Origin of the sequence: Vagococcus zengguangii, assembly GCF_005145005.1 — a bacterium.
Taxonomy (GTDB): domain Bacteria; phylum Bacillota; class Bacilli; order Lactobacillales; family Vagococcaceae; genus Vagococcus_A; species Vagococcus_A zengguangii.
Map to the genome: position 1 here is coordinate 1878527 of NZ_CP039712.1, position 48974 is coordinate 1927500.

Consider the following 48974-nt stretch of genomic DNA (forward strand, 5'->3'; position numbering starts at 1 on the left):
ATTACACAATTTTCGTCCTTCTTCGCATATTACTCGGAAGCTAAACGTGTCCTCAAGCACTTTTTCTAATCCGGCTTTCGTGAGCATCCCCTCGAAAATAATGCCTCCCATTCAAAAAATATGAGAAACTATTTTTGAATGGTTTTCATTATTTTTTGGGGATAATCGCTCACTTAAGCACTTTATTGTTCTTCCATTTTGTTTGCTGCGATAACGAATGGTGCATAGATGATGAATGAGACAATCATACAGATTAATGTTACGATTGGTGCTCTCCAGTCTGCTCCTGTTGCTAAGAATGATAATAGTAATGGTGGTGTTACCCATACTACTTGTTGAGAAACAGGGTTTACTAAGTCCATTGTTGTTGCAAAGTAACCAATTGCTGTTGTTACTAATGGTGCTAATAAGAATGGTACGAACATAATTGGGTTTAACACGATTGGTAAACCAAACATAACAGGTTCGTTAATGTTGAAGATACCAGGTCCTAATGATAATTTACCGATAGTCTTGTAATCAGCACGCTTAGAGAACATTAAAATCGCGATAATTAAGACAATCGTACCACCTGATCCACCGAACATTGTGTATGCATCGAATGAACCACGTACCCATTTATAACCTTCAGCTTTAACTAATTCAACGCCACCTTCGTTAAACAAGTTAACGTTTTTAATTTGAGCAACTCCCCAAATTCCTTCTAAAACTGGCGCTAAAACGTTCATACCGTGAATTCCGAAGAACCAGAATAATTGGATGAAAATAGTTACTAAGATAACTGCTCCGAAACCTTGAGATAAACCTAATAATGGTTCAGCGATTGTTTTTTGTACCCAATCGATGAATAACATACCAGTTCCTTTAGTAAAGAAGTAGTTGAAGATACCTACAACGTACAATGCTACTAAAGCTGGAATAATCGCTGCGAAAGCTTTACTTACAGCTGGTGGCACTTGTTCTGGCATTTTAATCGTAATGTTTTTGTTCATTAATTTAGAGAAAATAACAACAGAAACGAAACCTAAAATCATTGCTGTGAAGAACGCATTACCATTTAAATGATCAAGTTTTAACCAACCCCAAGCACTATTTGTTACTTGGTCAAATACTGTGACAGCACCTGTTGCTGCGTCTTTTACTTCGACTGTATCAACTGCTGCTCCTACTGCTTTTAATGCATCGACTGCTTTAGTACCTAACTCCCCTTGAGGAACTTGAACTGAAGCTGGTGCTGAGAAAGCAATCCCTTGAATTAAAGCTCCTACTGAAACTAATCCACCGGCTAAATCATTCACGCCATAAGCACGTGCAATGTTGTAACCTAATGAGAAAGCAAACATCAAACCGGCAATCGCTAACGTCCCATTCCATACATAACCATTAATTCCAATAATTTCTCTAAAAACTGGAATAGTATTAGCGTCATAACCGTCAATAAACTGTGTTGGTAAATCACGAATAATTGCGTTAATTAACACCGCCATAGACCCTGCCATTGTTACTGGCATGGTACCAATGAAGGCATCTCTTAGTGCAACCAAATGTTTTTGATTACCAATTTTACCTGCGACTGGAAGAATATATCTTTCCAACCATGTTGTTAAAGCATTCATGCTTTTCCCTCCCAAAACTTTTCTATTTTTTAATAATCTTTCGATTGATTATTAACCTAATTAAAACCTACCAACAAACCTATCATTCCTTTTTAATTACGCTGAAATTTTGCGATGAACATCAATAATCTCTTTAGCTAAATCAGTAAAAGCAATTGACGTCATTAGATGATCTTGACTATGTATGGTCAACAATGTGATATCTAATTTTTCACCTTGTGCTTCTTTTGTTAATAAACCTGTTTGAGCATGATGCGCTTGAACTAACGCTTCTTCAGCTGATTTGATTTTTGCATCTGCCTCTTCAAAGTTACTTGCTTTAGCGGCATAAATTGCTTCCATTGCATCACTTTTGGCATTTCCAGAGTTAATAATTAACCCCATCACTGCTTCCAAATATTCTTGATCCATAAATTTTGATCCACCTTTTTATCTCTATAGTTCTAATAATTAATCAGCTGATGGATTACGCACCTTCGATTAATTTTAACGCTTGTGCTAGAACATTTTCGCCGTTCATCATGCCATAGTCTTTCATATCGATAATATCTAATGGAATACCTTTGTCTGCTAACTTAGCTTCGAATTGACCTTTCATGAAACGTACTTGAGGTCCTAATAATAAAACATCAACATTTTTTGCAGCTAAGCTATTGTCAGCATCTGAAGCTGAGACTGCGAAGATATCTGTTTCTAATCCTTGAGCATCTGCTGCTTTTTGCATTTTTGTTACTAACATAGACGTACTCATTCCTGCTGAACATACTAACATAATTGTTTTTGTTGCCATTTTAAAATCCTCCTAAGATATGATTAATTTTTTATTATTCTCACTCTTATATAAGCAAGAGCCGTGCCAACTTTCATTTTTATTGAAAACGTTATTATAACAACGTTTTCAATAAAAATCCGCTTACACAAATATACTAAACAAAAAGTACACACAATAATTTGTGTGTACTTTTTGTTATTTAACGATAGTTTCTCGAAACAAAACGCTATATTTAAAAGCTTTGTCAGAAAAATAAGATATCCATTAAGTTATTTATTGATATTTACAATGTGTTTCGTCAATTTATTTTCATTAAATTAACCTTTTATATAATAACAAAAAAATACAACTTTAAAAAAATATCATTAAAAATAAGACATAGGATTCAGGCCTATGTCTTATTTCAACTATTTTTATTCATTTTCTTCTATATAATACTTCTTTTTAACGATTTACTGAGCGAGCAAAACGTGAAACAGTATGACGTTCACCGCGGATTGCATCTGATAGTTCCTTAATATTTTTTATGCCGACTAATCCCATATTCGCATCACCAATATGTTGAATATCAACCCCTAATATTTTATTACGTAACGCAATGTCTCGAATAGTATCTGGATGAGAACTTTCTTGAGACGTTCCAATCGCACTCATCACTAATTTATCTTGACTATGGCAGTATTCGACCACTTCAGCTACCATTTTTTCAGTAATTCCCCAAACGCTACCTACAGCTGGCACTAACACAATATCCGCCCCCGCTTCGACGAACTGTTTGGCCGATTCAGCACTTGCGACTGGCTCATCTACGCCAGCACTATGCATTTTACCAGCAATTATCACACCATCAAAATGCTCTTTAGCGATTTTGATATTTTCAGCAATTCGTTGGTTGGTGACACCTGTTCCCGGATTACCTGTTAATAAGATAAAATCTAACCCAATTTCATTGGCACGTTTGAATGTTTCAGCTGAAGCCGTACGTCCTTTAGAAATTTCAATGACATCCGATGTCATATTAGCGTTTGGATCAACAGGTTCTAAGTTAGCACCAATTGGCAGTCCCACTAATTTTTTCAAATCACGAATTGCGTTGTCATTAGGTTTAGCATTCCATGCCGCATATTGTCCTTCATATAAACTTAATATAATCGGTTCAAAAACATCGAAACCATTTAATAAAATCATATCCGCACCATAAGCTCGTGCTAACTCACTTGATGTAATATCACCAACGATTGGTTCATGCATGACGACATTTTCACTTAGAATAACGCGTCCTTCACTAGCTTTAATACTTTGTACTAAGTCTTCCTTTGTAAATTTGCTAATGTCACTTGCATTAGCACTAATTAATCGTTTGACCATTATTTTCCCACCTTTACTTATTTTTATTTCAATGTTTATGAAGAAATCCCTACACCAACCTTTTAGCTGAAGTGCAGGGATTGTATTATTCGCTAATTTTGCGGTGTAAGTCAATGATTTCTTTCGCTAAATCAGTAAAAGCGATTGATGTCATTAAATGATCTTGGCTATGAACCGTTAATAAAGTGATTTCTAACTTCTCGCCTTGTGCCTCTTTCGTTAATAAGCCTGTTTGAGAATGATGCGCTTGAACTAATGCTTCTTCCGCGCCTTTAATTTTCGCGTCTGCTTCTTCAAAGTTTCCTGCTTTCGCAGCATAGATAGCTTCCATTGCATCGCTTTTAGCATTTCCTGAGTTAATGATTAATCCCATGACTGCTTCTAAATATTCTTGATCCATTATTTTTCCACCTTTTTATTTTTAATAATATTTTAAAAAGAATGAGGGTGTCTCTATAACTGAAACACTAATGAACACCCTCAAGGAATCTTCTTAATCCGGCTTTTAGGTGCTGCTTTTTAGACAATATGTTGTGACTCTCAAAAATTGTTGTACAATTTTCGTCATCCCACGCATATTGCTCAAAAGCAACCCGCACCCTCAAGTACTTTTCTCAATCCGGCTTTTGGTCGCAACTTCCTCGGTAATATGTCACGATTCTCAAAAATCGCTTCGCAATTTTCGTCATCGTGCGCATATTACTCAAAAGTTAAACGCGACCGTGAGCACTTTATCTAATCCGGCTTTCCTGAGCATCCCCTCGAAAATAATACCTCCCATTCCAAAAATATAAGAAGCTATTTTTGAATGGTTTTCATTATTTTCCGGGGATAAGCGCTCACTCAAGCACTTTTCTTTACTCTCCGATTAATTTTAAGGCTTGGGCTAGGACGTTTGGTCCGTTCATCATACCGTAGTCTTTCATGTCGATTACATCTAAAGGAATCCCTTTATCCGCTAACTTCTCTTCGAATTGACCTTTCATGAAACGAACTTGAGGTCCTAATAATAAGACGTCAACATTTTTAGCTGCTAAGTTGTTATCTGCATCTGATGCTGATACTGCGAAGATATCTGTTTCTAAGCCTTGCTCATCCGCTGCTTTTTGCATTTTTGTTACTAACATAGACGTACTCATTCCTGCTGAACATACTAACATAATTGTTTTTTTAGACATTTGTAATTCCCCCAAAATCTTTATTTTTTATTCATACTTTATATATGCAAGTTGTGTGCCAACTATTATCGAAAAGAAATGCCGGAATAATAACGTTTTCTAGCGAAATAAAATTACACTCTGTTCAAAAAGAAAAAACACACAAAGATTTGTGTGTATATTCTTTCACAATATCAAATTTTCACTCTAGATTTCTAATACGAAGCTTCCATTGCTTCTAACATTTTAACTAGTTGTTTCTTCTTAAAAGGCGTCATCACAACACCAAATAAACTATCATTAAGTTTTTGTAGAAGTCCATGTGAAGTCATCTCTTCTGTATAAGTCACCTCACACTGTTGATCAGATGTGGGCTTGATTTGGTAAACGACATTAAACTCATTACGAATAGTTGAAGTATTAAATCGATAACATTCATTCGTTTTGGCTTCTTCAATGGTGATACGCGCCCGACTATTTTTAGAGAACTCTTTAACATAGCTATAATTGGCTAATTGATGAGGTTTGATTGTTTCACCTGTACTCTTACGAATGTCAAACACTACTGAATTAATCACTTGTTGGTAAAAAAAATCGGCGGGTATATTTAAGGTTTTAACGATTTTCATGTTGCTTCACCTCAGCCTTTTTCGCATTTTTGTTGCCTTTATACGCCAAAACAGCACCTAAAACGATTAGAGAAACAGCCGTTGCCATTAATAAAAAATCGTATTTCAAGGTTTTTGGATTCACACTAAACATAAATAATAAACAACCTAAACTAATTAAGGCTAAACCGTTTTTCATCATCATCTATCATCTGCTCCTTCATTTTTTAATAATTAGTTATTACATAGCATTGCATTGAAAGTAAAGTACTTTTCCCCAAGGTTCTGATTTAATCGCTTCTTTCGCTGCTTTTGCCGCTGCTTCTGGTTCTGCCCCAGCCACTTCAAACGTTAATTTAATTCCTTTTTTCTCAATAAACTTGTACGTAATCCCTTCAGATAGACCTTCTAATAAGGCAATCACGTTATCTTGTTGCATTGCTACGTCAATTGCAATCATCTTAATCGCTCCTTCTTGTTTATCAATTTAACTAGCACACACCACGCCACTTCCTGCAAGTTTTGTGGTGTAACTAGTTAGTTTCTTCTATTATAATAATGTTTAAATTAAATTAATTTAATTATTCTTCAGCCATTTTGTTAGCAGCAATGATAAATGGCGCCCAAATTGCAAGTGCTACGACTAAGTTAACAATAGTTAACACAATCGCTTTCCAATCGCCACCTGTTGCTAAGAAACCACTTAAAACGGTAGGCATTACCCAAATAACATTTACAACAACCGGTTTTACTAAGCCCGCAATCGTTGCAAAGTAAGCAATTGTAGCTGTTGCTAATGGTGCTAAAATGAATGGAATAATCATGATTGGGTTTAATACTACTGGTAAACCAAACATCACTGGTTCGTTAATATTAAATAATCCAGGTCCAATCGCTAATTTACCAATTGTTCGATAATCTGAACGTTTAGAGAACAATAGCACAGCAATTAACAGCACTAGCGTAACCCCTGCGCCCCCCGGCCATACGAACGCTTCAAATGAACCGGCCACCCATTTATAAGGAATTGCTTCCCCTTGTTGGAAGGCATTAGTATTATCAACCATCGCTGTTCCATAGACTGATTGTAACACAGGTGACATGATATTCGTACCGTGTAAACCAAAGAACCATAAAATATGAATAAGTAATACAATAACTACTACCGCACCGTAACCTTGAGAAAGTTGTAATAATGGTTTTTGAATAGATTCTGAGATCCAGTCAATAATCGGCATACCGACAAATCTTTGGAATAAATCATAGACTAAACTTGATGCATATAAAGCCACTACCCCAGGAACAATTGCTGCGAAAGCTTTTGATACTGCCGGTGGTACTGAATCGGGCATTTTAATTGTAATCTTTTTATTCATTAATTTAGAGAAAATAATAACAGAGATAAAACCAAATAACATGGCTGTAAATAATCCTGTACCACCCATATATTGACTGAATGGGAAGTATCCCCAAGCACCTGTTGAGACATTTAATCCATCAATCGTAGCGCCTGCTGCTGTTAATAATTCAGCTGCTTTATCTGGTAAAGCTTCTGTTAGAGTTAACGTCGCTGTTGCTGATTGAGGAATCCCCATTAAGAACGCTGCTAATGACACAATAGAGCCTGATAATGGGTCAACATCGTACGCTTTAGCAATTTGATAACCTAATGTAACTGCAAACAACACCGCCATAATCGCTAATGTACCGCCCCAAACAATCCCGTTCATCGAAATAATTGCTGATGTATATTTGGTAATAACGTTGGTGTAACCACCAGGATCATTTTCTAAAAATAATGGACCCTTTGTAATATAAGTATTTGGGAAATCACGTAAAAATGCGTTTAGTAACGTCGCTACTGAACCTGCCATTGTTGCCGGCATCATACTAATAAACGCATCACGCAGTGCCACTAAGTGTTTTTGCGAACCGATTTTTGCAGCTACCGGTAAAATATACCTTTCCATCCAACTAACTAATGCATTCATAAAAAATCCTCCTATTATTTAATTTAGTTGTGTCTAACCGTTGTATAGTTTACGATACACATCAACCAGTTCTTTTGCCAAATCTGTAAATGTTATAGACGTCATTAAATGATCTTGGCTATGAACCGTTAATAACGTAATCTCCAATTTCTCCCCTTGTGCTTCTTTTGTTAATAAACCTGTTTGAGAATGATGCGCCTCAACTAAGGCTGCTTCTGCCGCTTTAATTTTTTCATCAGCTTCTTCAAACTTACCCTCTTTTGCTGCATAGATAGCTTCCATTGCATCACTCTTAGCATTGCCCGAGTTGACAATCAAGCCCATCACCGCTTCTAAATATTCTTGATCCATTGTGTAAAACCTCCTAAACCTCTCTTGACCAAAATCAATCTTTTTTAATCATTTAAAAGATTGATTCTTGTTACCAATAACGCTACCCTTCAATTAGCCCTAACGCTTGGTTCAAAACATTTTTACCATTCATTGTACCGTAATCTTTCATGTCGATAACATCTAGCGGAATACCTTTGTCGGCTAATTTGGCTTCAAATTGACCTTTCATAAAGCGAACTTGAGGTCCTAACAATAAAACATCCACATCTTTTGTCGCTAAATTATTATCCGCATCTGAGGCCCCTACAGCAAAAATTTCAGCATCAATACCTTGATCATCTGCTGCTTGTTGCATCTTTGTTACTAGCATGGACGTGCTCATCCCTGCTGAACACACTAGCATAATCGTTTTCTTTGACATCTTTCACCCTCCTTAAAATTCATAAGTTTATAACATTATAACGTTTCACACTTTAATAAATGCAATTCTTGTGCCAACTATCCGTTCATTGAAAACGTCTACATGTCAACGTTTTGTCTCAATCTATCCATTACACAAAAAAAGAACGTAAATTACACAGTGTTTAATAGCGTGTAATTTACATCCCTTTTTTAGTTGTTACAATGCATTATCAAGAAACATTTCCGTGATATAGGCTATTTCATCTTCAGAAATTGCTATTTCATAACGTTTTTCTAATTGCATCATCTTAGTTTTAACACCATTGAACTCAATGCGGTGTTGCGTCTTATAATGTTCTAAATCTTTAAACACTCTTAGACGTTCTTCTGACTTCAAGCCATCAATTAAGAAAGCAATATGAATCATAATCGCTGATTCAATACCGGGTTCTAAAATAATCTTTAAATCACGTTGAATGTGTTCAACGATACTTTGCAATAGATGGAGTAAATCAGATACGGAATCAACGTGCGTTAAGCTACCTTTTAACGAATAAATCATTTGGTCGATTTCAACTTCATCAGCTGCTATACGCTTCAAATCTGTTAGCCCATGATTATTAAATATGTCAAAAGCTGAGAAGAATGGAATATTCTGATACTCCACGTCTACTGTTCCGACAATTCCTTTAATATCATAGTTTTCTAACAGTTCATCTATTCGAGAGCGAAACGATTCTTTTTCCAAATACTGTAATTGGAACACTTCAATCTCTTCGTTCAAAATAGGTTTGATACGTTCTGATAATTTCGCAGCAACCCCTTCACCCGTAAAACAAGTCACGACAATCGCTTTAGGAAGTTCTTTAGCTGGCTTGAATTGATTACGCACAATCGATTGGAATGACACTTGAATATTTTGATAAATATCTTCTAGACTTCGACCCGTACTTACCATTCGGACGGCTTCTAAAACAATCATCGTACTTACCATCGAAATCGCACGTGTTTTAACACCTGTTTCTTCATAAATCATATTGCCAAAGGTATTCAAAGAACCCATATCCGTTAATAACAACATGCCACTACGCATCTCTTCTTTATGATTCAAGACATAATCTTTCACTTGTTCATACATCGTTTGAACTTCCATCGTCAATGGCATATTGAAGGCAACACCCGTTTTTGTTCCTAGCAATTCTTGCACTGCTTCCAACATACTTGAAGCAGTCGATTGGCCGTGCATCAGTAAAATGACTTGTACATCATTCGTTTGAGTCTTAGCTGCTTCGGTTAAATCAACCGATAAAAACATGGTAATAAAGCCAATTTCATCAAATGGAATTTGTAACGCAAGTTCATGCTCAATCATTGCAGATAAATCAAGCGCTACTTGAAACTCTTCACGATAGTTAATACGAACATCATTTAGACTAGGATGAACAATGAGACGCTTCTCACGAATACGTTCAAGTGTGCCTTGCAAATGAAGGGCAAACGCAAAACGCGCTTTTTCATTGTAAACTCGGTCTAACTTTTCTTCAGCAATATCATATAATCGATTCGTTAAGTTCCAAATATTGTCAGGAATTAAATCACGATGAATCGTCGAACTGGCTAATTCATCCATATAAGCTTCAAAAAATTGATTAACATCCGCTTCAATTAATTTTTCTAAATCGATTTCTTCAATTTCTTGATGTTTTAAATCACTCACACGGTCTTCAATGGTTTGATAAACTCCCATATCACGAGCAGGATCTTGTTGCCAAACGACTTCTTTAGCACCTGGCTCGAAGGTTAGATGTTGTTTATTCTTATCAATGGCACGCTCAAAGTGATCTGGTAAATCTTTGACACGTAACAAACCTTTTTGAACGTTTAGCGGTAAATCATTTTGTTTAATAGTCAAATAGGCTTCACCATGTGTACGATAATGTAGAAACGCTTTAGCACAAACCAACTTCAAATCACGCTTGACTTGTCCAATATTTCCTTCAGCATCATACAACATGAATCCTAGCAACACATCACGTTCAATCACAATTTTTTGATTCAAACGATCTGCTTCTTGTTTGATAAACAATGTTACGATTTCATAACGCTCATCTAACGAACGTTCACGAAGTGCTGGTAACGTAATCGACATCGGAATACGACGATTAAAGGTTGTTAAAAAGACTTCAGAACTTTCAGTGGTTGCCCCTATAATTTGAACAGAGGCGTGATGCACTTCAGTACTTTCCCCCAACGGACGAAACTCACCTTTGTCAATAAAGGTAAACAACATCTCTTGTCCTTCTGGTGGTAGACGATGAATCTCATCTAGGAACAAAATCCCACCATCTGCTTGAGATAGCAAACCAGGACGGTCACTATCTGCCCCCGTATAGGCTCCTTTTTTCACCCCAAAAATATGTGAGAAAAGCAATTGGGGATTTTGAGCGTAGTCCGCACAGTTAAATGAAATAAACGGTGCTTCCTCAGATAACGTTTGAGAACTAATCGCAAATTGATACATACATTCGGCAAATAATGATTTCCCTGTCCCTGTTTCTCCAAAAATAATCGTGTGTAATCCTCTTGGAGGATATAGAATCGCCGCTTTAGCTTGCTGGATGCTGATTTTTAACGAATCACTCGACCCTACTAAATCATCAAACGAAACCGTGTATTTTTCAGGCTCTTGTTTGGCAATATTCACGCTGTAAACAACGGGACGACCAGAGCTTTTAAACACGCGTTTTTCTTTATATAGTTCCGTTAAGTAGCGGCTCACATTGCTACGTTCCAATTCCATTTGGCTCGCAATTTCATTCGCAGTTAACCCACTAACATGCAGACTTAAAAATTGATAAATTTGTTCTTTTCGGCTTCTCATTTGATTCCTCCAATTACGACAAAACGTTCACTACCTATTTATTTCTTTTTCGCTTTTTTCTTTTTATTTTTAGCCGGAGTTTTTTTCGCTTTGCTATCTTTTTTATCTTTTTTTGGTTTTATTTTTGCTGAATCAGTTAATTTCGTTGGCTCAGTTAGTGATAACTTCCCACCATATAAGAACACTTCGTGCAGATCAGCACTTGGTCGTTGACTAACATTTTTCAAGTCTTTCATTTGGTGGTCACTTAATAAGGTCAAGACATTCCCTTCACGATTCATCCGCCCTGTACGTCCACTACGGTGTACATAACTTTCAACGCCATAAGGGACATCATAGTGAATCACGTAATCAACTTCTTGGAAGTCCAAACCACGTGCCCCTAGATCGGTTGTTAATAAAAACGGCACTTTTTTCTCATGAAATGCTTGGATAGCACGTTGACGTTCGAATTTATTTTGATCAGATGCAAGCGACACGTTGGCTACGCCATCATACGTTAATTTGTCTGAAACAGATCCCATATCTTGGACTTCGTTAAAGAAGACAATCGCACGCATCCCGTCAACATGAGCTAAACTCTTCAACACGCTGCCGCGTTTACGAAGTGGTGTGCGAATGTAACCGTGTAGGACATCGGCTGCTTGTTCTGCTTGCTCGTTCGTCACATCAATCAACCTGAAGTCACGACGGACTAATTCCTTAAAACCAGCCTCAACGGTTTGACCTGTCGCTGAAATCCCAACTAATTGAGTCTGTTGTTGCAGACGTTTCAAAATATTTTGAGCCGCATTCAATTCCGAATGGGCAATTAATTGATCAACTTCATCCAACACGACTGTCTTTAATAGATGAGCTTTTATTTTTTTCTGTTGGACTAATTCGTAAACTCGTCCCGGTGTTCCCACTAATACTTCTGGTTTATCTTTTAATTTTTCAATTTGACGTTTGATGTTGGCCTGACCAATCAGTGGTTGAACACTACAATCCACCGCACCAATCCACTCACGGATCACGTCAGTTACTTGAATCGCTAATTCTTGTGTTGGTAATAATACGAGTAATTGATTACCCTCTTTGGGTTCTAAACGTTCTAATAACGGTAAAACATAAGCAATCGTTTTACCTGTTCCGGTTGGTGAAACCCCTAAAATATGTTCGCCTTGTTTTAATGGTTCATAGGCTTGTTGCTGAATAGCTGTTGGTTCCTGAAATTTTTTGGCTTGCCATTGTTCTTGCCAAGCTTGTGTTAATTGCGTTAACTTCATTTTTTATTTTCCTTTATTCTTTAATGTCTGCTGCAAAGGTAATGCCTTCTTGCAGTCTTAAGTCTTCCATCACTTCATGGACCGTATGCATAACGTCCAGTAATTCACGATAAGTCGCATCTTGTAAGTCATCACGATTAATCAACTGAGCAAACGTACGCGCCTCTTCAACCATTGGATTGTCTTCTTTTACGACTGGTATCGCAGTCATTTCACCCGTTGTATGATCGTATAACGAAATTTCTTCGATACTATTGGTCGCGTTCATACTAATAGTTTGCGTATGACCAATAATTTCTGAAGGTAAGAAACTTGTACTTGATTTCCCTGTCATCATGTTGACGTCAAAGTCTTGATAACGGAAAATCATATGACCGACCCCGTCAACACCCGTTGGTAATTTACGCGCAAAATAATGCACTTCTTCTGGCTTACCAAACCAAGCAACCGCTGAATAGACAAGGTAAATGCCTAAGTCCATCAACGCACCACCGGAGAATTTTGGTGAAAAAATATTTGGCTCTTCGCCTGCCACTACTTGGTCATAACGTGATGAATATTTCATATAACTAAAGTTCGCTGTCACGATTGGCCCTAATGCCGGAATCATCTCTGCGACTTGTTTAAAATTTTCTTCATGAATATTACGCGCTGCTTCAAAATAGAAAACGCCTTGCGTATCTGCTAACTGATGTAATTCTTCTAATTCAACTAAACGTGAAACGGCCGGTTTTTCACTAATCACATGCTTACCTGCTAATAAGGCTTGTTTGGCTTGTTCATAATGCATGCTGTTAGGGGATGCAAGATACACCACCTCCAACGCTTCATCTGCAAAAAAAGCGGATAAATCAGTGTACACATTTGTTTGTTGATACGTTTCACCAAATTTAAGCCCCGATTCAACCGAACGAGAATAAATACTATGTAATTCAAATTGCTGCGTTTCAATCGCCGCACCTACAAATTGATGGGTAATCCAGTTCGTACCGATAATTCCTAGTTTTAACATAAGGCACACTCCTCTAATTGTTATTCTCTTTATTATACACTAATTTACGAGTGAATAAAAAAGATAATCAAATCAAGCCCTTCCACGAATTATGGAGAGAATATGTTATGATAGGAAGATAGTTTTATAAACAAGAAACGGAGTGTATAAAAGTTGATGAATAAGGAAGACCTTGCTAAATTATTGTGGAAACAGCCTACGTTACGTGAAATTTTGACAATAGTTGATAGATTAGAATTACCTGATTGTTGGTTATGTGCAGGGACAATTAGAAATGGTGTGTGGGATTACTTAAGCGGGCATTTGACCCCTGATTTAACAATGCGTGATGTCGATGTGGTCTTCTATGATCCAGCTATTTCATATGAACAAACACTATTGATCGAAGCCAATCTAAAACAACAACATCCCACGTATCAATGGGAGTTAAAAAATCAAGTTTATATGCACCAACACAATCCAAATACGCCGATGTATCAAAATGCACGTGATGCGATTGCTAAGTTTCCTGAAACATGTACAGCAATTGGCGCGCGCCTACACCCTGAAACCAAACAATTAGAACTCTACACACCACATGGTATCGAAGATTTAGTAAGTTTTATCGTGCGACCAACACCATACTTTGCTGAGGATGCCGAGCGGATGTCGGTTTATCACGCGCGAGTCAAAAATAAGGGCTGGCACGACCTATGGACAAACATACAATATAAAAAAGCCCCCAATTAGAAATAAGTGAGATAGCATACTTATTTCTAATTGGGGGTCTACTTATCGATATTTTTCTTATAATACTTTATCCAAGAAGTTCTTCGTTCTTTCGTTTTGTGGATTATTGAAGATTTCTTCTGGGGTTGTGTCTTCTAAAATTTGACCTTCATCGATAAAAATCACACGGTCAGCTACTTCTCTTGCAAATCCCATCTCGTGCGTTACAATCACCATCGTCATCCCTTTATGGGCTAATTTTTTCATAACATTTAATACGTCGCCAACCATTTCTGGGTCAAGCGCCGAAGTCGGTTCATCAAATAACATAATATCAGGATTCATCGCTAAGGCACGTGCGATCGCCACACGTTGTTTTTGTCCGCCTGATAATGACTTAGGATACGCGTCACATTTATCCGATAAGCCCACAGTGTCTAGTAGTTTCATCGCTTTAGCTTCAGCATCTGCTTTGGACATTTTGCCTAGATCAACTGGTGCTAAGGTAATGTTATCCATCACTGATAAGTGTGGGAATAAATTAAAATGCTGGAATACCATGCCAATATGTTGACGAACCAAGTTAATATCCGTATTATCGTCAGCAATATTCACACCATCGATGATAACTTCTCCTTGATCAATCTGTTCTAAGCGATTCATACAACGTAAGAAAGTTGATTTACCAGAACCTGATGGCCCGATAATACAAACTACTTCCCCTTCATTTATTGACAAATCAATCCCTTTTAAGACTTCATTATCATTGAATTTTTTTCGTAAGTTTTCGACTAAAATTTTCTCTGCCATTTAGTTCACCTTCTTTTCTAAACGTTTAGCAAATTTAGTTAATGCTGTAATCACGATAAAGTATAGTAACGCGATTAAGAAATATACCGTTGTCGCTTGTAAATTACGTGCCACAATGATTTTACCAGCTTGTAATAATTCAATTAAACCAATAGCTGAAAGAATCGTTGTATCTTTCAATGAAATAACAAATTGGTTAACAAATGATGGAATCATCACTTTAACAGCCTGTGGTAAAATAACACGTTTCATCGTCTTACCATAAGATAAACCTAAACTACGGGCAGCTTCCATTTGCCCCTTGTCAACAGCATTGATCCCACCACGAACAATTTCAGAAATATAGGCACTCGCATTTAAAGTCAACGTCACAATCCCAGCGATAAAGACAGGAATCTTCATTCCTAATACACCTGGTAAACCAAAATAAATGAAGAATGCTAATACCATTAATGGAATACCACGAATTAAATCAACAAATACTGTCGAAATCCCTCTTAAAATCGCACTTGGTGACACGCTAAATAGTCCTAAAATAACCCCTAAAATCATCGCTAATACAAATGAGATAGCAGTCAGTAACAAGGTCATGCCTAAACCTTTTAATAGACGTTGCCAGTTGTTTTTGACAACTCCCATAAAGGTACTTTCATCGGCTTTGTCGGCAACTTGTTCCTCGTCCTCTTTGCCAAGGTATGCTCCTACGATTTCATCGTATTCACCGGTACGTTTTAGTTCAGCTAAGCCTTCGTTAAACATAGCTACTAATTCAGGGTTTTGACCTTTTTTAACAGCAAAACCGTATGAACCGCCTTCTTCACGAGCGATTGGTGTTTTAATTTTTTTCCCTTGGTTTATGCCATAATCAGTAATCGGATAGTCATCCATAAAGGCATCGACTGCACCTACTTCTAAAGCTGAATGCATCGCATCCGTTGTGTCTAAATATTTAATTTTGTAGCCATATGTTGCTTCATTTGTTTCTAAGAAGTCAGCACTTTCAGTTCCGATTTTAGCGGCAACTGTTTTGCCTTTTAAATCTTCGTACGATGTAATATCATTATTGTCTTCAGCCACTGCGATTTGAATGCCGCTTTGGAAATAAGGTTCTGAAAAATCAAATTTCTTTTGACGATCATCCGTAATCGTCATTCCTGCAATCACGCCATCCACTTGATCTGACTCTACTGCTTGGATAGCTGAACTGAAACCAATATAGTTCATTTCAATGTTGAAACCTTGCATTTCAGCGATACGATTAATTAAATCAACATCAATCCCAACATATTCGCCATCAGTATTTTGGAATTCAAATGGTGCAAACGTTGAATCACTTGCGATAACATATTTATCTTTTTTCGGTGTGATTTTCTTCATTTCAGTCGTATCTGTCGTTGCATCTGCTTCACTGCCAGTTGCAATATATTGGGTTAAAATTTTATCATAGCCACCATTTTCTTTTAGTTCTTTTAATCCTTCATTGAATAATTTTAATAATTCTTGATTTTCACCTTTTTTAACAGCAAAACCATAAGAACTACCCGTAATTTTGTCACCAACAAATTGTAACGCTTGACCTTGACTAATTGCGTAACCTAGAACTGGATAGTCATCATAAATTGCATCTGCTTCACCATTTTTTAACGCTTGATAAAGACCTGTTGCATCGTCAAAGTTTTTAACTTTGTATCCATATTTCTTCTGATTGTCCTCTAAAAATGTAGCACTTTCAGTTCCGACTTTAGCGGCAACTATTTTGCCTTTTAAATCTTCAAGTTTCGTAATGCTATCATTACCTTTTTTGACCGCCATTTGAATACCACTATCAAAATATGGTTCTGAGAAATCAAATGATTTTTTACGTTCGTCGGTAATACTCATCCCAGCGATCATTGCATCGATTTGTTTAGATTGCACGGCTTGAATTGAACTATCAAAGCCTAAAGGTTTCAAATTAACTTTAAAGCCTTTATTTTTTGCAATAGTATTTAATAAATCAATATCAATTCCCTCATACTCACCCTTGTCATTTTCGAATTCGAATGGTGCGAAAGTTATATCTGTGCCAATATCATACGTCTTTGCTTGAGCCTGAGAGGGATACCCCACTACAATTGCTATAAACGTGATGATTAAGCTGTAAATTGTGAGAAATTTCTTGTTGAACGTCATAAACGTTTCCCCCTATATCTTTGTTTTTTTCTAATCAATGTCTAATTATATAATAAACAATTTAACGATAGCAAGTCATATATACCATCACTTTCATTTTTTTTCAAAAAATGAAAGTGAATGAACTGTATTTTTTCCTCTTTATTTTCTAATAAAATAACAAATTAATAAACTAACGAACCTTACCTTTATCAATAAGTAAACGATTGCTAACTAACGTTTGAAAAATAAAAATAATATTCATACAAACTGTATAAACAATCAAAAAAATCAACTATACCATTTCTTTTTTTTATTAATTTAAGCTTAAAAAACTGGTAAATGCATGGAAAAAAGCGCTAATAACCAACAAATGATTATTAGCGCTTTTCATTCTGAATTGGACAGTATAATAAAATGATACTTCAATCACTTTACTTAATCCTGATTTTTAGCACAGATTACTCGGTAATATGCGCCTTCAATCACTTTGTTCTGCTTCTCCAAATTGGCTATTATACAACTTCTCATAAAACCCACCTCGAGCTAGTAATTGTTCATGCGTCCCCTGCTCGATGATTTGACCTTGATCCATCACCAAAATTAAATCGGCCTCTCTTATAGTCGACAAGCGGTGAGCAATGACAAAACTCGTCCGACCTTCCATCACTTTTTGCATGGCTTTTTGAATTAATAACTCAAGTCTCGTATCAACCGAACTAGTGGCTTCATCTAAAATCAAAATTTTAGGATCTGATAATAACGTACGAGCAATGGTTAATAATTGTTTTTGGCCTAACGAGACATTATCCGCTTCTTCATCAATCATCATTTTATAACCTTCAGGCATCGTTCGAATAAAATGGTCGACATTGGCAGCTTTGGCAGCATCAACGACTTCATAATCAGTCGCATCTAGTTTACCAAAACGAATATTTTCCATAATCGTATCATGATAGAGCCATGCATCTTGCAAGACCATTCCAAACAATGAACGGACTTCTTCGCGTTTCAGTTGTTTAGTATCTAATCCGTCAATCTTAATTGCTCCACCTGTCACATCGTAAAAACGCATCAGTAAGTTAATCAGAGTGGTTTTACCCGCTCCAGTCGGGCCGACAATCGCCACCATTTGACCTGGTTTCACTTCAAAGTTCAAATCTTCAATTAATGGTTTGGCCGGATCATAACTAAATGACACGTGTTCAAACGTCACGGCACCTTGAATAGTAGCTGGTAACGAGGCTAAGTTCGCTGCGTCTGGTTCTTCTTGCTCATCTAACACCGTAAAAATCCGCTTAGTCGAAGCACTCGCTCCTTGAATAACGGCAGATAGCTGTGTAACTTGTCCCATCGGTTGATTCAACTGCCATACATATTGGATAAAAGCTTGTAAGTTTCCAAGGGTAATCGTTTTATTGATAACAAGTAAGCCTCCCAAAACCGCAACTATGATGTAAACTAAATAAGAGGTCAATTGCACTAGCGGCATCATTAAACCAGAAATAAACGATGACTTGAAACCATACTCAGATAATTTATGACTCGTTGTTTTAAAATTCTCGTAATTTTCTTTTTCACGTCCAAATAGTTTCAAGACCGCAAATCCTGTCATATTTTCTTGCACGTAACTGTTTAAATCACCTAAGGCATCTTGTTGTGCTTTAAAGTATTTTTGCGATTTGCTCACTATCACTTTTGAAATAATGACGGAAGCTGGTATCATCAACATCGACAACAAGGCTAATTTCGTGTTGATTTTAAACATCATAAAAATCGCTGAGGTCATACCGATAGTTGCTGAAATAATTCTCAATAAACTTTGCTGCAACGCATTCGTTAATGAGTCCACATCATTGGTCATACGCGATAAAATATCGCCGCGTTGATGACTATCGAAATACGAGACTGGCAATCGATTAATCTTGTGGGAAATATCACGACGTAAATCACGCATTGAGCGTTGTACAACCCTAGACATTAAAGCGTTTGAACCAAAATAGCCTAAGTTACAAATCACGGACATAATGGTAATTAATATCAATATTTTCACGATATAATCAAAATCAATCGTTTCTTTATTCGCAATATTTTGGGCAATACGTGTGGTTGGTAAGCCCACTAAGACCGGAAAGAGTGCGTTAACAATGGTAGCCGTGACTTCACATAAGATAGCCAAGAAAAAGCCAACTTTATATAAACGTAAGTACGACCAAAGTCTTTTTAGAGAACCAAATGTTTTAACCATTTTGCAACTCCTCCTTTGTTAATTGGGATGAGGCAATGTCATAATAAATTTGATTGCTCGCTAGTAATTCTTGGTGCGTGCCTTGTCCAACCACTTCCCCTTCATTTAGCACAATTATTTTATCTGCCTCCATAATAGTACTGACTCGTTGTGCCACAATAAAGACGGTACTGTTCGTCACTTCACGCTTCAATCGTTGGCGTAACTTAGCATCAGTTGCATAGTCTAATGCTGAAAAACTATCATCAAAAACATAAATAGCTGGCTTACGAATTAAGGCACGTGCAATTGCCAAACGTTGCTTTTGACCACCTGAAAAATTACTGCCGCCTTCTGAGACTTCTTCTTCCAGTCCTTTAGGTTTTTGCGCCACAAATTCACTCGCTTGTGCAATTTCTAACGCTTCGGCAATTTCTGTTTCTGTCGCATCGGGTTTCCCAAATAATAAGTTGTCACGAATTGTCCCGCTAAATAGCAACGCTTTTTGTGTAATATAGCCGATTTTTTGACGTAAACTTGGTAAATAATAATCTTTTACATTGACCCCGTCAATTAGGATTTCACCTTTAGTCACATCATAAAAACGTGGCAACAATTGAATTAACGTGGACTTCCCGCTACCAGTACTACCGATAAAAGCGACCGTTTCACCTGGCTTCGCTTCAAAACTGACATTACGAATGACTGGACTTTCTGTTTCAGCGTAAGCAAAGCTAACATTTTTAAACGTCACCACGCCTTGAGTTGCCGTTTCTCTAACGCCAGTTTCATTGATTAAAATCGTTGACCTAGCATCTAATACTTCTTGAATACGTTTAGCTGACACTTCAGCACGTGGAAACATCATGAAGACTGACGCAAACATCATAAATGAGAACAATGCGTGAAAAATGTACTCAATAAAAGCAACAAGTGAGCCAACTTGCAACGTCCCCGCTTCGATTTGTTTCGATCCTACCCATATTAAAACAACTAATACCAGATTAAACACTAAGAAAAACGCTGGCTGTGAAGCAGACATTAATGTGTATAAATTAATCGAGTTCTTCGTATAACGTTCATTAACTTTTTTGAAACGTGATTCTTGGAATTTCTCATTCACAAATGCACGCACTACTCGCAAGCCAGTCAAGTTTTCACGCACAATACGATTGATTTTATCTAAACTACTTTGTTGACGACGTGATAGTGGTTCTGAGAATTTCGCAATTAAATACACGCCTATCACTAACAATGGCAAACATAAAAAGACATACTTCGCCAGTGAAGCATTTTGACTGAGAATCATAACCATACTACCTGTAAACATCATCGGTGTCATAAAACCCGTTCGTAAGACCATCCCTAAAAATAACATCACTTGAAAGGCGTCATTCGTAATTCTGGTAATTAATGACGATACGCCAATTTGTTCGTATTCATGATGACTAAAGGTTTGAATGTTTTCATACATATCATCACGAATATCCATAATAATTAAGGTCGTCAAACGCGAACCCATATAGGTTAATCCTAGATGAAGCGCCATTCCGATGGCTGTCACTAATAGCATCATCAACCCGATTTTTTTGACGTAGGCGGTGTCTTGCTCTAAAATTCCTTGATCAATCATCTTAGCCAAAAGTGTTGGTAAACCTAGCTCAATCATGATAAATCCAAAGACACAAATAAAGTTTAAAAATAACAATTTTTTGTGTTTTAATGTATAGCGCAACATTAATTTCATCCTGTCACTCCTTTTCTTGTTTCTCTACTCTTCCATCTTATCACACTCGGAAGGGCTTTCTCACCTTTTTTCCATGTATAAGAAGTAACGGACTTAACGTCCTTTCTATACTTATTTGGTCAAATATGATAAAATGACAATGACTTTCGTGAACAAGAATCGTCAAAATTGATGGAAGCATCAACGACTGACAAGGTTAATTTTTACAATTTAATAGGAATAAGACCTATTTTTTAATATTTAAGAAGGAGTGTGGACATTAAAATGATCTACAAAGTTTATTATCAAGAATTAAAAACACAAAACCCTAAAAGAGAGCAAACAAAATCTCTTTATCTAGAGGCAGAAAGCGTACGTCAAGCACGCCAATTGGTAGAAGACAATACTGCGTTTAACATTGAATTCGTTCAATTATTAGACGACAATCATTTGGCATACGAAAAGGAAAACGCTGAGTTTACATTAATGGAGTTTAACTAATATGAAAGTTAACTTAAAAAACAATGAAACTGGGGTCTTCGGTATTGGTGGCCTTGGGGAAATTGGAAAAAATACTTATGGGATTCAGTTTCAAGACGAAATCATCATTGTCGACGCTGGGATCAAGTTCCCTGAAGATGATTTGTTAGGTATTGACTATGTCATTCCTGATTACAGCTATATCGTACAAAACTTAAGTAAAGTCAAAGCGTTAGTAATTACTCACGGACATGAAGACCATATTGGGGGCATTCCTTTCTTACTTAAGCAAGCGAATATTCCTATCTATGCGGGACCTTTAGCACTAGCTTTAATCCGCAACAAACTGGACGAACATGGCTTACTACGTGATGCTACGTTGCATGAAATCAATGAAGATACCATTATCAAATTTAGAAAGACGACAATTTCTTTCTTTAGAACAACTCACAGTATTCCTGATGCTTTAGGTGTCGTTGTTAAAACGCCATCTGGGAATATCGTGTGTACAGGTGACTTCAAGTTTGACTTTACGCCAGTTGGTGAACCGCCTAACTTACAAAAAATGGCAAAAATTGGTAGTGAAGGTGTCTTATGTATGCTTTCAGATAGTACCAATGCTGAAGTACCTGGTTTTACAAAATCAGAAAAAGTTATCGGTGAATCGATTGAACGTATTTTTGAAAAAATTGAAGGACGTATCATTTTTGCGACGTTCGCTTCTAATATTTTCCGTCTACAACAAACGGCTGAAGCGGCAGTTGCAACTGGTCGTAAGATTGCTGTTTTCGGACGTAGTATGGAAAACGCAATTGTTAATGGTCAAGAATTAGGTTACATCAACGTGCCGAAAGATACGTTTGTTGATGCTAATTCAATCAATGAGTACCCTGCTGGAGAAATGTTGATTTTATGTACAGGTTCGCAAGGTGAACCGATGGCGGCACTTAGTCGTATCGCTAACGGTACCCACCGTCATATTTCTATTCAACCAGGTGATACCGTTATTTTCTCAAGTTCACCTATTCCAGGGAACACGACAAGCGTTAACCGCGTCATTAACTTATTATCTGAAGCGGGAGCAGAAGTGATTCACGGTAAAGTGAACAATATCCACACATCTGGTCATGGAGGTCAAGAAGAACAAAAATTAATGTTAAGCTTGATGAAACCTAAATATTTCATGCCAGTTCATGGTGAATACCGCATGTTAAAAATTCATACTGAATTAGCACAGTCAGTTGGCGTTGAAGCCGATAATTGCTTCATTATGGAAAACGGTGACGTCTTAGCTTTAACAGCTGACAGCGCGCGTCGTGCAGGTAGTTTCCAAGCCGGCGATGTTTATGTTGACGGTAATGGGATTGGGGATATCGGTAATATCGTATTACGCGATCGCCGCATTCTTTCAGAAGAAGGTCTAGTGTTAGCAGTTGTCACTGTTAACTACGAGAAGAAAACGATTATGGCGGGTCCTGATATTTTATCACGTGGCTTTATCTACATGCGTGAATCAGGCGATTTAATTGTTCACTGTCAAAAATTATTGAACCGTGCGATTGAACAAGCCTTGAAAGAAGAAAATTGTAGCGAAAACATGATTCGTCAAAGAATCTTAGAAACCCTACAACCTTACTTAGCTGAAAAAACACACCGTAACCCAATGATTCTATCGATGATTTTGGAAGCTAGTGAGTAATACTTATTTTAATAATAAAATCACCTCAAGCCTAACGCTAAGCTTGAGGTGATTTTTTATAAATGAACATAGAACAACTAAAAAAATAACGACTACCTTTTAGAAATAGACTGACTTATTTTCAAATTTTTTAATAGAACACTATCTTTTAAGTATCTTTTACTCTCTTTTCCTAAGGTTCCTTGCAAAAATAGCAATAACTGGCAAAATAAATTTATAAAAAGAATAAGGAGTATTAAGAATGAAGGAAACTATTTTATCCATTAAATTAAAAGAATACAGAATAAATAATAATTTAACTCAAAGTGACTTATCCGAAAAATTAGGTGTTAGTGACAAAACAATTTCAAAGTGGGAACTTTGCAGAACGTATCCAAGTAAAAAAAATATGCTGAAGCTATCTGAAATATTAGATATTTCTTTAGAAACCCTATTATTGGAAGAAAAGTCAGATGATACTAAAGCAATTGATTGGGAAAAATTTTTAAATAAATTAATACGATATATTTTTTCGATGGTCATTATTGTCTACACTATCTTTAATCGGGATAAATTTTTAATCATTATTGCTATAATAACCAGCCTATTACTTATTATTGCTGAATATCTAGAATTTAAAAATAAACAGAAAGAATCATAAAAAACTCCCTCTAAAGTAGATTTGGAATTTTTGTTTTTTTCCGTGTCTGCTTTAGAGAGAGCCTATCAAACTCTTTTCAGCCTGAACTGAAATAGATATTACTAAGGATTATCACATGAAGCTAAACGATACCTCAAGCACTTTTTTAATCCGGCTCTTTCGGGTGCTGCTTTTTAATTATAAAACACTTCTTGTACCGCATGGCTTACGGCGATTTTGACGTGTTCATACGTTAAGCCACCTTGGACATATAGTCTATATGGTGGGCGGATAGGTCCATCAGATGTTAATTCTAGGCTTGCACCTTGAATGAATGTTCCAGCAGCCATAATCACGTCATCTTCATAACCTGGCATGTACGCTGGTACTGGTGAGACGTGCGCATCAACTGGTGAGAATTTTTGAATGGCTTGCGCGAATTTCACCATTTTCTCCTGTTCTTCTAATTCAACCATTTGAATTAAGTCGGTGCGTGGTTCATCCCATTTTGGTGTTGACACAACGTTGAATTCTTCAAGTAAGGCCGCCGTGAAGACTGCCCCTTGAATCGCTTGGCTAACAACATGTGGTGCCAAGAAGAAACCTTGGAACATTTCATGAACCGTATCTAACATAGCCCCCGCTTCTTTTCCGATACCTGGTGTTGTTAAGCGATAAGCACATTTTTCAATTAAGTCTTTGCGCCCTACAATATAACCACCAATTTTGGCTAAGCCACCACCAGGGTTTTTAATTAATGAACCTGCCATTAAATCCGCGCCTACTTGGGTTGGTTCGATTGTTTCAGCAAATTCACCATAACAATTATCGACAAAAACAATCGCTTCTGGATAATTTTCTTTAACAAAACGAATCATCTCTTCTATTTTTTCAATCGTGAAAGAAGGACGTTGGTCATAACCACGTGAACGTTGAATCGCGAAGACTTTTGTTTTAGCGGTTGCTTTTGCTTTCACGGCTTCAAAATCGACGCTCCCATCCGCTAATAAATCAACATGGTCATAGCCAATGTTATACTCTTTGAATGAGCCAATGCCGTTCCCTGTCACACCGACAACTTCTAACAACGTATCATAAGGCGTTCCCGTAATATACAACAAGTCGTCACCAGGACGTAACACGCCAAACAAAGCGGTTGAAATCGCATGCGTTCCTGAAATCAACTGTGGGCGCACAATACAATCATCCGCGCCAAAAACTTCAGCGTAAACCGCTTCTAATGCTTCCCTTCCAATATCATCATAACCATAACCATTCGATTTATTGAAATGACTTTCTGATACTTTATGTTTTCTAAACGCGTCTAATACTTTCGCTTGATTCGTTAGTGCGACTTCTTGAATGTCTAAGCGACGCTCACTAATTTTGGCATCGACTTGTTTAATTTTTTCGATTAATTCTGGTGATAACCCTGTATTCCAACTCATACTACTCTTCCTCTTTCTTGCCCCATTTTGAGTCTTTTGACGCGTAACCTGACACCAAATAGTTGCCAGTTGTTTCATCATATTCTTGTGATAACAACAAGGTTTGCTGGGCTAATTCGACTAATTCTTTGCCTTGAGCAGGCGTTAATTCTAATTGATACGGCGTAAAAATCACTTTTAATTGCTCGATAATCGCTTGTTCAATGATGGCGATACTGTTTGGTTCATTGGCTGAAATTTGACAGCTTGGGAATAAGGTTGGCGCAAATAAATGATCTTCAACCAAATCCATTTTGTTATAAACCGTTAAAACAGGAATACTGTCCATCTCTAAGTCTTTCATTAATTCCATCACCGTTTGTTCTTGCAAGTGACGGTCTTCTGAACTTGCATCGACTACGTGTAAGAGTAAATCCATGCCACGACTTTCTTCTAAGGTCGATTGGAAAGCTTCGATTAATTGGGTCGGTAAATCTTGGATAAATCCTACTGTATCCGTCACTGTCACGCCCATAGAATCATTCAATTTCCATTTTTTGGTTAATGGATCTAGTGTCGCGAACAATTCATCTTTAGAGTACGTGCCAGCATTCGTTAATAAATTCAGCAACGTTGATTTACCGGCATTAGTATAGCCAATCAAACCGATTTGAAAGACGTTTGAATTTTTACGTTTTTGACGATTGCGTTCACGATGAGCTGCCACTTCTTTTAGCTCACGACGAATATTGGCAATCGTATCACGAATGTGACGGCGATCGGTTTCTAATTTGGTTTCCCCTGGTCCACGCGTCCCAATACCACCACCTAAACGTGACAAGGCATCGTTACTACCAACCAAACGTGGTAACATATAACTCATTTGAGCCAGCTCCACTTGTAATTGCCCCTCTTTCGAACGAGCACGCAATGCAAAAATATCTAAAATCAATTGCACGCGGTCTAAAACGCGGACGCCGACTTCTGCTTCGATATTACGGCCTTGGCGTGGCGTTAACTCATGGTTAAAAATCACCAAATCAATTTCGTGGGCATCGACTAATTGTTGAATTTCTTCTAATTTTCCTTTTCCAACAATTGTTTGACGATTTATCGCCGGTAATTTTTGCGTCACTTCCATTACCACTTCACCGTGGGCGGTTTTAACTAAATTTTTCAATTCAATCATTGATTCTTCGAAATGTTTAAAATTTTCTGGGCTTTCAACCCCTACTAGTAGAACGCGTTCAGTCATGCGGTCCTCCTTCCGAAGCCAACCAATTGGCTATTACGGCTTCTAATTCAATTTGTTGGTCAGGTGTTTGGACTAAATCCCACCATTCGACCGGCATCCTATTTCTAAACCACGTCAATTGACGTTTCGCATAACGACGTGAATTTTGTTTCACTTGTTCAACCGCTTCTTCTAAAGTCATTCGGCCATCTAAATATGGGAAAAATTCTTTGTAACCAATTCCTTGAGCTCCTTGAACATGACGCTTATCAGCTAATAACGCCACCTCATCCATTAGCCCTTGTGTCATCATCAAGTCGACACGTTGATTGATACGGTCATATAACAATTCACGTTCGGTCGTTAAACCGATAATTTTGACATCATACAGCGCATTTTCCAAGTTAGTAAAATCAACTTGCTGTTCAGTAATACTGCGGCCGAACAATTCTTTTAACTCTAGCGCACGAATGACACGGCGAGTATTATTTTCATGAATCGTTGCCGCGGCTTCAGGATCGATTTGTTTCAAATATTGCCATGGTTTATCACGACCTTCAGTCAACATAATCGTTTCCCATTTCTCACGAAAAGCTTGTTTTTCTGCTTCTGTTACCTGACCCTCATCTGCGCCTAATTCAAAATCAAATAATAAAGATTGAATATAAAGACCCGTACCACCCACAACAATCGGTGTTTTACCACGTGAGACAATATCAGCTATATGCTGACGGGCTGCTTGTTGGAAATGACTGGCTGAATAACTGCCTTCTAAAGGAATAACATCTAATAAATAATGTGGCACTCCGGCTTGTTCTTCTTTCGTTGCTTTGGCGGTACCGATATCAAGCTGTTGATACACTTGTAACGAGTCACCACTAATAATCTCGCCATTAAACTTTTGTGCTAACGCAACACTAAGGGACGTCTTACCTACAGCCGTCGGCCCAACAATGACGATTAGTTTTGGTTTGTTCATACTATTTTTGACACTCATTTCTTAACGTAACTGCTTTGCGCGGATAGTCGGTCATAATACCGGCTATTTGATGTTTAAAACAAAACAGCATCTGTGATTTTTTATTAACTGTCCATGGACGTAGCGCTTTAGCAAAACCAGCTAACTGCTCTGGGTGCTCCTCTAACCAATTAATTTTAGGATGGATGCCACCAATATTACGTGTCATCAAACCATAGTCAATCATCTCTTGGTCAGCAAATGTAATTAACGCGTTAGGTGTTTCAGGTGCCGTCTGTTCTAAAATCGCCAATGATTTCGGATTGAATGTTGAATACATAAAATCAAATGGCCACTCTTCTGACGTCATCCATTCATGGATTTTCACTTCAATCCCTTCATAATGAATTTTGTCGGTTTTTACTTCAATATTAAGCATCCCTTTAAAATTCAACTGTTTCAAAAAGTAAGTTACTTCTTCAAGTGTTGGTACAACAATTTCATCATACACTTCTGAAAACCAACTCCCCGCATTATACGATTGAATTTCTTTCTTAGTTAAATCCATGATGCGACCTGTGCCGTTAGTCGTGCGGTCAATCGTTTCATCATGAATCACCATTAAGTTGCCATCTTTTGACAAGTGGACATCTAATTCAATACCATCTGCCCCTGCCAAAACAGCTTCTTCAAACGCTGGCAAGGTGTTTTCTGGGTGCGTACCTTTACTACCACGGTGTGCAAAAACTTGTGTCTTCATCCTTGCACCTCATTTATTTCAGATTTGATTGAGTCATCCTCTTGATTATTTTGTTCACTCAGCCAGCTTTCATATTCAGCAAATCGTTGGTCAATTTGTTGTTTCACCATTTGATAATTTTCTTCTGAATATTTCACTACTTGATAAAATTTTTCAAAGCCCTCTAAATGTTCTAACTGTGGCATAAGCGCCTCGTAATCTTCCAAATAATTCCCATATTCTCGAGAGTATAGTTCTTTTTCTAAATAATAGGCATTCGCAAAACGTGCACCATCTTCACTAAAATCTTCTGCCATTATCGTACCATCAAAGAAATTCATTAGTATTTCAAATGCATCCAACATATTTAATTTTAGCTTCATTTGAATGGCAGGATATTCTTCGTTTAGTTCTGCCCCAGCAAAGCCATTTTCTGCCATCCAACGGAAAAAGAAGGCGATATGTACACCACCTTGTTCATTTGGTAACTCTTTTGGATAGTCTGGAACTTCGTAATGCCAGATTGCTTTATCAATTGCCATAATTTGTCTCCTCATTATTACTCATATTTATTTATTCTTCAGAGTAACTCTTCATCTTCTATTATATGATGAAACGCACAAAAAAACACCCTTGACTCCTTTTAATTTTAATATTATTGCCTCCATAAAGTTTAAACTCAAATAATACTCTCTTATTTTAATTGTTTCACTTTGTTTAGATAGCGTTTGTCAAAATCATTACCAAACAAAAACAGGACAGATAATTATTATCTGTCCTGGAAATTGTTTGAATTTATTATTGTTGTTTTTCAACATTAGTTGCTTGAGGTCCACGATCTGATGATTCTACATCAAATGTTACTGTTTGACCTTCTTCTAATGTTTTGAACCCTTCACCTTGAATAGCTGAGAAATGTACAAATACATCTTCGCCGCCTTCGCGCGTAATAAAACCAAAACCTTTTTCTGCGTTAAACCATTTTACTGTTCCTGTTTCCATAATTCTTTTGTTCCTCCTGTAAATTACACCTTGTAATTCTTAATATATTTTAGCTTAATTAATAACAACCAAGCTATACATACATTTTATATGAAAACGTTACCAATTTCAAGCTGAATTTAAAAAATTATTCAATAATTCCTTCTTCTCGCATACTAACATAGCTACTTTCACCAATAACTAAATGATCCAAAATTTCGATGCCCATTATTTTACCACATTCCACGATCCGATTAGTAAAGTCAATGTCCTGTTGTGACACTTCAGGATTACCCGATGGATGATTGTGAACCAAAATAAAACGCGCAGCTGCACATTTGACTGCCACTCGGTAAATTTCTCGCGGATGAGCAATACTTTGGTTCAAAGTGCCTTTAAAAATAATTTCTTTCTTAATCATTTGATTTTTAGTATTCAAATAAATAACAAGTAAGTGTTCCTGTCGCCAATCCTTCATCTCTTCAATTAATTCTTTTCCTAACATATGACTCGACACCACTTGTCCTAATTTAAGCTGCTTAGAACGCGCGACTCTTTGTCCTAACTCAATCGCTGCTTGTAGCTCAATTGCCTTAATTTTCCCGACACCAGTAATTAACTGTAACTCTTCTAAACTTGCTTCTTTCAAATCAAATAACGTCCTAAAATGGGAAACGACTTCTTCTGATAATTCAATCACACTACGATGCTTCGTCCCTGTTCTCAATAAAATCGCTAGTAACTCTTGCGTTGTTAGATTTTCGACCCCTACTTGTAGCAAACGTTCCCTCGGTAGACTTACCAGTTCATTCTCAGCTATTAACATACAATACTCCTTCCTATTACCACCTTACAACCATCCTCTCACTATTAGAATACGAAAAAAAATCATTATCGGCTGAAAGTCTTAGTAAAAACCCCTCAAAAGTCCGATGTCTTCACGTAAAAATTACGCGATAATAGTGATAACAATTAATCAAGGAGATTAACATTATGAAAAAAGTTATCGTAGTTTTAACCAGTTTAGTGGTGTTATTAGGAGCCGCAGCCGCGCTATTTTATCAAAAAAATTATACTGGGGAAGAATATTTTACTTTAATTAACCAAGGGCCAATTAAAATTGAAGATGTACGCGATGCTAACGGTACCGTACGAGATAAAGAGTATCTCTACCAATTATCCGCTGTAAATAAAGAAGGTAAGGAAACATCCATTACCTTCAGTTCATTCGGCCGTCCGTTAACACAAGATAAATACTTATCTCTTGAATACCACGAACAAAAAGGGGTTTTACGATGGCATGAAGTGCAAGCAAATGATTTATCTAAGCAAATAACTCAATCATTAAATTAGCCCCTACTCCAAAATTTACTAAAGGAAAAGGCTGTGACTAGCGAGTAGTCACAGCCTTTTTTTTATTCGAAATAAGCATGGATTTCACTTAAATGTGAACTAATCGCTAACGCTTTTTCTTTCATTTCTTCATTGGGTTGAATTAAATCCGGAATCACAACCACATCCACGCCCGCTGCATGAGCGGCGCGAGCACCGTTCAATGAATCTTCTAACATCAGACATTCAGCTGGGGATAAATCTAGTAGAGCTACTGCTTTATCCACAATTTCTGGGTCTGGTTTGGCGCGTTTCACATCTTCTGCACAAATTGTTCCCTTGAAAAAGTGACTAATATTGGCTTTTTCTGTTAATAAGTTGATAAACTTACGCAAATTACTTGAGCCAATCACACAAGGAATCTCTTTTTCTGCTAAGAATGTTAATAACTCACGAGCCCCTGGTTTTAATGGCACATTACCACTGGAAAAAACTTCCGTTACACGCTCGTGACCATCCTTAATGAACGCATCCATCTGCGCTTGACTAACTTCAGGAAAATCACGACGATACGTTTCATAACACTCTTCATCCGACAAACCTACGACACCCATTAAATAATCATGCGTCATGCCTTCAATCCCATAATTTGGCGCAATTTCAACATTGACATTCATATAGACTTTCTCAGTATCGAATAATAAACCATCCATATCAAAAATAACGCCCTGATAATTTTTCACGTGTTTCCCTCACTTTTTGTTATATAGTCTCTCACTTGCGAAATGAAATACAATGAACCCGTTACAATCAAAACATCGTCTGGGGATAATTCACCTTTTAATGTTTCAAATGCTGTTGGCCAGTCTGCATGTAGTTGTTCACTTGGAAACTTATCCACATACTTGCTAATCGGTACCGCAGATGGGTAATCAAACGTTGTCATATAGAGACGATTATCCACAGCTTCGCGAAGCATGGTTAACATACTAGATATATCTTTGGTATTTATTGCTGCAAAAAGAATCGTAACTTTTTTATCAACAAAGTCTCGCTGAATATTATCTACCAATACCTTAACGGCGGGTTCGTTATGTGCCCCATCAATCACAATTAACGGCTCGTGACTCATCACTTCCATTCGTCCCGGCCATCTAACTTTATCTAAAGCACTTTGTAATAGTGTTTGATCTTGGCTTAGTCCTAATTGAGGTGCTATCGCAAAATAGGTCATTAACGCTACCGAAGCATTATGAAATTGATGATGCCCAATTAATGGCTGTGTCAACTGTAAGCGGGATTCCCCTGTCCAAAACTCAAAACCTGCTCCACCTAATTCTTGATAACCATATGATTCGTCAAAGATAAAGGCTGGTGCTTCTTTGTTACGGGCCACGTCTATCATGACGTCACGTGCTTCGATTGGTAAATCCCCAATTATCACTGGTGCATGTGGCTTAATAATACCAGCTTTTTGAACGGCAATTTTTTCTAACGTATCACCTAGTATATCCATGTGATCCAAGCCAATTGTTGTGATAGCGGTCGCTAGAGGGTCCACTATTACGTTTGTTGAATCCAGTAAACCGCCTAGACCAACTTCCACTAACGCGACATCGACCTGTTGCTCTTTGAAATGTAAAAACATCAAAACAGTTATCAGTTCAAACTCTGTAATACCCGCAATTTCTGTATTTTGATCCATCTCCTCAGCCAAAGGCTTCACGCGTTCTACTAAACGAATCAATGATTCATCGCTAATTGGTTGTTGATTAATGCTAATACGCTCGTTGAACGTCGTAATAAACGGTGAGGTAAACGTGCCTACACGCAATCCTTGCCCTTCTAGTAATCCTCTTAAAAAAGCAACTGTTGAACCTTTCCCGTTGGTTCCCCCTATATGAACAATAGGGAGTCCAACATGTGGATTCCCTATTCGTTCTAATAAAGCTTCAACGCGGATAAGTCCCGGACGTGACCCGAATTTTAAACGATTGTGAATCCACAAAAGTGCTTCTTCGTACGTCATGACTTCCCCTACTTTCTACTTTAGGCTTTCTTTAATTGATTAATACGCTCTTGAACGCTTGCTTGACGTTCTTTGTATTCCACTTCTTTTTGACGCTCAGCTTCAACCACTTGTTCAGGTGCACTTGAAACGAAACGTTCATTGTTCAGTTTACCTTGAACGCGTGCTACTTCTTTGTTCCATTTATCTAATTCTTTTTCTAGACGTTTAATTTCGTCTTCGATATTGATTAAATCAGCTAAAGGTAAGAAGATTTCAGCCCCTTTAATGACCGCACTCATTGCTAATTCTGGTGCCTTAATCTCAGGTGAAATTTCTAAACTTTCTGGGTTACAGAAACGTTCAATGTAGCTTGTATTTTCTGTTAAGAATGTTTGGCTCGCCTCGTCACTTGTTTTGATTAATAAAGTAATTGGTTTAGACATCGGGCTACCAACTTCAGCACGAATGTTACGAACCGCTCTAATCAATTCTTTCAAGACTTCCATACCCGCTGCTGCTGTTTCATCGTTTAGGTCAGCATTCACTTCTGGATATGGCGCTGTCACTAAAGTTTCCCCTTGATGAGGCACGTGTTCCCAAATTTCTTCAGAAACAAATGGCATAATTGGGTGAATTAATTTTAGAATATTGTCTAACACGTACGCTAAAATACTACGAGTCACATGTTTTTGTTCTTCATCTTCGCCGTAAAGAACTTCTTTACTCATTTCGATGTACCAGTCACAGAAATCATCCCAGATAAAGTTATATAAATGACGACCCGCTTCACCGAATTCAAAACCATCAAATAAACGGTTCACTTCAGAAATCGTTTCGTTTAAGCGTGTTAAGATCCAACGATCCGCTACTGATTTGTTACCCTCTAATGAAATATCTTCGACTTTTAATCCGTCTAAGTTCATGATTACAAAACGACTTGCGTTCCAAATTTTGTTAATGAAGTTCCAAGCTGCGTCCATTTTATCATAGCTAAAACGTACGTCTTGTCCTGGCGATGAACCAGTTGTTAAGAACCAACGTAACGCATCAGCACCATATTTTTCGATAACATCCATAGGGTCAATTCCGTTACCTAAAGATTTACTCATCTTACGACCATCCTCAGCACGAATTAAACCGTGAATTAAGACATTGTTGAATGGACGACGATCAGTGAATTCTAAACTTTGGAAAATCATACGACTTACCCAGAAGAAAATAATATCGTAACCTGTTACTAATGTTGAAGTCGGGAAGTAACGATTGAAATCAGGCGCTTCCTCATCTGGCCAGCCCATTGTTGAGAATGGCCATAAGGCTGAACTAAACCAAGTATCTAACACATCTTCATCTTGTCTCCAGTTTTCAGCATCATCGGGTGCTTCTTCCCCTACATACATTTCACCAGTTTCTTTATGGTACCAAGCTGGAATTTGATGTCCCCACCATAACTGACGAGAAATTACCCAGTCATGAACGTTTTCCATCCATTGAATAAAGGTATTGTTGAAACGTGGTGGATAAAATGCTACTTTATCTTCACCTTCTTGATTTTCAATCGAACGTTTCGCTAATTCTTCCATTTTAACGAACCATTGCGTTGATAAACGCGGTTCAACTACCACACCCGTACGTTCAGAGTGTCCAACGCTGTGTGTCATTTTTTCAATTTTAACTAAACGTCCCGCTGCTTCTAAATCTTTCACGATTTGTTTACGGGCAGCAAAACGATCCATGCCTTCATAGGCTGGATAGAAGTCGTTCATGGTACCGTCGTCGTTCATAACATTAACACGTGGTAAGTTATGGCGGTTACCGACTTCAAAGTCATTAGGGTCATGGGCTGGTGTAATCTTAACAACACCTGTTCCAAAATCCATCTCCACATAGTCATCGGCAACAACAGGGATTTCTTTTCCAACTAATGGTAAAATCACGTTTTTACCAATTAAGTGTTGGTAACGTTCATCTTCAGGGTGAACCGCAACCGCTGTATCTCCTAATAATGTTTCTGGACGAGTTGTGGCGATTTCAACCGTTTCACCGTTACTACCCGCTACTTCATAGGTCATGTGGTAGAATGCACCTTCCACGTCTTTATGGATAACTTCGATATCAGATAACGCTGTTTTTGCTTGTGGGTCCCAGTTAATAATGTATTCGCCACGATAAATCAGACCTTTGTTATAAAGTTGAACGAAAACTTTTTTAACAGCATCTGATAAACCGTCATCTAATGTGAAACGCTCACGTTCGTAGTCTAACGATAGACCTAACTTAGCCCATTGTTCACGGATATGACTAGCGTATTCGTCTTTCCATTCCCATGTTTTTTCTAAGAATTTTTCACGACCTAAGTCATAACGAGAAATACCTTCAGCACGTAGCTTTTCTTCAACTTTCGCTTGTGTAGCGATACCCGCATGGTCCATCCCAGGTAACCATAGCGTATCATAACCTTGCATACGTTTATGACGGATAATAATATCTTGTAACGTTGTATCCCACGCATGACCTAAGTGTAATTTACCTGTTACGTTTGGTGGTGGAATGACGATTGAGTAAGGTTCAGCCTCCGCATCTCCACTTGGACGGAAATATTTTCCATCTAGCCATTTTTCATAGCGATCCGCTTCAACGTTCTTCGGATCAAATTTTGTCGACATATTCAATTCTTCTGTCATCTCATTACTTCCTTTCATCTATTGTTTGTTTTTAATTCTTTTAGTTAGGGGTTAAACAAAATAAAAAGCCCTAAAACACTTACTGTGTCTTAGGGCGAATAATCGTCGCGGTACCACCTAAATTTATCGTTATCATAAAAGGACAACAATGTCTCTATGGCGCGATAACGTGCGCAAAGCGAAATAACCTAATGAACTTATATTAATTAAGCGTTCAGCTATTTGACTTGCAAGCTACCTTCATAAAGGATCCTTAAAAACCTCTCAGCCAATGGTTTTCTCTCTAAAAAGTCTCGTCTTTATTACTCCTCTTGCGCCTAGTCTTTGTTCTAGTTTACAAGAAATTTGAACGAACGTCAAATTACTTTACTAATGCTTTGACTGCGTCTAATGCAGCGGTATAATCTGGCTCATCGACCATTTCCGGCACGATTTCTTGATAGACTAAGGTCCCGTCTGTATCAACCACAAAAATTGAACGCGCTAAGACACCTAAGTCAGCCATTTTAATACCGTATAGTTCGCCAAAAGTTAAGGCTTCATCGTGCAACATTTCCATATTCACGCCTTCAGCGGCACACCAATTTGCTTGCTCTTCTTTGGTATTTTTTGAAATCGTCACTAATTGAATGCCTTCAACGTTACCTGCTTGCGTATTAAATTGTTTCGTTTGAATGCTACAAACACTTGTATCAATATCTGGTACCACGCTAATTAATAGAGGTTTTGCTAATAAATCTGCTAAACTTACTGCTTGGTCCTCTAAATTATTTAATGTAAATTCAGGTGCCTTGTTACCTGTTTCAACTGTATTTCCTGTTAATTCATATGGTGTTCCTTTTCTCGTTACGATCATGATGAATCCCCCTTTAATTTTACTCCCTTAATTATAGCGAGTTTAGGGGAATCTCACCAATAATACGTTCTATACTTGAAGACCCGTATTGAACACACCCTCTGGATCCACTTGATTTTTTAATGCTTTTAATCGTTTACCTGTCTTCCCTGGCCAAGCAAGTTCAGAAACTTCTGATGTCGTGATTGAAGAATAAGCCCCATACATCCCCGTTGCAAGCTCCATCACAGGCGCAAATTCAGCTAATAACTGGTCATCACTCTTTGGTGACATCCAGACTGATAAGAAGCCATCTCGGTGACGATGCGCCCAAGCAGTTTCATCTTGTCCAACTTCATGAACTTTCCCATCTAATGGGCGTAACTCCACCACATGAGCTGTTTCTAAGACCTCTTTAATCGCACGCCCCAATGAAGCATCCACTTTATCCACAATCGCATTGGCAATTTTTATTTTTTGTTGGCCAATGTGAATAGATTGTGGATAAGGAATTAAATCAGCATAAGACATCATATTTTCAGAATGGTCATAAATTTTATCAATTGCTAAGGCTTTTTCTAATTCAGGGACAGCTCGTTCGGTATCAGTGTTTGCCCAAACATTGCGCGCATCCACCGCATAAACATTTTGAGGCGTTTTTTGAATCATCAAGAAACTGGTCATCTCTTGTGGGGCTTGTTTAATCCAACGTCCCCAATTCGCGACAAATTGTTCAACATCTTCAGTGACATAAGTGATATGTTGCTGAATGACCGATGCATCATGGGTAGTCGAATTAACTTTGTGCGCTTGTAAAGTAAAATCAACAGCCACTCCTAATTGCGTGCCGCCACCACGTAAGCCCCAAAACAATTCAGGTTCACTGGTTTCACTTAATTCATGAATCACTCCATCCGCAGTAATTAAGGTTGCACCGATAACATGGTCAATCGTTAACCCTTGATGACGTGTAAAATAACCACTACCGCCTGATGTTGCTATACCTCCCACACCGACATCGCCAAAATTACCACTTGTAATAATTAAATCATGCGGTGCTAATGTTCCAGCTACTTGCCCCCATTGTGCACCGGCTTGAATTTTCACAATCCCGGCTGCTTCATCTAGAATCTCGATAGCGTTCATTTTTGATAAATCTAAAATAACACCGCCAACGTTAGTCGAAGAACCTGACATGCCGTGACCGCCACTACGAATTGAAAATGGTACCTCACTCATCGACTTTCTTAATTCATTCACGTAAGCAATGGTGTCCACCACATCTTGATTGGTTTCTGCCATCACGACGATTTCTGGACGTCCTACTCCCATATAAGAAGAACGAACATAATGATAATCACGATCTTCAGGTTTAATAATTTTATTGGTTAAATTTTTAGGTAGAGCTGTTTCAAATAATTGGTTGATTTGTTCTAATTGTTTTTCCATCTTAACGTCACCTTTTACTTTCTTTTTGTAAGTATACATTTATTATATATAACCTTCTTTTTTAATACAAACGATATGACTCGTAGAAACAACTACAAAAAAATAGATTATTTTGCCTCATTCGACAAAACAATCTATTTTCTTATCCCACCATATGCTTAGCATTACTAAAATTCTCATCTAAATAAATCAACGTTTGAAGCTCTGTCGTCAAATCAATATATTGAACTTTCACATGATCTGGTACTTTTATACGTCCAGGGGCAAAATTTAATATCGCTGTTACACCTGCTGCTACGACTTTATCCACTACCTCTTGAGAATTCAAGCTAGGAACGGTCAAAATAGCCGTTGTGATAGCTTCTTTTTTAATTATTGCCTCTAAACTTTCCATCGATTGAATCATAACATCATTAATTTTAGTTCCTACAACATTCGGATCATTATCAAATGCACTCACAATATTTAAATTTTCATTCTTTTTAAAATTGTAATGAGCTAACGCACGACCTAGATTCCCAACACCAACTAAGGCAATTCTTTTCTCAACCTTCGTATTCAAGATTTCACTAAAGACTTCTAATAAGTAACCGACATCATAACCATAACCACTTCTACCTAATTCACCAAAATGAGAAAAATCACGACGAATCGTTGCCGAGGGGACTTGAATTAATTTACTAAATTCTTTCGACTTGATACGGCTAACACCTGATTCTTCCAACATCTTAAGGTAGCGGTAGTATAATGGGATTCTTTTGGCTGTTGCGTTTGGTATTGCTCCTTCTTTTTTCTCCATATTTACACACCCATTCATTGTTCATCATTTCACATACAATTCTATCATTATATCCTTCTTTTTTCAAATGGAAATAAAAAAAGATACAAAGAAAAATTGATTTTCTATTGTATCTTTAGGATTAGTATGTGAAAAAAAACATTATTTGTTAGTGACAAACATCGTATCAATCACTTTGTTTAACGGGCTTTCTAGGGCAGATTTCTCGACAATATGTCATGAGTCTCAAAATCTAAACACCCTCTCAAGCACCTCTATAATCCGGATTTCATGAGCATCCCCTCGAAAATAATGCCTCCCATTTCAAAAATATGAAAAGCTATTTTTGAATAGGCTTCATTATTTTTTGGGGATAAACGCTCATTCAATCACTTTATTTAACGGGCTTTCAGACGCAACTTCCTCGGTAATATGTTACGATTCTCAAAAATTGCTCTGTAATTTTCGTCATCGTGCGCATATTGCTCGGAAGTTAAGCGCGTCTTCAAGCACCTCTTTTACAACAAGTCTTCAAACTCTTTTGGTTGGGCGTTTAAGAAGCTATCAGTTGAACTGATACTTTCTACTTGCATGCCGTCGAAGGCGCGTTGGACTAACGCTTCGATGTCTAAACGTTTTTCGTATTCTTCCGCTTTATCAAGGCGTGGTTTAGTTTTTGGCGCAGGTGGAGCAAAAATGGTACAACAGTCTTCAAACGGCATGACCGCTAAATCAAACGTGTCAATACGTTCTGCGATTTCGATAATTTCATTTTTATCCATTGTAACGACTGGACGAATCACCGGCGTATTCGTTACCGCATTAATGGCAGTCATACTTTCAAGCGTTTGCGACGCTACTTGTCCTAATGACTCCCCATTAATAATCGCTAAACCTTTACGTTCTTCACGTATTTTATCCGTCAAACGCATCATAAAGCGACGAGTGACTGTCATTAAATAACCACTTGGAATATGGGCTTTGATTTCTTCTTGAATTTCGGTAAATGGCACCGTAATAAATTGAATATTACCAACATAAGGGGTTAATTTGACTGTTAAGTCTTTGGCTTTATTTAAGGCTTGCTCACTAGTGTAAGGAGGACTATAGAAATGAACAGCTTCAATCTCAACGCCACGCTTCATGGCTAAGTACCCTGCAACAGGAGAGTCAATGCCACCTGAAAGCATCAACATACCTCGGCCACTTGTCCCAACTGGTAAGCCACCAGCTCCTTTAATGGTTTCAACCGATAAATAAGCCGCATCAAGACGTACTTCGACACGTAACTCAACATCAGGTTGTTTCATTTGGACTTTAATATCAGGAATGGCTTGAATAACATGATAACCAACTTCACGATTCAATGCAAAAGTATCTAACTCAAATTCATGGTCCGAACGACGAGCGTTGACCTTGAAACTTTGTCCTGGTTGATAAACTTTTTGTACTAATGCCACTGACTGTGCATAAATCGTGTCTAAGTCTTTTTCGACTTTAACAGCTGGTGAAAAACTTTGAATACCGAACACATATTGTAATTTATCGATAATTTCTTGGCCATTTTCGCCGTTTAATATTAAGTGCATACGATCACGCATCGCACTAACTTTTACATTAGGGTGCGCTTGTAAAGCAGCACGTACGTTTCGTGCTAATTGTTGAATAAATTGTTTACGGTTTTTTCCTTTAGTCGATAGTTCTCCGTAACGAACCATGATCTCTGAATACTCTAACATATCATTTCTCCTACTAATTTATCTTCGAAAATTTTTGTTCTAAATGTTTTAAGGTTGTTAGGAATTTTTCAACTTCCATCATGGTTGATTGGTCACTAAAACTTACTCTAACGGCGGTAATGGCGATATCATTTGGCACGTTCATCGCTTCTAGTGTGCTACCAGCTGTGTGGGCACGACTTGAGCAAGCACTTGTCGTTGAAATAATAATATCTTTTTCTTCAAACGCATGGACTAAGACTTCACCTTTAATGCCTTTAATACCAAAACACACAATATGAGGGGCAAACTCCGCATTTGCTTCACTAAATAGCGTAATTTTATCAAATGTTTTTAACGAATCAATCAAGTAGTCACGTAAACGCGTTTGTTTTTGAATTTTTAAGTCTTCGTCTTCCAAATGCAGACGCACAGCCCGTGACATCGCCACAATGCCGGGTACATTTTCTGTTCCACTACGTTTACCCTTTTCTTGTCCACCACCATTTAATAACGCAGCTAATTTACGCCCTTGTTTCCAATAAATGAACCCTATTCCTTTTGGTCCATGGAATTTATGTGATGAGAACGTTGCAAAATCCACACGCTCTGTTAACCATTCGTGAATCGGAATTTTCCCTAATCCTTGGACTGCATCAATATGATAATGAATCGTTGGATAAGCCTCTAACATGTCGCTAATCGCCTTAATTGGTTGAATGGAACCAATCTCATTGTTGACTAGCATCGTTGACACTAAAATCGTATCTGGTCGAATCAAGGCCTGTAATTGTTCGACATCAACAAAACCACGACTGTCTACTGGAGCAAAGTCAATTTCAAAGCCTAATTTTTCTAGTTGTTTCGCAGACGCAGAAACAGCTGAATGCTCAATTGACGAGACAATTAAATGTTTTCCAAAAGATTGTTTTTCAATAGCCGTGCCTTTGATAACCCAGTTATCTCCTTCTGTTCCACCACTAGTAAAAAAGATTTCTTGTTCGTCTACCTTTAATAATTCTGCAATTTGAAAGCGTGCTTGTTGAATTAATCGACTCGCTTGTGTTCCTAGAAAATGTAAACTTGAAGGATTTCCCATGATTCTTTCACTTGTTTTTACATACGTATCTAAAACCGTTTTATTGATTGCGGTCGTTGCACTGTTATCAAAATATATCACGTTTTTCACATCACTTTCTACTCACTATTGTTAGTCTTACTTATTATAGACCGATTTTTATTGATAAGCAAACAAAGAACAAAAAAGAAGGATGACCTATACGTCACCCCTCTAATCATTAAATTTCTTCTGTTTCGCTTTGATAATAGTATGATTCAATTCGCTTGAAAGCACCAGGTTCGACTTGTTCTAAAGCAACACCGATTTCATCCAAAGCTTCTTGATATTTAAACTCTTGTGAGAATAACATTAAACTACGTTCCATCGCATCCGCCACGTTTTTATGGGTATGACGATAACGGTTAGCATATTGTAACATTTGCTCCGTTAACGCAGCACTGTCAATTAACTCATCTGTTTTCGTTTCTAATACGTCTAAATCAGACTCAACTAAACCAACTAATTTATTGATATATGTCATATCAATACGTAAACGATTCAATTCCGTCGTTAATTCTTCTAAACGATCAGACGTGACAAAGAAATAATCTAAGTATGATTGTGGAATGCCTGGTAAACGTCTCTTCTCAACACGACGTTTCAATGTTTTTAATTGGAATTCATAGCCTTCAATTTTACCAGCGGCAGCTTTTTCATCTTTACGTAAATCTTTAAGCGCCGTGCTGATTTCAACTTGTTGACCTTCCACTTCTTTTAAGATATTGAAACTATCTTTTAAATTTTTCTCAGCTGTACTAAAGACAACTTCTTTGTTTTTCACTGCTTCGTTTAAGTTAGTCATCTCTTGACCTAACTCTTCCACTTTTGTTTGGAAGCCACGAGCGCGACCTAATTCATTATTGTTTAATGCATAACTTTGTGAGGTGTGATCTAACTCAATCATTAATTGACGATTATTTTTTTCAACATGTGTGACATACTCAGAAACTGTCGGTAAGTTGGTTTTCACATAATCGCGACCCTTAATTTCTGTTTCTAGCACATCATATAAATGATCAATTTGTTCTTCAATTACTTTGTTAATATTGCTAACTTCTGTTAATAGGCCTTTACCTAAAATGTTGTTAGCTTCTGTTACTTTCGCTTGAACATCAGCAATTTCTTGTTCCACATTAATCTCTGGGAAACGATAATTATCTTGCTTCATCTGTTTGTAGCCTGTTTCAATTTCTTTAATTTGAGCAGGATATTCTGTGTCTAACTTAGCATATAATGGTGGGATTTCTTCCACAATTTTTTCTAATTCTTGTGTATGTTTTTCAGCAGATTCTAAGACACCACGTGCTTCCATTGGGTCTCCTGAAGTATTTAAAGCAACGAATTGTGTGAATTCATTTTCAATACTCACAACACGCTCTTTAATATTTTCAGTTGCTGGACCAAATTGTTTTTCTGATGATTTAACCGTTTCTTTAATCATTTCATATTTATCTAGCGCTTCTTGTACTGCTTCTGAGTTTCGTTCTTCGCTTGTTTTTAATTCTTTCAAGCCTGTACGAATCGCCGCAACTTCTTTTTCCATGTTATCCATAGTATCAAAAGCATTTTCTAATGAATCTTTGACTTTGATGAAACGGAAGGTATCATTTAGATTCTCTACCTCGAAAATTTTACTTTCTAATTCAGCAAACGCAGCGGTCGAAATATCTGCCCATCTCTGATTCCATTCACGGAAAGTATTTTGACTTTGTCCAACAAGGTGCATTCGTTTTACCTCTTGAACCTCTTCAAAAACTGGTAAATCAAATAGTGCCACTTTTCTTTCTTCTAATTCATCCAATTTTTCTTCATTCTTACGTTTCATCAATACCGCTACGACATATAACAACGCCATAATGATAATAATCGTCAAGAATATAAAAAGGATTGTCGATGTTTTCATGCATTTTCCTCCGTTTGTCCTGATTTATTAATTTTCGATAAGCTACTTTTGTAGTAAAAAACTAGCTCCAAACTGTCAGTTAATCCATTTTTCATTGTACCATATTTTGAAGAATCATTCACTAGCTTTTTTTTGACGAAGGATTTCCTCCTGTAACTTTGCTTCAGGAGCAAAATCGTGTTCCCAGTTTTCCGGTTTCAACACTTTCCCCGTCACCGTATCGTAATGAGGCAGTCCATCGGGAAACACTTTCCCCATATTGGCTTGATGAACTATTTCAGATAATGGACGTGGATCGATTCCCATTCGGACAAACGTACCGTTAACAAAGTATAATAAATCAAGCATCGCATCGACTTGACCAACTAGGCAGTCTTCTTCTGAAGGCTTACTGGTTGTAAAGGTCTCTTTAGTGACCATTTTAACTTTAGCTTGATCAATACTCGAGTGTAATTCATTGATTAATTGCTCGAATAACTGTGTATCTCCTTGTGCTGTCGCATGTAAGAATTCAACAATTTCTTCAATTTTGAACCCCATGCGGTAACTTGCTTCTTTGGTTTCTAAAACATGGGGTGTTGTCTGAACGACCGGGTCGAAAATTTCGTGAAATTCTTTTGCTTGCTCGTAATTATCTAACATAGGCTCTCTCTTTCAATTACATAATTTATTGTGACGACTAAAAAAGTTGGATTTGTTCTGGATTTAATCCTTGATACTCAATTTTCATTAATTCTTTTAAACGCAGACAATTCCCCGCAGCATGACCACCGGAATTATTATTAAATATCACTGCTAACTCACTAGTTTGACGCTCTAAACGATACAAATCTTTAGCGAGTTCAACTAATTCCGTGTCTGTATAATCATAGAGTGTGCGTTTTTTACGCCAATCATCCGTTTTATCTGTCCACCCGACCTGATTACGTCCATGCAATCGCACCAAGACAAACGCCTTATTCGTCACAGTTGAAAACCATGGAACGGACTGTCCCTGTACTTGTGGCTCATCAACAACAACTATACTGATTGCCTGCTCTTGCATAAAAGCTAACATCTCTGAACGAACAGCCTCTTCAAACCAAGAATCATGGCGAAATTCGACAGCTAAGGGCCAGTCTTTAAAAATACGTCGTAAACGTTTCAAATAGACAATATGCTCACTGCTACAATCAAAAAAGGGCGGAAATTGTAGCAATAAACACGCCAGTTTGCCCGATTCTAGCATCGGTTGCATACTCTCGATAAACCGATGATATAGTTCTTTTTCACTTTCGAAAAATTCACGCCAGTCACGATGCAGCGTTATACATTGATGTGTTTTAACAACAAAGCGAAAATTATCAGGTGTGTCCGCTACCCATTTTTCGATAACACTCGCTTCTTTTATACCATAAAATAATGTATCAATCTCTACTAATGGTAATTTAGAGGCGTAATCTTGTAGTGTTAGTTTACGTTTAGTCGGATCAAGCGTTGTATGCTCACTCCAACTGGTTAATCCCAATAACATCTTCTCACCTCGATTTTATAGCTGAATAATCAGACTCAATCAATAGTTCTATGTTATCATAATTTTAGCGAAAATAATCGACGAATGTATCGATTAGTCAAGGAGGAACTTATTCGATGAAGAAAATTTTGATTTTACATACAGGTGGCACGATTGCGATGTCTCAAGATGAATCAGGTGGTGTTTCAACCACACAAACTAATCCTTTAATGGATTTACCTAGTGGCACACTTGATGCAGCTGAATTAGTCGTTGAAGATATTTTAAACGTCCCCTCACCTCATATCACACCTGAACATATGTTGTTAATTAAACAACGAATTGAACACGCATTAACAGAAGGTTTTCAAGCCGTCGTGATTACTCACGGTACCGACACGCTAGAAGAAACAGCCTACTTTTTAGACATTACGATTGGTGACAAATTACCTATCGTCCTAACTGGCGCCATGCGATCAAGCAATGAAATTGGTGCTGACGGATTATATAACTATCAATCAGCTATTAAAGTTGCCTTAGCTGATGAAGCAATCGGCAAAGGAACACTAGTCGTTATGAACGATGAAATCCATACTGCTCGCTTTGTGACAAAGACCCATACAACTAATGTTGCAACATTCAGAACGCCAACTTTTGGTCCAATCGGATTAATCGCAAAAGGTGGTGTACGTTTTTATCAGGAATTAATCCGTCACGACAGTTTGCCCGTTGATCAAGTAGATGGTCTTATTCCAATTATTAAAGCATACGCCGGTATGGGCGACACATTAGAACTCTTCACTCATACTAAAATCGATGGCATTGTGATTGAAGCACTTGGTGCAGGCAATTTACCACCAAAAACCGTTCCTTCAATTGATAAATTAATAGAAAAGAACATACCTATCGTCTTAGTGTCTCGTTGCTTTAATGGTGTAACCTCTGGCGTTTACGACTATGAAGGCGGTGGTCGTCAACTTCAACGAAAAGGCGTCATGTTCTGCGATGGTATCAACAGCCAAAAAGCTCGTTTAAAACTATTAGTCGCATTAAATGCTTCATTGGGCGGACATGAACTTTATGACTTTATCACCCAATCGTAGTCCACTATAATTTTTCAAAGCACTGAAACTTATTATTTGTAAGCAAAACTCTTTTCACGTATACTAAGTATACATCAAGGAGGAGTAACTTATGTTTAATCAATTTAAAATCGAAACTGTTTATTTAAATGTTAGAAATTTAGAAAATATGACCAATTTCTATGAGAAAGCAATCGGACTATCTATTATTGACCGTACTGACACCAGTGTCTCATTAGGAATTGCTGAAGATAATACAATCTTAGTTGTCTTAACTAAAGTCGACGGTCCACTACATAGTCAACAGGAAGCAGGGTTATATCATACGGCCTTTTTACTACCTAAGCGTAGTGATTTAGCTAATTATTTGATATTTGCTAGCCAACATCAAATCCCTTTAGAAGGTGCAGCCGACCATGGATATAGCGAAGCGTTATACTTATCAGACCCTGAAGGTAATGGCATTGAAATTTATGTGGATAAACCCGCCAGCGAATGGAACATTTTAGCTTCTGGGGAAATTGTTGGTGTTACCGAACCAATTGATATTGAAGGTTTAGTAGAAACTGCTACTGCTCCTACTCATAAATTTCCTAGTCAAACTTTCATTGGTCATGTCCACCTAAGTGTCGTGGATTTAGCACAAGGAGAGGCGTTTTTAACTAAACAATTACATATGGATGTTGCCTATCGTTTTGGCCAACAAGCACTGTTTTTTGGCGTTGAAGGTTACCACCATCAATTAGCCATGAATACATGGATGAGACCCAGTTCACCAAAAGACAGCCATACAACTGGCTTATCTAGCATGGTCATTAAAGTATCTAAAGATTTTATGAAGCAACTTCCTAACCACTCCACTAATCAAAATAGTTTTAGCTTAGTGGATTCTGCCAATCAAATTACCTACCATCTACATAGCTAATAATTCTAAAAAAACTTCGTTAATGAAGAGCCTCGTGAGGCAAATCATTAGCGAAGTTTTTTTATTAAACAAATTCAATAGCAACGGTTTCCGTTAAGATATCCGCGTAACTATAAGACACGCGATCATATGCATTCTCGTCAGATTCTAAATCTACAATAAAAATAGACGGATAGGTTTCTGATAGAACACCAGCATGCTCAGTATGACGTTTACGCCCGGTTTGAGCTGTCAATACTAATTTCTTCCCAACATTCTGTTCCATTTCCTTTTTAATTGTTGATAATGTCGTTGGCATTATACTCACCCCTTAGCTATCCCATTGTAGCAAATTTCACATAAAAAGTCAAATTTTACCATATCCTGACCATTAATGCAACAAATTTTACATCAGATTAGTATAAATGTCCTTTTAATTTCTTTTTGATACGATCCAATGCATTATTAACTCTCGAAATCGGACAACTTAAAGAAGCAGCAATCTCTTTAGTAGATAATCCCTCTACGTATAATTTAAAGACTGCTCGTTCAAATCTAGATAATAACTCGATAAAATCCTTCAAACTTTCTCTAATATGCACATAATCAAGTGAGCTAATTCGGTAATTGTGTTCTTGAATTAAGCAATGTTCTCCTTTTTCAGATAACGTTGCTTCCAACGAAACAGACGAGACATCTAGTCTTCTTTTTAAAGCATTTTGGTGACGAATGATGCTTATGACATGTCTTTTAAAATTCATTTTAAAGAAAACACCAAAAGAAAATCCCTTGGTCGAGTCATACGCATTAAGTGAATGAAAACAGACTATTTGTCCCTCTTGTAGCCAATCATCAAAATCATATCCTTGGATATAATATGCTTTAAATAATTTATAGACAATCGGACGATATTTCTCAAATAAGGTTTCAAATGCATCAATATCCCCATTTTTGGCAGCAACAATCAATTCTTTCTCGTTTATCATGACGCTTCCTCCACTTCACCTTTTAAATACCTTCTTTTTTCGAACTTAATAATAATAAATACGCACAAAATAATTTTTTACGCTTATGCTATAATATCTTTATAACTAACTAGGAGAGAAAATATGAAACATAATAAAGACATTAATAACTATATTCAGAAAGAGTTTTCTGGAACAAACAACTTTAAACAGAGCGAAAAAAATCAATACTTGGGCGTGTTAGTAGAGCGTATTTACATTTTAATTAAAAAATCTGATGTAAACAACAAAGCATACCAAACAACTATAGAAAATATTATAGCCAACAACCCTGGTGGAAAAATAAAAATTAATGCTGATCTTGAGATGAAATCACGCCTTACTTTCATCAAAATAGCCCAAAAACACAACACCCCTTTCACTTTAGTAGATAATGATACTTCTTTAGATTCAACGACCCAAGTAGCCGCTATCTATCACTTTGAACAACCCACTCATCAAGATAAAATCGATGTTAGCGAATTCACTATGTAACGTTAAAATTATCATAATATATTTTTTTTGATTTCTCAATATAAACAAAAAAAAACACTAGAAATATTCTAGTGTTTTTTTATGACCCGTACGGGACTCGAACCCGTGGTACCGCCGTGAAAGGGCGGTGTCTTAACCGCTTGACCAACGGGCCATACTAATAACGGAGAAGGAGGGATTTGAACCCTCGCGCCGCTTTCGCGACCTACACCCTTAGCAGGGGCGCCTCTTCAGCCACTTGAGTACTTCCCCAGAAAAAATGGGCCTAAATGGACTCGAACCATCGACCTCACGCTTATCAGGCGTGCGCTCTAACCAGCTGAGCTATAGGCCCTAATAATAAAATCAGGTAAAAGCGGGTGACGAGAATCGAACTCGCGACAACAGCTTGGAAGGCTGTAGTTTTACCACTAAACTACACCCGCATAGTTTAATAAAACGGTCCCGACGGGAATCGAACCCGCGATCTCCTGCGTGACAGGCAGGCATGTTAACCCCTACACCACGGAACCTAATTGCGGGAGTAGGACTTGAACCTACGACCTTCGGGTTATGAGCCCGACGAGCTGCCAACTGCTCCATCCCGCGATATTAATATAAAAAAGGAGGATAAGGGATTCGAACCCTTGCACGCTTTTACACGCCTGACGGTTTTCAAGACCGTTCCCTTCAGCCGGACTTGGGTAATCCTCCGAATTGACAATGACCCGTACGGGACTCGAACCCGTGTTACCGCCGTGAAAGGGCGGTGTCTTAACCGCTTGACCAACGGGCCATGTTTTTAAAAATTATGGGCCTAAATGGACTCGAACCATCGACCTCACGCTTATCAGGCGTGCGCTCTAACCAGCTGAGCTATAGGCCCTAATAATAAAATCAGGTAAAAGCGGGTGACGAGAATCGAACTCGCGACAACAGCTTGGAAGGCTGTAGTTTTACCACTAAACTACACCCGCTAGTGGATATAAATGGCTCGGGACAGAATCGAACTGCCGACACA

At 37.5% G+C, this 48974-nt stretch carries 47 protein-coding genes, 11 tRNA genes and 1 other annotated feature (1 of these 59 cut by a window edge); of the genes, 8 read left to right on the top strand and 50 right to left on the bottom strand.

The genetic code is table 11. The features are described 5' to 3' along the window. Positions 1–182: 182 nt before the first annotated feature. The 15 genes from FA707_RS08815 to FA707_RS08885 all read right to left on the bottom strand — a co-directional run bounded on the left by FA707_RS08815 (position 183) and on the right by FA707_RS08885 (position 13408). Positions 183–1616, bottom strand: a complete 1434-nt coding sequence (locus FA707_RS08815; protein ID WP_136953882.1) for a PTS sugar transporter subunit IIC — start codon at positions 1614–1616, stop codon at positions 183–185. 96 nt (positions 1617–1712) lie between these two features. Further along, a complete protein-coding gene (locus tag FA707_RS08820) occupies positions 1713–2027 on the bottom strand; it encodes a PTS lactose/cellobiose transporter subunit IIA (RefSeq protein ID WP_136953883.1) in 315 nt (104 codons plus the stop codon). Positions 2028–2082: 55 nt separating this feature from the next. Further along, positions 2083–2406: a PTS sugar transporter subunit IIB gene (locus tag FA707_RS08825; protein ID WP_136953884.1), complete on the bottom strand. Its 324-nt coding sequence runs from the start codon at positions 2404–2406 to the stop codon at positions 2083–2085. A gap of 426 nt (positions 2407–2832) precedes the next feature. Beyond that, positions 2833–3756 (bottom strand): DUF7916 family protein, encoded by a 924-nt coding sequence (locus tag FA707_RS08830; RefSeq protein ID WP_136953885.1) that lies wholly within the window; start codon positions 3754–3756, stop codon positions 2833–2835. An 85-nt stretch (positions 3757–3841) separates the two neighbouring features. After that, positions 3842–4156, bottom strand: a complete 315-nt coding sequence (locus FA707_RS08835; protein ID WP_136953886.1) for a PTS lactose/cellobiose transporter subunit IIA — start codon at positions 4154–4156, stop codon at positions 3842–3844. A gap of 457 nt (positions 4157–4613) precedes the next feature. Further along, positions 4614–4934 (bottom strand): PTS sugar transporter subunit IIB, encoded by a 321-nt coding sequence (locus FA707_RS08840; RefSeq protein WP_136953887.1) that lies wholly within the window; start codon positions 4932–4934, stop codon positions 4614–4616. Between the two features lie 194 nt (positions 4935–5128). Then, on the bottom strand, positions 5129–5542 hold the full coding sequence (locus FA707_RS08845; RefSeq protein WP_136953888.1) for a DUF3284 domain-containing protein: 414 nt from the start codon (positions 5540–5542) through the stop codon (positions 5129–5131). Continuing rightward, on the bottom strand, positions 5529–5726 hold the full coding sequence (locus FA707_RS08850) for a DUF3188 domain-containing protein (protein WP_136953889.1): 198 nt from the start codon (positions 5724–5726) through the stop codon (positions 5529–5531). Before FA707_RS08850 ends, FA707_RS08845 begins: the two co-directional genes overlap by 14 nt. A 36-nt stretch (positions 5727–5762) precedes the next feature. Beyond that, on the bottom strand, positions 5763–5981 hold the full coding sequence (locus FA707_RS08855) for a hypothetical protein (protein ID WP_136953890.1): 219 nt from the start codon (positions 5979–5981) through the stop codon (positions 5763–5765). Positions 5982–6102: 121 nt separating this feature from the next. Then, positions 6103–7512, bottom strand: a complete 1410-nt coding sequence (locus tag FA707_RS08860; protein WP_136953891.1) for a PTS sugar transporter subunit IIC — start codon at positions 7510–7512, stop codon at positions 6103–6105. Between the two features lie 33 nt (positions 7513–7545). Continuing rightward, positions 7546–7863: a PTS lactose/cellobiose transporter subunit IIA gene (locus FA707_RS08865; RefSeq protein WP_136953892.1), complete on the bottom strand. Its 318-nt coding sequence runs from the start codon at positions 7861–7863 to the stop codon at positions 7546–7548. Between the two features lie 82 nt (positions 7864–7945). Further along, entirely contained in the window at positions 7946–8266 is a 321-nt protein-coding gene (locus FA707_RS08870) for a PTS sugar transporter subunit IIB (RefSeq protein ID WP_136953893.1), read from the bottom strand. 198 nt (positions 8267–8464) lie between these two features. Continuing rightward, complete coding sequence (locus FA707_RS08875) at positions 8465–11128, bottom strand: sigma-54-dependent transcriptional regulator (RefSeq protein ID WP_136953894.1); 2664 nt, start codon at positions 11126–11128, stop codon at positions 8465–8467. Between the two features lie 38 nt (positions 11129–11166). Beyond that, the gene (locus FA707_RS08880; protein WP_136953895.1) at positions 11167–12396 is read right to left on the bottom strand and encodes a DEAD/DEAH box helicase; all 1230 of its coding nucleotides are present in this window, start codon (positions 12394–12396) and stop codon (positions 11167–11169) included. A gap of 13 nt (positions 12397–12409) precedes the next feature. Next, complete coding sequence (locus FA707_RS08885) at positions 12410–13408, bottom strand: Gfo/Idh/MocA family protein (RefSeq protein ID WP_136953896.1); 999 nt, start codon at positions 13406–13408, stop codon at positions 12410–12412. Positions 13409–13564: 156 nt separating this feature from the next. Here FA707_RS08885 and FA707_RS08890 point away from each other — a divergent pair, with 156 nt between their 5' ends. Continuing rightward, entirely contained in the window at positions 13565–14137 is a 573-nt protein-coding gene (locus FA707_RS08890) for a nucleotidyltransferase family protein (RefSeq protein WP_136953897.1), read from the top strand. A 57-nt stretch (positions 14138–14194) separates the two neighbouring features. On the opposite strand, the gene FA707_RS08895 is transcribed toward FA707_RS08890, so the two are convergent. From FA707_RS08895 to FA707_RS08910, 4 genes are all read right to left on the bottom strand, one after another. After that, positions 14195–14926, bottom strand: a complete 732-nt coding sequence (locus FA707_RS08895; RefSeq protein WP_136953898.1) for an amino acid ABC transporter ATP-binding protein — start codon at positions 14924–14926, stop codon at positions 14195–14197. Beyond that, on the bottom strand, positions 14927–17098 hold the full coding sequence (locus FA707_RS08900) for an amino acid ABC transporter substrate-binding protein/permease (RefSeq protein WP_136953899.1): 2172 nt from the start codon (positions 17096–17098) through the stop codon (positions 14927–14929). Positions 17099–17558: 460 nt separating this feature from the next. Beyond that, on the bottom strand, positions 17559–19325 hold the full coding sequence (locus tag FA707_RS08905; RefSeq protein ID WP_136953900.1) for an ABC transporter ATP-binding protein: 1767 nt from the start codon (positions 19323–19325) through the stop codon (positions 17559–17561). Beyond that, the gene (locus tag FA707_RS08910) at positions 19318–21051 is read right to left on the bottom strand and encodes an ABC transporter ATP-binding protein (RefSeq protein ID WP_136953901.1); all 1734 of its coding nucleotides are present in this window, start codon (positions 21049–21051) and stop codon (positions 19318–19320) included. Before FA707_RS08910 ends, FA707_RS08905 begins: the two co-directional genes overlap by 8 nt. Positions 21052–21315: 264 nt before the next feature. On the opposite strand from FA707_RS08910, the gene rpoY reads away from it, so the two are divergent. From rpoY to FA707_RS08925, 3 genes are all read left to right on the top strand, one after another. Next, entirely contained in the window at positions 21316–21531 is a 216-nt protein-coding gene (rpoY, locus tag FA707_RS08915; protein ID WP_136953902.1) for a DNA-directed RNA polymerase subunit epsilon, read from the top strand. Between the two features lies 1 nt (position 21532). Beyond that, entirely contained in the window at positions 21533–23209 is a 1677-nt protein-coding gene (gene rnjA / locus FA707_RS08920; RefSeq protein WP_136953903.1) for a ribonuclease J1, read from the top strand. A gap of 241 nt (positions 23210–23450) precedes the next feature. Beyond that, positions 23451–23849 carry a helix-turn-helix domain-containing protein gene (locus FA707_RS08925; protein ID WP_136953904.1) on the top strand — a complete coding sequence of 133 codons (399 nt, stop codon included), beginning with the start codon at positions 23451–23453 and terminating at the stop codon, positions 23847–23849. Positions 23850–24022: 173 nt separating this feature from the next. On the opposite strand, the gene FA707_RS08930 is transcribed toward FA707_RS08925, so the two are convergent. From FA707_RS08930 to radC, 7 genes are all read right to left on the bottom strand, one after another. Continuing rightward, positions 24023–25276 (bottom strand): methionine gamma-lyase family protein, encoded by a 1254-nt coding sequence (locus tag FA707_RS08930; protein WP_136953905.1) that lies wholly within the window; start codon positions 25274–25276, stop codon positions 24023–24025. Between the two features lies 1 nt (position 25277). Then, the gene (hflX, locus tag FA707_RS08935; RefSeq protein WP_136953906.1) at positions 25278–26510 is read right to left on the bottom strand and encodes a GTPase HflX; all 1233 of its coding nucleotides are present in this window, start codon (positions 26508–26510) and stop codon (positions 25278–25280) included. Beyond that, positions 26503–27468: a tRNA (adenosine(37)-N6)-dimethylallyltransferase MiaA gene (gene miaA / locus FA707_RS08940; RefSeq protein ID WP_136953907.1), complete on the bottom strand. Its 966-nt coding sequence runs from the start codon at positions 27466–27468 to the stop codon at positions 26503–26505. Before miaA ends, hflX begins: the two co-directional genes overlap by 8 nt. A 1-nt stretch (position 27469) precedes the next feature. Continuing rightward, on the bottom strand, positions 27470–28207 hold the full coding sequence (locus tag FA707_RS08945; protein WP_136953908.1) for a glycerophosphodiester phosphodiesterase: 738 nt from the start codon (positions 28205–28207) through the stop codon (positions 27470–27472). Further along, a complete protein-coding gene (locus FA707_RS08950; RefSeq protein ID WP_136953909.1) occupies positions 28204–28728 on the bottom strand; it encodes a DUF7832 domain-containing protein in 525 nt (174 codons plus the stop codon). The genes FA707_RS08945 and FA707_RS08950 overlap by 4 nt, the downstream gene beginning before the upstream one ends. Before the next feature lie 256 nt (positions 28729–28984). Further along, positions 28985–29188, bottom strand: a complete 204-nt coding sequence (locus tag FA707_RS08955; protein ID WP_136953910.1) for a cold-shock protein — start codon at positions 29186–29188, stop codon at positions 28985–28987. A 127-nt stretch (positions 29189–29315) separates the two neighbouring features. Then, a complete protein-coding gene (gene radC, locus FA707_RS08960; RefSeq protein WP_136953911.1) occupies positions 29316–29993 on the bottom strand; it encodes a RadC family protein in 678 nt (225 codons plus the stop codon). A 167-nt stretch (positions 29994–30160) separates the two neighbouring features. Here radC and FA707_RS08965 point away from each other — a divergent pair, with 167 nt between their 5' ends. Then, positions 30161–30520, top strand: coding sequence for a YxeA family protein (locus FA707_RS08965; RefSeq protein WP_136953912.1), 360 nt, complete (start codon positions 30161–30163; stop codon positions 30518–30520). A gap of 62 nt (positions 30521–30582) precedes the next feature. Here FA707_RS08965 and FA707_RS08970 read toward each other — a convergent pair whose 3' ends face one another. From FA707_RS08970 to FA707_RS09020, 11 genes are all read right to left on the bottom strand, one after another. After that, positions 30583–31242: an HAD family hydrolase gene (locus FA707_RS08970; protein ID WP_136953913.1), complete on the bottom strand. Its 660-nt coding sequence runs from the start codon at positions 31240–31242 to the stop codon at positions 30583–30585. Next, positions 31239–32528: a bifunctional folylpolyglutamate synthase/dihydrofolate synthase gene (locus tag FA707_RS08975; RefSeq protein WP_136953914.1), complete on the bottom strand. Its 1290-nt coding sequence runs from the start codon at positions 32526–32528 to the stop codon at positions 31239–31241. The genes FA707_RS08970 and FA707_RS08975 overlap by 4 nt, the downstream gene beginning before the upstream one ends. Before the next feature lie 20 nt (positions 32529–32548). Further along, positions 32549–35194 carry a valine--tRNA ligase gene (locus FA707_RS08980; RefSeq protein WP_136953915.1) on the bottom strand — a complete coding sequence of 882 codons (2646 nt, stop codon included), beginning with the start codon at positions 35192–35194 and terminating at the stop codon, positions 32549–32551. 87 nt (positions 35195–35281) lie between these two features. Next, positions 35282–35522, bottom strand: a binding site (T-box leader). A 33-nt stretch (positions 35523–35555) separates the two neighbouring features. Beyond that, entirely contained in the window at positions 35556–36050 is a 495-nt protein-coding gene (tpx, locus tag FA707_RS08985; protein WP_136953916.1) for a thiol peroxidase, read from the bottom strand. Between the two features lie 69 nt (positions 36051–36119). Further along, a complete protein-coding gene (locus tag FA707_RS08990) occupies positions 36120–37478 on the bottom strand; it encodes an FAD-binding oxidoreductase (protein WP_168177390.1) in 1359 nt (452 codons plus the stop codon). A gap of 142 nt (positions 37479–37620) precedes the next feature. Continuing rightward, entirely contained in the window at positions 37621–38277 is a 657-nt protein-coding gene (locus tag FA707_RS08995; protein WP_136953918.1) for a redox-sensing transcriptional repressor Rex, read from the bottom strand. A gap of 497 nt (positions 38278–38774) precedes the next feature. Continuing rightward, entirely contained in the window at positions 38775–39995 is a 1221-nt protein-coding gene (thiI, locus tag FA707_RS09000; protein WP_281277681.1) for a tRNA uracil 4-sulfurtransferase ThiI, read from the bottom strand. Positions 39996–40008: 13 nt separating this feature from the next. Then, on the bottom strand, positions 40009–41154 hold the full coding sequence (locus tag FA707_RS09005; protein ID WP_136954228.1) for a cysteine desulfurase family protein: 1146 nt from the start codon (positions 41152–41154) through the stop codon (positions 40009–40011). Between the two features lie 118 nt (positions 41155–41272). Beyond that, the gene (locus tag FA707_RS09010; RefSeq protein WP_136953919.1) at positions 41273–42997 is read right to left on the bottom strand and encodes a septation ring formation regulator EzrA; all 1725 of its coding nucleotides are present in this window, start codon (positions 42995–42997) and stop codon (positions 41273–41275) included. A gap of 114 nt (positions 42998–43111) precedes the next feature. Further along, on the bottom strand, positions 43112–43639 hold the full coding sequence (locus FA707_RS09015; RefSeq protein WP_136953920.1) for a pyrophosphohydrolase domain-containing protein: 528 nt from the start codon (positions 43637–43639) through the stop codon (positions 43112–43114). A gap of 37 nt (positions 43640–43676) precedes the next feature. Beyond that, a complete protein-coding gene (locus tag FA707_RS09020) occupies positions 43677–44510 on the bottom strand; it encodes a DUF72 domain-containing protein (RefSeq protein WP_136953921.1) in 834 nt (277 codons plus the stop codon). A gap of 116 nt (positions 44511–44626) precedes the next feature. On the opposite strand from FA707_RS09020, the gene FA707_RS09025 reads away from it, so the two are divergent. Beyond that, entirely contained in the window at positions 44627–45592 is a 966-nt protein-coding gene (locus FA707_RS09025; protein ID WP_136953922.1) for an asparaginase, read from the top strand. A 91-nt stretch (positions 45593–45683) separates the two neighbouring features. Further along, a complete protein-coding gene (locus tag FA707_RS09030; RefSeq protein WP_136953923.1) occupies positions 45684–46496 on the top strand; it encodes a VOC family protein in 813 nt (270 codons plus the stop codon). Between the two features lie 64 nt (positions 46497–46560). Here the strand turns inward: FA707_RS09030 and FA707_RS09035 are convergent, their stop codons facing one another. Together FA707_RS09035 and FA707_RS09040 are read right to left on the bottom strand one after the other, a co-directional pair. Then, on the bottom strand, positions 46561–46794 hold the full coding sequence (locus FA707_RS09035) for a Veg family protein (protein WP_136953924.1): 234 nt from the start codon (positions 46792–46794) through the stop codon (positions 46561–46563). Between the two features lie 97 nt (positions 46795–46891). Beyond that, a complete protein-coding gene (locus FA707_RS09040; protein ID WP_136953925.1) occupies positions 46892–47461 on the bottom strand; it encodes a sigma-70 family RNA polymerase sigma factor in 570 nt (189 codons plus the stop codon). Between the two features lie 123 nt (positions 47462–47584). Between FA707_RS09040 and FA707_RS09045 the strand changes: the two genes are divergently transcribed. Beyond that, the gene (locus FA707_RS09045) at positions 47585–47974 is read left to right on the top strand and encodes a DUF1694 domain-containing protein (protein WP_136953926.1); all 390 of its coding nucleotides are present in this window, start codon (positions 47585–47587) and stop codon (positions 47972–47974) included. 82 nt (positions 47975–48056) lie between these two features. Here FA707_RS09045 and FA707_RS09050 read toward each other — a convergent pair. The 11 genes from FA707_RS09050 to FA707_RS09100 all read right to left on the bottom strand — a co-directional run. Further along, a tRNA-Glu gene (locus FA707_RS09050) sits at positions 48057–48128 on the bottom strand. Between the two features lie 10 nt (positions 48129–48138). Continuing rightward, positions 48139–48226, bottom strand: a tRNA-Ser gene (locus FA707_RS09055). An 8-nt stretch (positions 48227–48234) separates the two neighbouring features. Next, positions 48235–48308: transfer RNA gene (locus FA707_RS09060), tRNA-Ile, on the bottom strand. 20 nt (positions 48309–48328) lie between these two features. Continuing rightward, positions 48329–48399: transfer RNA gene (locus tag FA707_RS09065), tRNA-Gly, on the bottom strand. A 14-nt stretch (positions 48400–48413) separates the two neighbouring features. Continuing rightward, positions 48414–48486, bottom strand: a tRNA-Asp gene (locus FA707_RS09070). A gap of 3 nt (positions 48487–48489) precedes the next feature. After that, positions 48490–48562 (bottom strand) — tRNA-Met (locus tag FA707_RS09075). A 15-nt stretch (positions 48563–48577) separates the two neighbouring features. Beyond that, positions 48578–48667: transfer RNA gene (locus FA707_RS09080), tRNA-Ser, on the bottom strand. 10 nt (positions 48668–48677) lie between these two features. Next, positions 48678–48749 (bottom strand) — tRNA-Glu (locus tag FA707_RS09085). Between the two features lie 16 nt (positions 48750–48765). Continuing rightward, positions 48766–48839 (bottom strand) — tRNA-Ile (locus tag FA707_RS09090). Positions 48840–48859: 20 nt separating this feature from the next. Beyond that, positions 48860–48930: transfer RNA gene (locus FA707_RS09095), tRNA-Gly, on the bottom strand. Between the two features lie 13 nt (positions 48931–48943). After that, positions 48944–48974, bottom strand: a tRNA-Phe gene (locus tag FA707_RS09100); it runs 42 nt beyond the window's last position.

Coding starts and splice junctions, on each gene's coding strand:
- FA707_RS08815 (WP_136953882.1), bottom strand. CDS start 1,616: ATGAATGCTTTAACAACATGGTTGGAAAGATATATTCTTCCAGTCGCA.
- FA707_RS08820 (WP_136953883.1), bottom strand. CDS start 2,027: ATGGATCAAGAATATTTGGAAGCAGTGATGGGGTTAATTATTAACTCT.
- FA707_RS08825 (WP_136953884.1), bottom strand. CDS start 2,406: ATGGCAACAAAAACAATTATGTTAGTATGTTCAGCAGGAATGAGTACG.
- FA707_RS08830 (WP_136953885.1), bottom strand. CDS start 3,756: ATGGTCAAACGATTAATTAGTGCTAATGCAAGTGACATTAGCAAATTT.
- FA707_RS08835 (WP_136953886.1), bottom strand. CDS start 4,156: ATGGATCAAGAATATTTAGAAGCAGTCATGGGATTAATCATTAACTCA.
- FA707_RS08840 (WP_136953887.1), bottom strand. CDS start 4,934: ATGTCTAAAAAAACAATTATGTTAGTATGTTCAGCAGGAATGAGTACG.
- FA707_RS08845 (WP_136953888.1), bottom strand. CDS start 5,542: ATGAAAATCGTTAAAACCTTAAATATACCCGCCGATTTTTTTTACCAA.
- FA707_RS08850 (WP_136953889.1), bottom strand. CDS start 5,726: ATGATGATGAAAAACGGTTTAGCCTTAATTAGTTTAGGTTGTTTATTA.
- FA707_RS08855 (WP_136953890.1), bottom strand. CDS start 5,981: ATGATTGCAATTGACGTAGCAATGCAACAAGATAACGTGATTGCCTTA.
- FA707_RS08860 (WP_136953891.1), bottom strand. CDS start 7,512: ATGAATGCATTAGTTAGTTGGATGGAAAGGTATATTTTACCGGTAGCT.
- FA707_RS08865 (WP_136953892.1), bottom strand. CDS start 7,863: ATGGATCAAGAATATTTAGAAGCGGTGATGGGCTTGATTGTCAACTCG.
- FA707_RS08870 (WP_136953893.1), bottom strand. CDS start 8,266: ATGTCAAAGAAAACGATTATGCTAGTGTGTTCAGCAGGGATGAGCACG.
- FA707_RS08875 (WP_136953894.1), bottom strand. CDS start 11,128: ATGAGAAGCCGAAAAGAACAAATTTATCAATTTTTAAGTCTGCATGTT.
- FA707_RS08880 (WP_136953895.1), bottom strand. CDS start 12,396: ATGAAGTTAACGCAATTAACACAAGCTTGGCAAGAACAATGGCAAGCC.
- FA707_RS08885 (WP_136953896.1), bottom strand. CDS start 13,408: ATGTTAAAACTAGGAATTATCGGTACGAACTGGATTACCCATCAATTT.
- FA707_RS08890 (WP_136953897.1), top strand. CDS start 13,565: ATGAATAAGGAAGACCTTGCTAAATTATTGTGGAAACAGCCTACGTTA.
- FA707_RS08895 (WP_136953898.1), bottom strand. CDS start 14,926: ATGGCAGAGAAAATTTTAGTCGAAAACTTACGAAAAAAATTCAATGAT.
- FA707_RS08900 (WP_136953899.1), bottom strand. CDS start 17,098: ATGACGTTCAACAAGAAATTTCTCACAATTTACAGCTTAATCATCACG.
- FA707_RS08905 (WP_136953900.1), bottom strand. CDS start 19,325: ATGGTTAAAACATTTGGTTCTCTAAAAAGACTTTGGTCGTACTTACGT.
- FA707_RS08910 (WP_136953901.1), bottom strand. CDS start 21,051: ATGAAATTAATGTTGCGCTATACATTAAAACACAAAAAATTGTTATTT.
- rpoY (WP_136953902.1), top strand. CDS start 21,316: ATGATCTACAAAGTTTATTATCAAGAATTAAAAACACAAAACCCTAAA.
- rnjA (WP_136953903.1), top strand. CDS start 21,533: ATGAAAGTTAACTTAAAAAACAATGAAACTGGGGTCTTCGGTATTGGT.
- FA707_RS08925 (WP_136953904.1), top strand. CDS start 23,451: ATGAAGGAAACTATTTTATCCATTAAATTAAAAGAATACAGAATAAAT.
- FA707_RS08930 (WP_136953905.1), bottom strand. CDS start 25,276: ATGAGTTGGAATACAGGGTTATCACCAGAATTAATCGAAAAAATTAAA.
- hflX (WP_136953906.1), bottom strand. CDS start 26,510: ATGACTGAACGCGTTCTACTAGTAGGGGTTGAAAGCCCAGAAAATTTT.
- miaA (WP_136953907.1), bottom strand. CDS start 27,468: ATGAACAAACCAAAACTAATCGTCATTGTTGGGCCGACGGCTGTAGGT.
- FA707_RS08945 (WP_136953908.1), bottom strand. CDS start 28,207: ATGAAGACACAAGTTTTTGCACACCGTGGTAGTAAAGGTACGCACCCA.
- FA707_RS08950 (WP_136953909.1), bottom strand. CDS start 28,728: ATGGCAATTGATAAAGCAATCTGGCATTACGAAGTTCCAGACTATCCA.
- FA707_RS08955 (WP_136953910.1), bottom strand. CDS start 29,188: ATGGAAACAGGAACAGTAAAATGGTTTAACGCAGAAAAAGGTTTTGGT.
- radC (WP_136953911.1), bottom strand. CDS start 29,993: ATGTTAATAGCTGAGAATGAACTGGTAAGTCTACCGAGGGAACGTTTG.
- FA707_RS08965 (WP_136953912.1), top strand. CDS start 30,161: ATGAAAAAAGTTATCGTAGTTTTAACCAGTTTAGTGGTGTTATTAGGA.
- FA707_RS08975 (WP_136953914.1), bottom strand. CDS start 32,528: ATGACGTACGAAGAAGCACTTTTGTGGATTCACAATCGTTTAAAATTC.
- FA707_RS08980 (WP_136953915.1), bottom strand. CDS start 35,194: ATGACAGAAGAATTGAATATGTCGACAAAATTTGATCCGAAGAACGTT.
- tpx (WP_136953916.1), bottom strand. CDS start 36,050: ATGATCGTAACGAGAAAAGGAACACCATATGAATTAACAGGAAATACA.
- FA707_RS08990 (WP_168177390.1), bottom strand. CDS start 37,478: ATGGAAAAACAATTAGAACAAATCAACCAATTATTTGAAACAGCTCTA.
- FA707_RS08995 (WP_136953918.1), bottom strand. CDS start 38,277: ATGGAGAAAAAAGAAGGAGCAATACCAAACGCAACAGCCAAAAGAATC.
- thiI (WP_281277681.1), bottom strand. CDS start 39,995: ATGTTAGAGTATTCAGAGATCATGGTTCGTTACGGAGAACTATCGACT.
- FA707_RS09010 (WP_136953919.1), bottom strand. CDS start 42,997: ATGAAAACATCGACAATCCTTTTTATATTCTTGACGATTATTATCATT.
- FA707_RS09015 (WP_136953920.1), bottom strand. CDS start 43,639: ATGTTAGATAATTACGAGCAAGCAAAAGAATTTCACGAAATTTTCGAC.
- FA707_RS09020 (WP_136953921.1), bottom strand. CDS start 44,510: ATGTTATTGGGATTAACCAGTTGGAGTGAGCATACAACGCTTGATCCG.
- FA707_RS09025 (WP_136953922.1), top strand. CDS start 44,627: ATGAAGAAAATTTTGATTTTACATACAGGTGGCACGATTGCGATGTCT.
- FA707_RS09030 (WP_136953923.1), top strand. CDS start 45,684: ATGTTTAATCAATTTAAAATCGAAACTGTTTATTTAAATGTTAGAAAT.
- FA707_RS09035 (WP_136953924.1), bottom strand. CDS start 46,794: ATGCCAACGACATTATCAACAATTAAAAAGGAAATGGAACAGAATGTT.
- FA707_RS09040 (WP_136953925.1), bottom strand. CDS start 47,461: ATGATAAACGAGAAAGAATTGATTGTTGCTGCCAAAAATGGGGATATT.
- FA707_RS09045 (WP_136953926.1), top strand. CDS start 47,585: ATGAAACATAATAAAGACATTAATAACTATATTCAGAAAGAGTTTTCT.